The 57,135-nt window shown below is 63.4% G+C and carries 54 protein-coding genes (1 of these 54 only partly in view); 28 read left to right on the top strand and 26 right to left on the bottom strand.

Annotated features, from left to right (window positions below):
- The 12 genes from cysG to LMTR3_RS23800 form a co-directional block, all read left to right on the top strand.
- Positions 1-859, top strand: the 3' portion of a protein-coding gene (gene cysG, locus LMTR3_RS23855; RefSeq protein WP_065747453.1) for a siroheme synthase CysG. The gene continues 578 nt to the left of window position 1, outside the view; the window shows 859 of its 1,437 coding nt (coding positions 579-1,437); its start codon lies beyond the left edge, outside the window; it ends in the stop codon at positions 857-859.
- On the top strand, positions 856-1,167 hold the full coding sequence (locus LMTR3_RS23850) for a DUF2849 domain-containing protein (protein ID WP_065747452.1): 312 nt from the start codon (positions 856-858) through the stop codon (positions 1,165-1,167). Before cysG ends, LMTR3_RS23850 begins: the two co-directional genes overlap by 4 nt.
- Before the next feature lie 13 nt (positions 1,168-1,180).
- Complete coding sequence (locus LMTR3_RS23845; protein WP_065747451.1) at positions 1,181-2,836, top strand: nitrite/sulfite reductase; 1,656 nt, start codon at positions 1,181-1,183, stop codon at positions 2,834-2,836.
- Positions 2,823-3,338, top strand: coding sequence for a DUF934 domain-containing protein (locus LMTR3_RS23840; protein WP_065747450.1), 516 nt, complete (start codon positions 2,823-2,825; stop codon positions 3,336-3,338). Before LMTR3_RS23845 ends, LMTR3_RS23840 begins: the two co-directional genes overlap by 14 nt.
- Entirely contained in the window at positions 3,335-4,066 is a 732-nt protein-coding gene (locus tag LMTR3_RS23835; RefSeq protein WP_065747449.1) for a phosphoadenylyl-sulfate reductase, read from the top strand. The genes LMTR3_RS23840 and LMTR3_RS23835 overlap by 4 nt, the downstream gene beginning before the upstream one ends.
- Positions 4,067-4,203: 137 nt before the next feature.
- Positions 4,204-5,193: a sulfate ABC transporter substrate-binding protein gene (locus LMTR3_RS23830; RefSeq protein WP_065747448.1), complete on the top strand. Its 990-nt coding sequence runs from the start codon at positions 4,204-4,206 to the stop codon at positions 5,191-5,193.
- 68 nt (positions 5,194-5,261) lie between these two features.
- Entirely contained in the window at positions 5,262-6,068 is an 807-nt protein-coding gene (gene cysT / locus LMTR3_RS23825; protein WP_084029785.1) for a sulfate ABC transporter permease subunit CysT, read from the top strand.
- A 10-nt stretch (positions 6,069-6,078) separates the two neighbouring features.
- Positions 6,079-7,047 (top strand): sulfate ABC transporter permease subunit CysW, encoded by a 969-nt coding sequence (gene cysW / locus LMTR3_RS23820; protein WP_084029784.1) that lies wholly within the window; start codon positions 6,079-6,081, stop codon positions 7,045-7,047.
- Entirely contained in the window at positions 7,044-8,093 is a 1,050-nt protein-coding gene (locus LMTR3_RS23815) for a sulfate/molybdate ABC transporter ATP-binding protein (protein WP_065747446.1), read from the top strand. Before cysW ends, LMTR3_RS23815 begins: the two co-directional genes overlap by 4 nt.
- 203 nt (positions 8,094-8,296) lie before the next feature.
- Positions 8,297-8,794: a CAP domain-containing protein gene (locus tag LMTR3_RS23810; protein ID WP_065747445.1), complete on the top strand. Its 498-nt coding sequence runs from the start codon at positions 8,297-8,299 to the stop codon at positions 8,792-8,794.
- A gap of 136 nt (positions 8,795-8,930) precedes the next feature.
- Positions 8,931-10,106, top strand: coding sequence for a DUF3734 domain-containing protein (locus LMTR3_RS23805; RefSeq protein ID WP_065747444.1), 1,176 nt, complete (start codon positions 8,931-8,933; stop codon positions 10,104-10,106).
- Between the two features lie 5 nt (positions 10,107-10,111).
- Positions 10,112-10,900 (top strand): 3-hydroxybutyrate dehydrogenase, encoded by a 789-nt coding sequence (locus LMTR3_RS23800; RefSeq protein WP_028349284.1) that lies wholly within the window; start codon positions 10,112-10,114, stop codon positions 10,898-10,900.
- 41 nt (positions 10,901-10,941) lie between these two features.
- On the opposite strand, the gene LMTR3_RS23795 is transcribed toward LMTR3_RS23800, so the two are convergent.
- Together LMTR3_RS23795 and LMTR3_RS23790 are read right to left on the bottom strand one after the other, a co-directional pair.
- Positions 10,942-11,772, bottom strand: a complete 831-nt coding sequence (locus tag LMTR3_RS23795) for a sulfite exporter TauE/SafE family protein (protein WP_065747443.1) — start codon at positions 11,770-11,772, stop codon at positions 10,942-10,944.
- 300 nt (positions 11,773-12,072) lie between these two features.
- Positions 12,073-13,431 (bottom strand): oligosaccharide flippase family protein, encoded by a 1,359-nt coding sequence (locus LMTR3_RS23790; protein ID WP_141686782.1) that lies wholly within the window; start codon positions 13,429-13,431, stop codon positions 12,073-12,075.
- Between the two features lie 282 nt (positions 13,432-13,713).
- Between LMTR3_RS23790 and LMTR3_RS37930 the strand changes: the two genes are divergently transcribed.
- Positions 13,714-13,911, top strand: a complete 198-nt coding sequence (locus LMTR3_RS37930; protein ID WP_141686781.1) for a hypothetical protein — start codon at positions 13,714-13,716, stop codon at positions 13,909-13,911.
- 54 nt (positions 13,912-13,965) lie between these two features.
- Positions 13,966-14,277, top strand: coding sequence for a hypothetical protein (locus LMTR3_RS23785; protein WP_245319983.1), 312 nt, complete (start codon positions 13,966-13,968; stop codon positions 14,275-14,277).
- Positions 14,278-14,413: 136 nt separating this feature from the next.
- Here LMTR3_RS23785 and LMTR3_RS23780 read toward each other — a convergent pair whose 3' ends face one another.
- Positions 14,414-15,247, bottom strand: coding sequence for a protein-disulfide reductase DsbD domain-containing protein (locus LMTR3_RS23780; protein WP_065747441.1), 834 nt, complete (start codon positions 15,245-15,247; stop codon positions 14,414-14,416).
- Between the two features lie 137 nt (positions 15,248-15,384).
- On the opposite strand from LMTR3_RS23780, the gene LMTR3_RS23775 reads away from it, so the two are divergent.
- Positions 15,385-16,035, top strand: a complete 651-nt coding sequence (locus tag LMTR3_RS23775) for a YqgE/AlgH family protein (RefSeq protein WP_065747440.1) — start codon at positions 15,385-15,387, stop codon at positions 16,033-16,035.
- Between the two features lie 172 nt (positions 16,036-16,207).
- Here the strand turns inward: LMTR3_RS23775 and LMTR3_RS23770 are convergent, their stop codons facing one another.
- A complete protein-coding gene (locus LMTR3_RS23770; RefSeq protein WP_065747439.1) occupies positions 16,208-17,095 on the bottom strand; it encodes a TauD/TfdA dioxygenase family protein in 888 nt (295 codons plus the stop codon).
- Positions 17,096-17,455: 360 nt separating this feature from the next.
- The gene (locus LMTR3_RS23765; protein ID WP_065747438.1) at positions 17,456-18,235 is read right to left on the bottom strand and encodes an SDR family NAD(P)-dependent oxidoreductase; all 780 of its coding nucleotides are present in this window, start codon (positions 18,233-18,235) and stop codon (positions 17,456-17,458) included.
- A gap of 91 nt (positions 18,236-18,326) precedes the next feature.
- On the opposite strand from LMTR3_RS23765, the gene LMTR3_RS23760 reads away from it, so the two are divergent.
- Positions 18,327-18,866, top strand: coding sequence for a GNAT family N-acetyltransferase (locus tag LMTR3_RS23760; RefSeq protein WP_065747437.1), 540 nt, complete (start codon positions 18,327-18,329; stop codon positions 18,864-18,866).
- Here the strand turns inward: LMTR3_RS23760 and LMTR3_RS23755 are convergent.
- Together LMTR3_RS23755 and LMTR3_RS23750 are read right to left on the bottom strand one after the other, a co-directional pair.
- Positions 18,817-19,512 carry a DUF1326 domain-containing protein gene (locus LMTR3_RS23755; RefSeq protein ID WP_065747436.1) on the bottom strand — a complete coding sequence of 232 codons (696 nt, stop codon included), beginning with the start codon at positions 19,510-19,512 and terminating at the stop codon, positions 18,817-18,819. The genes LMTR3_RS23760 and LMTR3_RS23755 overlap by 50 nt on opposite strands.
- Positions 19,513-19,563: 51 nt before the next feature.
- Positions 19,564-20,445, bottom strand: a complete 882-nt coding sequence (locus tag LMTR3_RS23750) for an MBL fold metallo-hydrolase (protein WP_176721980.1) — start codon at positions 20,443-20,445, stop codon at positions 19,564-19,566.
- Between the two features lie 352 nt (positions 20,446-20,797).
- On the opposite strand from LMTR3_RS23750, the gene LMTR3_RS23745 reads away from it, so the two are divergent.
- From LMTR3_RS23745 to LMTR3_RS23735, 3 genes are all read left to right on the top strand, one after another.
- Positions 20,798-21,814 (top strand): AraC family transcriptional regulator, encoded by a 1,017-nt coding sequence (locus tag LMTR3_RS23745; protein WP_141686780.1) that lies wholly within the window; start codon positions 20,798-20,800, stop codon positions 21,812-21,814.
- Between the two features lie 227 nt (positions 21,815-22,041).
- A complete protein-coding gene (locus LMTR3_RS23740; protein WP_065747434.1) occupies positions 22,042-22,776 on the top strand; it encodes an SDR family NAD(P)-dependent oxidoreductase in 735 nt (244 codons plus the stop codon).
- A 92-nt stretch (positions 22,777-22,868) separates the two neighbouring features.
- The gene (locus LMTR3_RS23735) at positions 22,869-23,243 is read left to right on the top strand and encodes a CsbD family protein (RefSeq protein ID WP_065747433.1); all 375 of its coding nucleotides are present in this window, start codon (positions 22,869-22,871) and stop codon (positions 23,241-23,243) included.
- A gap of 129 nt (positions 23,244-23,372) precedes the next feature.
- Here LMTR3_RS23735 and LMTR3_RS23730 read toward each other — a convergent pair whose 3' ends face one another.
- Both LMTR3_RS23730 and LMTR3_RS23725 read right to left on the bottom strand, forming a co-directional pair.
- On the bottom strand, positions 23,373-25,076 hold the full coding sequence (locus LMTR3_RS23730) for an SGNH/GDSL hydrolase family protein (protein ID WP_065747432.1): 1,704 nt from the start codon (positions 25,074-25,076) through the stop codon (positions 23,373-23,375).
- A 160-nt stretch (positions 25,077-25,236) separates the two neighbouring features.
- Positions 25,237-26,631 (bottom strand): lytic murein transglycosylase, encoded by a 1,395-nt coding sequence (locus LMTR3_RS23725; protein WP_065747431.1) that lies wholly within the window; start codon positions 26,629-26,631, stop codon positions 25,237-25,239.
- Between the two features lie 243 nt (positions 26,632-26,874).
- Here LMTR3_RS23725 and galU point away from each other — a divergent pair, with 243 nt between their 5' ends.
- Positions 26,875-27,753: a UTP--glucose-1-phosphate uridylyltransferase GalU gene (gene galU, locus LMTR3_RS23720; protein ID WP_065747430.1), complete on the top strand. Its 879-nt coding sequence runs from the start codon at positions 26,875-26,877 to the stop codon at positions 27,751-27,753.
- Between the two features lie 168 nt (positions 27,754-27,921).
- On the opposite strand, the gene LMTR3_RS23715 is transcribed toward galU, so the two are convergent.
- Positions 27,922-29,448, bottom strand: a complete 1,527-nt coding sequence (locus LMTR3_RS23715) for a GGDEF domain-containing protein (protein WP_065747429.1) — start codon at positions 29,446-29,448, stop codon at positions 27,922-27,924.
- Between the two features lie 133 nt (positions 29,449-29,581).
- Here LMTR3_RS23715 and LMTR3_RS23710 point away from each other — a divergent pair, with 133 nt between their 5' ends.
- Positions 29,582-29,866, top strand: coding sequence for a DUF7662 domain-containing protein (locus tag LMTR3_RS23710; protein ID WP_065747428.1), 285 nt, complete (start codon positions 29,582-29,584; stop codon positions 29,864-29,866).
- A 157-nt stretch (positions 29,867-30,023) separates the two neighbouring features.
- Here LMTR3_RS23710 and LMTR3_RS23705 read toward each other — a convergent pair whose 3' ends face one another.
- From LMTR3_RS23705 to LMTR3_RS23690, 4 genes are all read right to left on the bottom strand, one after another.
- Positions 30,024-30,326 (bottom strand): HigA family addiction module antitoxin, encoded by a 303-nt coding sequence (locus LMTR3_RS23705; RefSeq protein WP_065747427.1) that lies wholly within the window; start codon positions 30,324-30,326, stop codon positions 30,024-30,026.
- A 33-nt stretch (positions 30,327-30,359) separates the two neighbouring features.
- Positions 30,360-30,641 (bottom strand): type II toxin-antitoxin system RelE/ParE family toxin, encoded by a 282-nt coding sequence (locus LMTR3_RS23700; RefSeq protein WP_065747426.1) that lies wholly within the window; start codon positions 30,639-30,641, stop codon positions 30,360-30,362.
- 88 nt (positions 30,642-30,729) lie between these two features.
- Positions 30,730-33,606, bottom strand: coding sequence for an EAL domain-containing protein (locus LMTR3_RS23695; protein WP_065747425.1), 2,877 nt, complete (start codon positions 33,604-33,606; stop codon positions 30,730-30,732).
- 120 nt (positions 33,607-33,726) lie between these two features.
- Entirely contained in the window at positions 33,727-34,725 is a 999-nt protein-coding gene (locus LMTR3_RS23690) for an NAD(P)H-quinone oxidoreductase (RefSeq protein WP_065747424.1), read from the bottom strand.
- Positions 34,726-34,847: 122 nt separating this feature from the next.
- Between LMTR3_RS23690 and LMTR3_RS23685 the strand changes: the two genes are divergently transcribed.
- Positions 34,848-35,039, top strand: coding sequence for a DUF1192 domain-containing protein (locus tag LMTR3_RS23685; RefSeq protein ID WP_065747423.1), 192 nt, complete (start codon positions 34,848-34,850; stop codon positions 35,037-35,039).
- Between the two features lie 502 nt (positions 35,040-35,541).
- A complete protein-coding gene (rcdA, locus tag LMTR3_RS23680) occupies positions 35,542-36,054 on the top strand; it encodes a protease adaptor protein RcdA (RefSeq protein ID WP_065747422.1) in 513 nt (170 codons plus the stop codon).
- A gap of 224 nt (positions 36,055-36,278) precedes the next feature.
- Here the strand turns inward: rcdA and rpmE are convergent, their stop codons facing one another.
- Entirely contained in the window at positions 36,279-36,506 is a 228-nt protein-coding gene (rpmE, locus tag LMTR3_RS23675) for a 50S ribosomal protein L31 (protein WP_057833964.1), read from the bottom strand.
- Between the two features lie 180 nt (positions 36,507-36,686).
- Here rpmE and LMTR3_RS23670 point away from each other — a divergent pair, with 180 nt between their 5' ends.
- Positions 36,687-38,540, top strand: coding sequence for an ABC transporter ATP-binding protein/permease (locus LMTR3_RS23670; RefSeq protein ID WP_065747421.1), 1,854 nt, complete (start codon positions 36,687-36,689; stop codon positions 38,538-38,540).
- 161 nt (positions 38,541-38,701) lie between these two features.
- Here LMTR3_RS23670 and LMTR3_RS23665 read toward each other — a convergent pair whose 3' ends face one another.
- From LMTR3_RS23665 to LMTR3_RS23655, 3 genes are all read right to left on the bottom strand, one after another.
- A complete protein-coding gene (locus tag LMTR3_RS23665; RefSeq protein WP_065747420.1) occupies positions 38,702-39,151 on the bottom strand; it encodes a GNAT family N-acetyltransferase in 450 nt (149 codons plus the stop codon).
- Positions 39,151-40,176 (bottom strand): peptidoglycan -binding protein, encoded by a 1,026-nt coding sequence (locus LMTR3_RS23660; RefSeq protein WP_065747419.1) that lies wholly within the window; start codon positions 40,174-40,176, stop codon positions 39,151-39,153. Before LMTR3_RS23660 ends, LMTR3_RS23665 begins: the two co-directional genes overlap by 1 nt.
- A gap of 141 nt (positions 40,177-40,317) precedes the next feature.
- Positions 40,318-41,313 (bottom strand): flagellar motor protein MotA, encoded by a 996-nt coding sequence (locus LMTR3_RS23655; RefSeq protein ID WP_065747418.1) that lies wholly within the window; start codon positions 41,311-41,313, stop codon positions 40,318-40,320.
- 739 nt (positions 41,314-42,052) lie between these two features.
- Here LMTR3_RS23655 and LMTR3_RS23650 point away from each other — a divergent pair.
- Both LMTR3_RS23650 and LMTR3_RS23645 read left to right on the top strand, forming a co-directional pair.
- Positions 42,053-43,258 carry an efflux RND transporter periplasmic adaptor subunit gene (locus tag LMTR3_RS23650; RefSeq protein ID WP_141686779.1) on the top strand — a complete coding sequence of 402 codons (1,206 nt, stop codon included), beginning with the start codon at positions 42,053-42,055 and terminating at the stop codon, positions 43,256-43,258.
- Between the two features lie 9 nt (positions 43,259-43,267).
- Positions 43,268-46,432, top strand: a complete 3,165-nt coding sequence (locus tag LMTR3_RS23645; RefSeq protein ID WP_065747416.1) for a multidrug efflux RND transporter permease subunit — start codon at positions 43,268-43,270, stop codon at positions 46,430-46,432.
- 111 nt (positions 46,433-46,543) lie between these two features.
- On the opposite strand, the gene LMTR3_RS23640 is transcribed toward LMTR3_RS23645, so the two are convergent.
- The 8 genes from LMTR3_RS23640 to tkt form a co-directional block, all read right to left on the bottom strand.
- Positions 46,544-47,335, bottom strand: coding sequence for an inositol monophosphatase family protein (locus LMTR3_RS23640; protein WP_065747415.1), 792 nt, complete (start codon positions 47,333-47,335; stop codon positions 46,544-46,546).
- An 88-nt stretch (positions 47,336-47,423) separates the two neighbouring features.
- The gene (locus tag LMTR3_RS23635; RefSeq protein WP_065747414.1) at positions 47,424-48,521 is read right to left on the bottom strand and encodes a tetratricopeptide repeat protein; all 1,098 of its coding nucleotides are present in this window, start codon (positions 48,519-48,521) and stop codon (positions 47,424-47,426) included.
- A gap of 9 nt (positions 48,522-48,530) precedes the next feature.
- On the bottom strand, positions 48,531-49,241 hold the full coding sequence (locus tag LMTR3_RS23630) for a thiamine phosphate synthase (RefSeq protein WP_065747413.1): 711 nt from the start codon (positions 49,239-49,241) through the stop codon (positions 48,531-48,533).
- Positions 49,242-49,243: 2 nt separating this feature from the next.
- Positions 49,244-50,269 carry a class I fructose-bisphosphate aldolase gene (locus LMTR3_RS23625; RefSeq protein ID WP_065747824.1) on the bottom strand — a complete coding sequence of 342 codons (1,026 nt, stop codon included), beginning with the start codon at positions 50,267-50,269 and terminating at the stop codon, positions 49,244-49,246.
- A 113-nt stretch (positions 50,270-50,382) separates the two neighbouring features.
- Complete coding sequence (gene fba / locus LMTR3_RS23620) at positions 50,383-51,450, bottom strand: class II fructose-bisphosphate aldolase (RefSeq protein WP_065747412.1); 1,068 nt, start codon at positions 51,448-51,450, stop codon at positions 50,383-50,385.
- 50 nt (positions 51,451-51,500) lie between these two features.
- Positions 51,501-52,697: a phosphoglycerate kinase gene (locus LMTR3_RS23615; RefSeq protein WP_065747823.1), complete on the bottom strand. Its 1,197-nt coding sequence runs from the start codon at positions 52,695-52,697 to the stop codon at positions 51,501-51,503.
- A 148-nt stretch (positions 52,698-52,845) separates the two neighbouring features.
- A complete protein-coding gene (gap, locus tag LMTR3_RS23610; RefSeq protein ID WP_065747411.1) occupies positions 52,846-53,853 on the bottom strand; it encodes a type I glyceraldehyde-3-phosphate dehydrogenase in 1,008 nt (335 codons plus the stop codon).
- A gap of 140 nt (positions 53,854-53,993) precedes the next feature.
- The gene (tkt, locus tag LMTR3_RS23605; protein WP_065747410.1) at positions 53,994-55,979 is read right to left on the bottom strand and encodes a transketolase; all 1,986 of its coding nucleotides are present in this window, start codon (positions 55,977-55,979) and stop codon (positions 53,994-53,996) included.
- A 287-nt stretch (positions 55,980-56,266) separates the two neighbouring features.
- Here tkt and LMTR3_RS23600 point away from each other — a divergent pair, with 287 nt between their 5' ends.
- Complete coding sequence (locus LMTR3_RS23600; protein WP_065747409.1) at positions 56,267-56,593, top strand: DUF4164 domain-containing protein; 327 nt, start codon at positions 56,267-56,269, stop codon at positions 56,591-56,593.
- Entirely contained in the window at positions 56,590-56,973 is a 384-nt protein-coding gene (locus LMTR3_RS23595; protein ID WP_028349229.1) for a cell division protein ZapA, read from the top strand. Before LMTR3_RS23600 ends, LMTR3_RS23595 begins: the two co-directional genes overlap by 4 nt.
- The last annotated feature ends 162 nt before the right edge of the window (positions 56,974-57,135 follow it).

The following is a 57,135-nucleotide window of genomic DNA, read 5'->3' as shown; positions in this document are numbered from 1 at the left end:
GGCTGGGCGCAAGACCGAGGCGGAAACCGCGCTGAATGAAATCGCCGATCCCTCCGCCTTCGCTGGCGCGAACGAGGACGGCAAGGCCGAGGGCAGGGTGACGCTGGTCGGCGCGGGGCCGGGCGATCCGGATCTGCTCACCATCAAGGCGTTGCGCGCGCTGCAGGATGCCGACGTCGTTTTCTACGACGAGCTGGTCTCGCCGGAAATTCTCGACCGCATCCGTCGCGACGCTTCGCGCATTCCGGTCGGCCGTCGCGTCGGCAAACCCGGCATCGGCCAGGATGCAATCAACAAGCTGCTGATCGAGGCTGCCAAGGCTGGACAGCGCGCGGTGCGGCTGAAGGGCGGCGATCCCTATGTCTTCGGCCGTGGCGGCGAGGAGATCGAAGTGTTGCGCGCCGCAGGCGTTGCCTATTCGGTGGTGCCGGGCATCACCGCAGGCCTGGGCGCTGCCGCGCAGTTCGAAGCGCCGTTGACCTATCGGCATGAGGCGCTGCGCATCACTTTCCTGACCGCGCACAAGGCAAAGGACGCCGAGAACGTCGACTGGTCGGTGCTGACAGACAAGAAGATGACCATCGTGGTCTATATGGGCATGACCGCCGCGCCGTCGGTCCGCGCGGGTCTGTTGGCTGCCGGTCGGTTGCCGCAAACGCCCGTCGGTGTGTTCGCGCGGGTGACGCGGCCGGATGCGCAGGCCGTGGTCGGGACGCTCGAAAACCTTCCCGCGCTGGTCGAAAAAATCGATGGCGGCCCCGCCATCCTCATCATCGGCGACGTCGTCGCGCATTCCGCGCCGTGGCGCCAGTCCAACCTCAATCAAGTCATCTCAAAACTATTGGATGCTGCCGAATGACCTCTCCGCTCGAACAAAAGAAAATCAGAATCACCGGGCCGTCGGTAGTGACCGCCAACCGCACCTGGGATGGCGCCGTGGTCTACCGGACCGCACAACAGGGGTGGTCGACCGCTCTGTCCGACGCTGCGATCGTGAGCACTTCGGATGATGCGCGTGCGTTGCTCGCCGAAAGCGCGGCCGATGACGTCGGCGCGGTCGGTGCCTATATCGCCCCGGTCGAGCTCAAGGGCGGGGTGGTCAAGCCCGGCAACCTCCGTGAACACATCCGGTCGAAGGGCCTCACCATCGACCTTCTTCCGGCCTAAAGGCTGATCCATCATGTATGCATATGACGAACTCGACCGCACGCTCATCAACGAGCGGGTTTCGGAATTCCGCGATCAGGTGAAGCGCCGCCTCTCGGGCGAACTCACCGAGGACGAATTCAAGATGCTGCGGCTGCAGAACGGTGTGTACCTGCAATTGCACGCCTACATGTTCCGCGTCGCGATCCCCTATGGCACGTTGTCGTCGAAGCAGTTGCGCCGGCTCGCCCATATTGCCCGCCGCTACGACCGCGGTTACGGCCACTTCACCACGCGGCAGAACATCCAGTTCAACTGGATCAAGCTTGCCGAGTTGCCCGATGCACTGGCCGAGCTTGCCGAGGTCGGTATCCACGCGATGCAGACCTCCGGCAATAACATGCGCAACGTCACCTCGGACCAATGGGCGGGCGTCGCGCCCGGTGAGGTCGAGGATCCACGAATCTGGTCGGAGATCCTGCGTCAGCACACCACGCTGCATCCGGAATTCTCGTTCCTGCCGCGCAAGTTCAAGATCGCGATCACCGCATCCGAGCACGACCGCGCCGCAATCAAGATCCACGACATCGGCTTGCGGCTGCACAAGAACGCCGACGGCGAGACCGGCTTCGAGGTGCTGGTCGGCGGCGGCCTTGGCCGCACGCCGTTCATCGCCAAGACCATCAAGCCGTTCGTAGCCGGCCGCGACATTCTCAGCTATGTCGAGGCGATCCTGCGCGTCTACAACCAGTACGGCCGCCGTGACAACATCTACAAGGCGCGCATCAAGATCCTGGTACATGAGCTCGGCATCGAGAAGTTCGCGCGTGAGGTCGACGAGGAATGGAGGCAGATGGGCCACAGCGCCCTGACACTCGACCATTCCGTCATCGAGGAGGTGCGTTCGCGCTTCTCCTATCCGGCCTACGAGAAGCTTCCGCACATGCCGGACGAGCTGAAGCAGGCCGCGCATGATCCGCTGTTCGAGCGCTGGCGCAAGAACTCGGTGGCACCGCACAAGGTGCAGGGCTATTCGATCGTGACGCTGTCGCTGAAGCCGGTGGGCGGCCCGCCCGGCGATGCCACCGCCGACCAGATGGACGCGATCGCCGATCTCGCCGACAAATACTCCTTCGGCGAGATCCGCGTCGGCCACGAGCAGAACCTGGCGTTGCCGCATGTTGCCAAGCGCGACTTGCCGCAGTTGTGGAAGGCGCTCGACCGTCTCGGGCTCGCCACGCCGAACGTCAATCTGGTCACCGATATCATTGCCTGCCCTGGGCTCGATTACTGCTCGCTCGCCAACGCGCGCTCGATTCCGATCGCACAGGAATTGACGCGGCGTTTTGCCAACCACGACACCGCCGACATGATCGGCCGGCTGCACATCAACATCTCCGGCTGCATCAACGCGTGCGGCCATCATCACGTCGGCCACATCGGCATCCTCGGCGTCGAGAAGAACGGCGAGGAGTTTTACCAGATCACGATCGGCGGCCGCGCCGACGAGAACGCGCAGATGGGCGCGCTGATCGGCCCTGCCGTCCCTTATGCGGAAGTTGCCGACGTGATCGAAGACATTGTCGAAGCCTATCTCGCGCTCCGCGACCGTCCCGAAGAGCTGTTCGTCGACACGGTGAAGCGTCTGGGCGTTGAGCCATTCAAGGAGCGGGTCTATGCCACTCGTTAAGAACGGAAGAATCGCCATCGACCTGTTCGTCCATGTTGCCGACGGCGCCGAATTGCCGGGCGACGGAGCGGTCCTCATTTCGGCGGCGCGGTTCCTCGAAGATCCGGAAGCCATTCTCAAGCGCGCCGGCAAAACCGGCGTGATCTGGCCGAACAGCCGTGCCGTCGACGACCTCGTGCCCTATCTCGATCGTCTGGCCGCCGTCGCGCTGGTGTTCCCGATCTTCCGCGACGGCCGCGCCTACAGCCAGGCGCGCTTGTTGCGCGAGAGGCATGGCTATGACGGCGAGCTGCGCGCCACCGGCCAAGTGCTGCGCGACCAGTTCGTGTTCATGTCGCGCGCCGGCTTCGACGCGTTCGAGGTGAAGAAGGATGCCGACGCCGATGCCTTCGCCGAGACCATGAAGCGCTATTCGGTGTTCTACCAGCCGACCGGCGATGGCCGCGTCACGGCGCTCAATCGGCGGATGCAGTTGCGTCATTCGGAGAGTGCCGGCCAGTGAGCACGATTTCACAGCAGGTGGTCGCCGCTGAAGCAGCGATCCTTCATTCGGCGCAGACACTCGACCATACCTTGCGCGACGCTTCGCCAACGCATGTCATTGAAACCGCGCTGAAGACCGTCGGCCGCGAGCAGCTTGCGCTGGTGTCGTCGTTCGGTACGGAATCGGCGGCGCTGCTGAAGGTGATGGCCGACGTCGATCCCGCGATTCCCGTGATCTTCCTCGATACCGGTTGGCTGTTCGAGGAAACGCTCGCCTATCGCGATACGCTGATTGCTGCGCTTGGCCTCCGCGACGTCCGCTCGATCAAGCCGCTGGCAGAAACGCTCTCACGCCAGGATCCCGATCGCGAATTATGGTTTTCCGATCCCGACGCCTGCTGCCGTATCCGTAAAGTAGAGCCGCTGGCGCGGGCGCTCAAACCGTTCTCGGCCTGGATCAACGGACGCAAGCGTTTTCAGGGCGGCGCGCGCGCTGAGATTTCCGTTGTCGAGGACGATGGCGACAGGCTGAAATTCAATCCGTTTGCCAACGTGTCGCGCGAAGAGCTCGAGGCGATCTACAAGCTCGCCAAACTGCCGCCGCATCCGCTCGTTGCCTCGGGTTACCTGTCGGTCGGATGCATGCCGTGTTCGAGCCGGACGGCGCCGGACGAAGACGCCCGCGCCGGCCGCTGGCGCGGCAGGTCCAAGACGGAATGCGGCATCCACACGACCAAAACTTCCTAGAGTCCGGACTTTATGGGACAGGGAAGCTGCGGAACCGCAAACAATGAAATGCGGTTTCGTTGACTAAGCGGCCTTTCGTTGCGACCTACGTGTTCGTGGTTGATGATATGCTTCGTCAAGCCGAATGGAGATCAACGATGATCCGTCGCATTCTGCCGCTTGTTGCCGGATTGCTCTGGGCGAGTTCGGCCTTCGCTGCCGACTACACCTTGCTCAACGTGTCCTACGATCCGACGCGCGAGCTGTACGCCGATTTCAACAAGGCGTTCGCGGCGGCCTACCAGAAAGAGAACGGCAAGAGCGTCGAGATCAAGCAATCGCATGGCGGCTCAGGCTCGCAGGCGCGCGCGGTAATCGACGGGCTGCAGGCCGATGTCGTCACGCTGGCGCTGGCCTATGACATCGACGCCATCGCTGCGAAGGGGCTGGTGGCGCCGGATTGGCAGAAGCGCCTGTCGCTCAATGCATCGCCGTATGCTTCGACGATCGTATTCCTGGTGCGCAAGGGTAACCCCAAAGCCATCAAGGATTGGAGCGATCTCATCAAGCCCGGCGTGCAGGTGATTACGCCGAACCCGAAGACCTCGGGCGGCGCGCGATGGAATTACCTGGCCGCATGGGGCTTTGCCGAAAAGAAATTCGGTTCCGCCGACAAGGCGAAGAAGTTCGTCGCCGATCTCTTCAAAAACGTGCCGGTGCTCGATACCGGCGCGCGCGGCTCGACCGTAACTTTCGTCGAGCGCGACGTCGGCGACGTGTTGCTGGCGTGGGAGAACGAGGCATTCCTGGCGCAGCGCGAATTCGGCAAGGGCAAATTCGAGATCGTCGCGCCGCCTTTGTCGATTCTCGCCGAGCCGCCGGTTTCGGTCGTCGACAAGGTTGCCGATAAAAAAGGCACCCGAGCCGTCGCCGAAGCCTATCTGAAGTATTGGTATACCAAAGAAGGCCAGGAAATCGCCGCGCGCAATTTCTATCGTCCGCGCGATGCGGAAATTGCGAAGGAGCACGAAAAATCCTTCGCGAGGCTCGAACTTTTCACAATCGACGACGTTTTCGGTGGTTGGACCAAGGCGCAGAAAGATCACTTCGGCGAAGGCGGCATTTTCGACCAGATCTACAAGAATTGATCCGGCCAACGTCAGCCGTAGCGAAAGCAGGGGGATTTGTGAGCACAGCGGTCGCACGGCGCACGAGCTTGCCCGGGTTCGGTCTGACCATGGGTCTGACGCTGACGTGGCTCTCCGTTATCATCCTCATTCCGCTTGCCGGCCTGTTCCTCAAGACGCTCGAGCTTTCGCCCGCTCAGTTCTGGGAAATTCTCACCAGCCGCCGCACGCTGAATGCGCTGAGGATTTCGTTCGGTCTCTCCTTTGCCGCAGCCTGCGTCAACCTGGTGATGGGCACCATCATCGTGTGGGCGCTGGTGCGCTACCGCTTTCCGGGCCGGCGGATATTCGATGCCATCGTCGACATTCCCTTTGCGCTGCCGACCGCGGTTGCGGGTGTGGCGCTGACGCAATTGTTCGCACAGAAAGGATGGCTCGGCGCGCCGCTGGCTGAGCTCGGCATCAAGGTGGCGTTCACGCCGATCGGGATCTTTATCGCGATGGTTTTCATCGGAATCCCGTTCGTGGTGCGCACGGTTCAGCCCGTCCTGATCGATCTCGACCCGGAAATCGAGGAGGCGGCCGCAAGCCTCGGCGCCGACCGCTGGCACACCGTGTTCCGGGTGATCTTGCCGAGCCTGATTCCGGCGCTGCTGACCGGCTTCGCGCTGGCATTCGCGCGCGCGGTCGGCGAGTACGGGTCGGTGATCTTCATCGCCGGCAATCTGCCCAATGTATCGGAGATCGCGCCACTGCTGATCGTGATCCGGTTGTCCGAATTTCGCTACGCCGATGCGACGGCGATTGCCGTCGTCATGCTGCTGGCTTCGTTCGTGATCATCTTTGCCGTCAATCGCCTGCAACGCTGGGCGCAAACCCGCATTCCCGCGCATTGAGGGCCGGCTGATGTCGACGCAAACGAGCTTTGTGACTCCGGAGGCGCCGCTAAAGGCCTACGCGTCGACGGCGGGCGCGGCCATTTCCTCGCTGTCGCGCCGCGAAGCGCGCGAGCGTCCGCGGGCGATTGCTTCACCCAAGGATTTTCGGACAGAGCCGGGGCCGGTCCGCTTCGTCATCGTCGCGCTTGCCGTCAGCTTCCTCACCATCTTTGTCGTGCTGCCGCTGGTTGTGGTGTTCGCGTCGGCCTTGTCGAAAGGCATCAGTGCCTATTTTGCCGCGCTGGCCGAGCCGGAGGCGCTGTCGGCAATCCGGTTGACCCTGCTGGTGGCGGCGATTTCGGTCGGCCTCAATCTGCTGTTCGGGGTGATCGCGGCTTGGGCGATCGCAAAGTTCGATTTCCCCGGCAAGACCTTCCTGGTCACGCTGATCGACCTGCCGTTCTCGGTCAGTCCGGTCATTTCGGGCCTCGTCTTCGTGCTGCTGTTCGGCGCGCAGGGCTATTGGGGCACCTGGCTGCAGGCGCACAATATCCATATTTTGTTCGCCGTGCCCGGCATTGCGCTCGCGACCATCTTCGTGACGTTTCCGTTTGTGGCCCGCTCGCTGATCCCGCTGATGCAGGAGCAGGGCACGCTGGAGGAGGAAGCCGCGATCTCGCTGGGAGCGTCAGGCCTGCAGACCTTCTTCCGCGTCACTCTGCCCAATATCAAATGGGGCCTATTGTATGGCGTACTGCTGTGCAATGCGCGCGCCATGGGCGAGTTCGGCGCGGTGTCGGTGGTGTCGGGCCATATCCGTGGCGAGACCAACACCATGCCGCTACTGGTCGAGATCCTCTACAACGAGTATCAGTTCGTGGCGTCGTTTGCGATCGCCTCGCTGCTGGCGATGCTGGCATTGATCACGCTGGTCGTGAAGACCGTTCTCGAACAGCGCCTGGACGAAGAACTAATTCCAAGGGACGATCCAAGGTGACCATTGAAGTCAAAAACATCGTCAAGAAATTCGGCGCGTTCGCAGCCCTCGACAATGTCGATTTGAAGGTCGGCAAAGGCGAATTGCTGGCGCTGCTTGGCCCATCCGGGTCGGGCAAAACCACGCTGCTGCGGATCATTGCCGGCCTCGACTGGCCCGATACAGGCGAGGTGCGGATCGATGGCGAGGATGCGCTGGGACACGGCGCCAGCGAGCGCCACGTCGGATTCGTGTTCCAGCACTACGCGTTGTTCCGCCACATGACGGTGTTCGAGAACGTCGCCTTTGGCCTGCGCGTGCAGCCGCGCGCCGTCCGCAAGGACGAGGCCACGATCCGTGCCCGCGTCAAGGAATTGCTCGACCTGGTGCAACTCGACTGGTTGGCAAACCGCTATCCCAGCCAATTGTCCGGCGGCCAGCGGCAGCGCATTGCACTCGCCCGCGCGCTTGCGATCGAGCCGCGCATTCTCCTGCTCGACGAGCCCTTCGGCGCGCTCGACGCGAAGGTGCGGAAAGAGCTGCGGCAATGGCTGCGTTCGCTGCATTCCGAAATCCATGTCACCTCGATCTTCGTCACCCACGACCAGGAAGAGGCGCTGGAAGTCGCCAACCGAGTGGTGGTGATGGACAAGGGGCGCATCGAGCAGATCGGCACGCCCGGCGATGTCTATGACAATCCGGCGACCGCCTTTGTCCACGGCTTCATCGGCGAATCCATCGTGCTGCCGGTCGAGGTCTCAGGCGGCTCGGTGCGGCTCGGCGGCCGGCCGCTTAATATCACCGCCGATGGTGCAGCCTCCGGCGCCTCAAAGCTGTTCGTCCGTCGCCACGACATGCAGATCGGGCCCGCCGGAACCGGCTCGCTGGAGGGCGCGGTGCGCCATGTCCGCTCGTTCGGCCCGATCCAGCGGGCGGAGATCGCCTTGACGGGCGGGGAAGGCAAGACCGTGATCGAGATCGACGCCCCCCGGGACCGGGAACTCCAGGCCGGCGAAATCATCAGCCTGCAACCCCGCCGCTACCGGATCTTTGCCGCGCAGGATTGACGTCGAAGTCGTCATTCCGGGGCGATGCGCAGCATCGAACTAGGGTGCGCACTTGCGCACCTGAGAATCTCGAGATTCCGGGTCTGGTGCTAGCGCACCATCCCGGAATGACGTCAATTGCTCCCCCGTTCACCATTCAGCCACGGTTGGTATGCAACAAGCGGCCATCCAGGCTTAGGGGCTTCTTTCGGGGGGATTCTTCAGTGAAACGGGCGACCACCGCCATTATCGGCCTATTGCTGCTTGCCGGCTGCTCGGCAGACGTCAAGATTCCGGAGCAGCCGGCCATGTATCTCGACATGGCCCAACCCGGCGCCACGCTCGACCCCGTCGCGGCGGCGCTCCTGATCTCGCAATATCGCCAGAACAACGGCCTCGGTGCCGTCGTGGTCGATCCCGATCTGATCAAGCTGGCGGAGCAGCAGTCCCAGGCGATGGCGGCCCGCAACAAGATGGACCATAACGTGAAGGGCCCGCTGGACAAGCGGCTGGGGGCCTCAGGCTATCCCGCGAAGCTTGCCGTCGAGAATATCTCGGCCGGCTATCACACGATGGCGGAAGCCTTCTCCGGCTGGCGCGACTCGCCGCCGCACAAGGCCAATATGCTCAAGAACGGTGTCACAAAATTGGGCATCGCGGCGGTTTATGCTCCAAACACCAAATACAAGGTGTTCTGGACGCTCATCCTAGCATCGACCTGAGGCAACGCCGGATGCGGGCTCGACGTCTCACAAAGCGATAAACTCGGCGTGATCCTTGCTTCGATCCTGCCTGATTGACGCCGTCGCGAACTGCCGCCACGGTGCCCCGGTCATTGTCCACTAGCCGACGGTCACGATGGATCATTCCGATATCGCGCCGGCAACCACGCCCGCCAAAGCGCAGCGTGTGCTGGTCCTGCAAGGCGGCGGCGCGCTTGGCTCCTATCAGGCGGGTGCCTTTGAGGCGCTGTGCCGCTCGGGGTTCGAACCCGAATGGATCGCGGGCATTTCAATCGGCTCCGTCAATGCCGCGATCATTGCCGGCAACGAAGGTGAAAAGCGCGTCGACCGGCTGAAAGAATTTTGGGAGATGGTGTCATCTCCGGTGCCATGGAAGCCCGTCGCATCAGGCGACCGCGCGCGCTCGCTGTTCAACGAAACCAGTGCCGCGCTGATTGCGACCTTCGGCGTACCGGGCTTCTTCACGCCGCGCATTCCGCCCGCACCCTTGTGGCCGCCGGGCAGCCGGCAATCGCAAAGCTATTATGACACTGCGCCGCTGAAGAAAACGCTGGAGCGGCTGATCGACTTCGACCGCATCAACGATCTGAAGACGCGGCTCAGCGTCGGCGCGGTCGGCGTAACCTCGGGCAACCTGAAATATTTCGACAACTTCGAGTTCAGGAAGCTCGGCAAGAAGATCGGCCCGGAGCACATCATGGCCTCCGGCGCGCTGCCGCCCGGCTTTCCTTCCATCGAGATCGAAGGCGAGCACTATTGGGACGGCGGCATCGCTTCCAACACCCCGCTCGACTATGTGCTGGCCGGGGAAACCAACCGCGATCTCCTGATCTTTCAGGTCGATTTGTTCAGCGCGCGCGGGGAATTGCCGACGTCGCTGCTGGAGGCCGCGGAGCGCGAAAAGGACATCCGCTATTCCAGCCGCACCCGCATGACCACCGACAAGAACAAGCAGGTGCACAACGCGCGCAAGGCGCTGCGCGAGCTGCTCGGAAGGCTGCCCGACGATCTCAAGAACGATCCGTCGGTGGCAGTTCTCTGCAACGCGGCCAAGGAAAACACCGTCACCGTCGTGCATCTGATCTACAAGAGCAAGAACTACGAAACTTCATCCAAGGATTACGACTTTTCGCATGTCGCCATGGTCGAACACTGGAACGCAGGCGTCCGCGACGTTCATCTGTCGATGCGTCACAAGGATGTGTTGGAGCGTCCGCAATCCGGCCAGACCATGATGGCCTACGATATGACGGCGGATGTTTCGAAGACCGCCGCAGGCAAGCAGGAGTGAATGCAATGGGTACGTTAAAAGGCAAGACCGCTGTCGTGACCGGCTCGACAAGCGGCATCGGATTGGCTTACGCGCGCGCTTTTGCCGCCGCCGGCGCCAATGTCGTCCTCAACGGCATGGGCGTGCCGGCCGACATCGAGCGCGAGCGTTCCGGCATCGAGACCGACTTCAAGGTCCGCGCCGTGCACTCGCCCGCCGACATGACCAAGCCCGCCGAGATTGCCGAAATGGTCGCGCTTGGCGAGAAGACGTTTGGTTCGGTCGATATCCTCGTCAACAATGCCGGCATCCAGTTCGTCTCGCCGATCGAGGAGTTTCCGCCCGAGAAGTGGGAAGCCATTATCGCCATCAACCTGTCGTCGGCGTTCTACGGCATCCGCGCCGCAGTCCCCGGCATGAAGAAGCGCGGCTGGGGCCGTATCATCAACACGGCTTCCGCGCATTCGCTGGTGGCGTCGCCGTTCAAGGCGGCCTACGTCTCGGCCAAGCACGGCATTGCCGGTCTCACCAAGACGGTGGCGCTGGAGCTTGCGACGTTCAAGATCACCTGCAACTGCATCAGTCCCGGTTACGTCTGGACGCCGCTGGTGGAAAAGCAGATTCCCGACACCATGAAGGCGCGCAACCTGACCAAGGAGCAGGTCATCAACGACGTGTTGCTGGAGGCGCAGCCGACCAAGGAGTTCGTGACCTCAGAACAGGTCGCCGCACTGGCGCTGTTCCTGTGCAGCGACGATGCCGCCCAGATCACCGGCGCCAATCTGTCGATCGATGGCGGATGGACCGCGGCATAGCAATTGCGAACGAGGAATTTCGAACGGCCCGGGAAGCGCGCCTAGTGGGCGACGCTTCCGGTCACGGCTGCGATACTCGCCTGCGAAAAATGCAGCTCGTTGAAGCCGAGCTTGCTGGCCACCAGAATCAGGACTGAGGCCAGCACCACCCTCAGCACCGTCTCCGGCACGCGAACCGCGCAGTAGCTGCCGATCACGATGCCGGGCAAAGATCCGACCAACAGCACACCCATCAGCGCCCAATCGACCGAACCCAGCGCCCAATGTCCGATGCCGGCCACCAGCGTCAGCGGCACCGCATGTGCGATGTCGGAGCCAACAATGCTCGCCATCGGCAGGCGCGGATAGAGCAGCAAGAGCGCGGTGACGCCGACGGCGCCGGCGCCGACGGATGAAATCGAGACCAGCACACCGAGCGCCACGCCGACCATCACGGTCGCGCGGCCGGTCGCCGCGGCATCGAACCCTTCCATGCGCCGGCGATAGTGATCCATGATCGCCCTGCGGAAGATCAACGATGTCGCCGTGAGGAGGAGCGCGAAGCACAGCACCAGATTGACCAGGCTGCGCGCGGCCTCCCCCTTGAGCTCGAGTTGCCACAGCACGAGCAAGGTAACGACGCTTGCCGGGATGCTGCCGCTGGCAAGGCGCATCACGGCCGGCCAGTGGATGCTGCGTGCAAATCCATGCACCAGGCTGCCGCCCGTCTTGGTGGCCGCGGCATATAGAAGGTCGGTGCCGACAGCGGTCGACGGGTGGATGCCGAATAGCAGAATCAGCAACGGCGTCATCAGCGAGCCGCCGCCGACACCGGTCATCCCGACCAGCAGGCCGACGCCGAATCCCGACGCAACGTAAAGTGGATCAATCATTTCCGGGTGCAAGTTCCATTTGGCATGTGCGAGTATATATCAACGCAGGGAATAAACGTCCTATCGATGGCGGCGCATCGGGTGAAATAAGAATATTTCATGCGCACATCGGAATCCGGTGGTTATTTTCCCCAATTTGGCGGTACAGGGCGATAGCGACGTCCTGCGGCTAAAGCGAGACCATTGAAAGGCTGTAGCGGTCACTGAAGCAGCCGCCAATGCCCCGAAGATCGTCCTTTGAAGGGGTGAACAGGCTGGCCCAACTGCGTCTGCGCATCATGGTCGATGGGGCGCCTCGAATCAGCGCTTCCCGAGCGCCAGGACGTGTAGTCCGAGCCGCCGGCGCACGATCCAGAACAGCAGCACCGTCTCGAACGTCAGCGAGATCGAGGTCGCGGCCGCCGCGCCGTGGCCGCCGAAGTGGGGCACCAGGACGACGCACAACACAACGTTCATGACAAAGGCGAGCGCATAGGCCAGCGCGCAGATGTGCTGATGGCCGAGCATATTCAGGAGCCGCTCGACCGGGCCGATGGCGGAACGCACCACAAGGCCAATCGCTGCAATGAACATGATGTCATAGCCGACGACGAATTGCGGCCCGAACAGCCATAATAGCGGCTTGCCCAGCGCCAGCAGCAGAATGGTTGCGCCGAGCGACGGCCAGAACGTCCACTGGATCGCATGCGCCACATAGGCCGACAGCCGCGGCTTATCGCCCTGCGCGTGATACTCGGCAAAGCGATGCGCAGTCGAAGCCCCCATCGCGTAGTGAATGAAGGAGACCAGCGCCAGCGTCTTCACCACGGCAAAGTAGACGCCGACCTCTTCCGAGGAGCGGAATTGCTGCAGCACCAGTACGTCGGTGTATGACAAAAGCAGATAGAAGCTTTCCACCAGCAGGATCGGCAGCGAGACCGCGAGCCAGCCGCGGAAGTCGTATGCCCGGGGGCCGGGCTCGATGTGGCCGCCGAGCTTGCGATTGAGCACGATCATCTGGCCGATCATCGCGATCCATACCGCCGCGGCGCTGGCCCACATTGCGGCGGTGGCGCCGAGGTTGAAGCCGAGCGCAAAGGCGCCGGCGGTCAGGCCAATGATCAGCGACTGGCGCACGATGAACTGCGGCACCAGGCCAAGCCGCATCCAGTCGTGCGAGCGGGCGATGCCGTCCTGGGTGTTGGCGACGACGAACGCCGGCAGTGTCAGGCAACCGATGTAGAGGGGAACTATCGCGTTGCCGTCGATCCACGGCGACAATCCCTTCACCGCGCCTGCCAGCAGCAGCGAGACGATGGAGGACACTGCGAACGTCATCCATCGGCTGCCGGAGAGGAAGCCGCGCAACAGCGCGTGTTCGCCGCGTGTACGATATTCCGGAATGAGCTTCTGCGCGGATGCCGAGATGCCGAAATCCATCATGCTGCCGAGCAGCAGCACCCAGGTCCAGACATAGACATAGACGCCGTAGTCCGAGCCGCCCATCCAGCGCGCCAGCAGGATCTGCGAGAAATAGGCAAGCGCTGCGCTGAAGACGCGGATCACGAAGATCGTGCCGGCCAGCCGCCTTGTAACGGAGGCTTCACTGGAGCCGCCAAGCAGCGCACGCAGGCGCGCGATCACGCCACCAGGCGGAGCGGTTGCGGATTGCGAATCCATTACGGCCACAACGGTACATCCCCGAAACGTGCCGCGAGGCGGCGGCGACGATCGGATGTATCAACCATTCGTTAAGATTCGGTTGGGTGGCGGCCCGCGCATTCCGCTGAATTGCTGCCGTCTGGAGCTGCGAACGACGAAGTCAGGAACAAAACCGCTGAGCCGTCGTTTGATGCCGCGGAGCCATCGCCCGCCGCTCACAACGGCGCATGTCGCGGATAGCCAAAGGTCTTCCGACCCGCCGTTATTCATTGCAAGCGCTCGCGCGGATAGCCAAAGGCGATGGCTGCCGTCCCACCCGAACAGCCCGCGTGTCCGGGCCGCGAGATGGATGACCCGAACGATCTGGTTCTGGCCATGTTGGGATTGATGATCGCTGCCATCATGCTGGTGGCCGGCGCGCTCTACGTGATCAACGCGCCCGATCCCATACCGACCCGCAGCGCCCCGCCGGCCGTGCAGGTATCCCCGGTTTCGTAGCTTCATGCTGGTTGGCCCCGGGGGGCTGGCGGAACTTTTCCGGCTTTTTGTAACTTGAGCTTCGGCCGCATGGTGCGGCCGGGGAGGAAAGATATGAAATTACTGCTTGTCACCGCTGTAACGATCGCCACCGCGCTGGCTGTCAGCCCGGCTTCTGCCCAGAAAGCTTCTGCCCAGAAGACGGGTTGCACAAGCGAAAACATGGCCAAGCTCGTCGCGTCCGGTAACGCTATGCCTGATAGTCCCGGCAAATTTGCGATGATGAAAGAGATGGGCGCGGCGAATGCCGCCATGTCAAAGGGCGACATGCGTGGCGCTTGCAAGAGCTATATGCGCGCTCAGCAGATGAGCGGCCAGAAGAGCTAGGAGGACATACGTTGCTGAAGAGGAGAGCTGCCAAGCGACGGCTCTCCTCTGACTGGAAAAACGTCGCTGCACCGGGTGGAAACACCTTGCGGCATCGTGGCGCGGCTGAGCACGTCCGCAGGGACGGCAGGTCGGGTCAATTCAAACTGACGTTGAACTCGTAGGCCCGATCGCCGCCGACCAGCGTCAGTTTGAGTGCAGCGCCTTCCGGACTGGCGCCGGGCGGCAGGCCGTCGAGTTCGAAGGCAAAGCGTTTGACGCCGGGCGGGCCTTGCTCCACGAGTTTGGGAACCGGCAGCGCCCAGTCGGGCGTCGGCCCCTCGGCGAACAGGTTGACCTCCCTGGCCTCGGGCGCGGTCACGTCGACGAGCACGCTCTTTCCCTCGCGCTTGACGTCGCGGATGGTCAGCGGATTGGAGTCCCCGACATTGGCCGGCTTCGGCACCGCATTGAGCGCATCGGACAGTGTGCCGTCCTCGGTGCTTGCCACGCTGGCAAAAGCGAGTTCGGCATGGGCTTCCACGGGAATGCAGAGCTTTTCGCAAACCGCGTAGCTGATGTGGGTGCGCAGCGTCACCGGCTTGTCGGCATTCTTGGCGACGATCCGCAACGGCAGCACGACCTGTTGCTTGTATCCCAGCGCGGTGCCGCCTGCGCCGTCGTCGAATTTCATCGGCGCCGGCCACAGCACCGTCACAGCTTCGACATTGTCGGATTTGGAGAAGTCGAAGCGGGGTGGCACGCCGGAATCCCCGGGCGTCCGCCAATAGGTCTTCCATCCCGGCTGCAACTGGATGGCTACGCCGCCGAGCAGCACCGCGCCGCTGCGTGATCCCGCCAGCAACCGTACCGCGGAATGGGCGTCGTGTTGCCACGGCGAGGCATCCTGGGCGCGAACCTCCGACGCCGCACACGCGACACTCAATGCGGCGACGCCGAGTGCGGCGCGTAGGGGAACTAGGACGCTCATGGCACGTCTTTACAGGCAAGTTTCGCGGCAAACCATTGAATTGCGTGTGATCGGCAGCCGAATGATGCCGGAAGCTTGATTGACAGAAACCGCACCCGATATCAGGATATGAACCTGCAAGAGAAAGGCCTTTGCGGATGAGCCCTGAAGGCAAGACATCGAAGCCTGTCCGCCGCAAAACCGCCGGCTTTGGCGATAATTCGTCCGGCGAGGGCTATCTGGACGGCCGGCTGCTGATCGCCATGCCGGTCATGGGCGATCCGCGCTTCGAGCGCTCCGTCATCTACATGTGCGCGCACTCGTCGGAAGGGGCGATGGGCATCATTGTCAACCGTCCGGCCGGCAGCATCGACTTTCCAGGACTGCTGGTGCAACTCGATATCATCGAGAAGGCCGACCAGATCACACTGCCGGAAAACGCCGAGACCATGCAGGTGCTGAAGGGCGGCCCGGTCGATACCGGCCGCGGTTTCGTGCTGCATTCGAGCGATTTCTTCATCAAGGACGCGACGCTGAACATCGACGACGGCATCTGCCTGACCGCGACGGTGGACATCCTCAAGGCGATCGCCAAAGGCACCGGCCCGAAGCACGCCATCCTGGCGCTCGGCTATGCCGGCTGGGCGCCCGGGCAACTCGAGAACGAGATCCAGCACAATGGCTGGCTGCATTGCGACGCCGACCCGGATCTGATCTTCGGCGACGACGTCGACGACAAATATCAACGTGCGTTGCGCAAGATCGGCATCGACCCAGGCATGCTGTCGAATGAAGCCGGGCACGCTTGAGGCGTCCCGTCGCGGACGTTGCCACAATCACCGCGTCGTCCCTGCGAACGCAGGGACCCATAACCCCAAACGTTTGCGGTCAGGCAAGCTCGGGCTCCAGCTCTTCTCAGCAATTCACAGTGGTGGTTATGGGTCCCTGCGTTCGCAGGGACGACACCGATTTTGTGGCTACTTACTCCGCGGCCTGCTGCGTCACCGTCGGCTCGGTACCGGCAACCGTGGCGCGGCGCATGTCGCGGGGCTGCGACTGGTCGTAGCGCCGAACCCGGTGCATGGTCTGGCGATTGTCCCACATCACGAGGTCATGCACGGTCCATTTATGGACGTAGACGAATTCCTTCTGCGTGGCGTGCTCGGTCAGGTCGCGCAGCAATAACCGCGCCTCGGGCATGCTCATGCCCAGTATCGCGCCCGCGTGCGATGACAGATACAGCGACTTGCGGCGATGCACCGGATGCGTCCGCACCAGCCGCTGCAGCACCGGCTTGAACATCTCTTTTTCTTCGTCGGTATAATCCAGGAAGCCGAGCGAGCCGCGCGAATACATCAGCGAATGTTCGCAGATCAGGTCCTCGATCTCGGCCTTGGTGTCGTCGTCGAGCGCGTCATAGGCCGCGCGCATGTCGGCGAATTCGGTGTTGCCGCCCTTCGGATTCACCACCCGCGCCGACAAGAGCGAGAACTTCGCCGGGATCGGACGAAACGAGCTGTCGGAATGCCACAGGCAATTGCCGAGGTTGAACAGATGTGCGCGGCTGTCGCGCGGCAATGGCTTGCCGTCCTTGCCGAGATTGGAGACGTCGTTGAGGCCGGTCGAGAGGCGCGAATCCTGAGGCTTGACGATATTGCCGCCGCGAGCGTCCTCGCGCTTGCCGAAATTCAGCGCAAATGCGAGTTGCTGTTCGTCCGTGATGTCCTGGTTGCGGAACAGCAGCACGGCGTATCTGTCCATGCCGGCTTCGACGTCGGCTGCTTCCTGCGGATTCAGGGGTTTTCGCAGGTCAAGTCCGGATACTTCGCCGACAAAATGCGGATGCAACTGCCGGATTGCGATCGCCATGCGTCTCTCCCGAAAGCGGCGGGCGGTTTGGCCCGCTCTGTTTGTAGGAAAAATTACTCTCCAACCTGTCCAAGTCAACGCTGCGGCGCGCATGCGGCATTGCGCCTGTCTCGTGGCGTCAAGCGCGGCTGATCTCTCGTGCCCCGGGCGCAACGCAGCACAACGTGCTGCGTTGCTGAACCGGGGCCCAAGTCTAGCGGTGACAAGTCTAGCGGCGATATGGGGCCCGGCTCTGCGGCGCAGCGTTACCGGACGATGCTTCGCATCGCCTAGGCTGCACCGCGTCCGGGACACGTTCGCGCCTCTACCCAATCTTCCCCAGCGCCAAACATGGCTGCTGCGCAGCATCCGGGGAACGCCTCACGCATTCCGCGCCATCAGCCCACCATCGACCGGGATCACCGCGCCGGTCATGAACGAAGCCGCCGGCAGACAGAGGCTCAGCGTCATGTGCGCCACTTCCTCCGGCTCGCCGTAGCGGCCGAGTGCGGTGCGGCGCTTGGCATAGATCGTCTTGTGCTCTTCGGAAATCCGCTCGGTGATTGCGGTGCGGATCGGGCCCGGGCAGATGCAGTTCACGGTGATGCCCTCGCGGCCGAGCTCGACGGCGAGCGAGCGCGTCAAACCGGTGACGCCGGCTTTCGCCGCCGAATAGGGGCTGTGCAGCGCGGTGGCGCCGAGCGCCTCGGTCGATGCGATGTTGACGATCCGCGGATTCTTCGATCGGCGCAAATGCGGCAACGCGGCCCGGATGATACGTGGATGCGCGGTCAGCATCACGGCCACCGCCCTGTCCCAGGCGGCTTCATAACCTTCCTCGTCGATCGCCACGCGCACGGAGATGCCGGCATTGTTGATGACGATGTCGAGGGAGCCGAAATGTGCGGCAACGTCGTTGACGACCTTGGTGATGTTGCCGGGATTGGCGACGTCGAGCGTCCACGCTTTTGCCGATTCGCCCTTCGCTGCGATCTCGCTGGCAACCGCCTGGGTCGACTCGGCGTTCAGATCGGTGACTGCAACATTGGCGCCCTCGGCCGCGAACACCAGCGCCGTGGCGCGACCCATGCCGCTGGCAGCACCGGTGACGAGGACGGTTAAGCCTTTGACCGAACGACTCAGCTCTTTGAAATCTGACATGGTGAGATCCGGACAGAGATGCGCTTTGCAGGATTGACAAGGCTGGCACCGATCCGCAGACAGGTCAAACGAAGCCGAGCGAGGTGCAACCGTGACCGATACTGGCGGGGCGCAGATACGTCTCCTGGAGCTTGCCGACGCGGCCCTGTACCGAACGATCCGACTGGAAGCGCTTGAGAAAAATCCGGAGGCGTTCGGCAGCACGTTCGAGCGAGAAAATGCGCAACCACTATCTTGGTTCGAAGCGGCCATCGAACGGGCGGATATCTTCGGCGCATTCCTTGACGGGAAGCTTGCCGGAATTGCCGGATTTTCCGCGCAGGAAGGTTTGAAGCAGGCGCATAAGGGGCGGCTTTGGGCGATGTATGTTCGAAACACCGCGCGAGGTTCGGGTCTTCGAAAGTTGCTTGTCGCGGCCGTTCTCGACCATGCGCGCGGGCGCGTGGAGATGGTTCAATTGACTGTCGTGAGCGAGAACGAAGCGGCGCGCCGGCTTTACAGCGCCATGGGCTTTGTCGAGTACGGCTATGAAAAGCGAGCCCTCAAGCAGGGTGGGCGATATTACGACGAGATTCTGATGGTCAAATTTCTCGACGAGGGGACCGCGGGGTCGGCCCAAGCCATGCCGTGAGTCTTGATCTCTCCCTGACCAGGCCATCCTGATTGAAGTGATGAACGCAAAAGTGTGCCCATGAATCTTCGAATGCCATTTTCATGTCACCTGTGACCGACGTGGTACCTAGCCCGATTTCTGCGTAGGTAAACTCGAAACTGCCGCTGGGACGCGCCAGCGCAATGTGGAATGGCTGACCAGTGAACTCGTTGATCTTCGGCCTGCCGGTGCTCCGCATGACGCCGGGTATCTCTACCCTTGCGGTTCTGAGCTCCAAGTCCGCATCGAGATCAATCGGCAGGAACAACGTCTCGCAAAATTCCGAGCATGTGGACGCGAATACGGCGAAGAGATTGCTCAAAGGTTCGCATGCCTCGCCCGAGATGATCGTTTCAAGCGCGATCCGTTGAGCTTCGTCTGCACGCTCGTCGATAACGATCTGGCGCCGCCCGTTTCCGTCCTTGATTTCGCCAGGCCACTCATACAGCGCCGCCCAGTTCATGCCTGAGAGCGGCGTATCGTTGAAGCGGCCTTCAACGACGGTGCCGACGAAGGCCGACTGGCAATAGCCGTGGGTACTCGGCAGGTTGAACTGGCAACCACAATTCATGGCGCAATTGCAGTTATCGTAGGTCTCGCTCTTGAATAGCCATTGAACCGCCATCACACTGCGCCTCCCGAAAGCGATGATGCTCAACTCGACCTTGCGCGAGCTTCAAGCCGGAACGAAGCGATAGGCGCCATCCTTGCGCTCGACGAAGCCGGTGCCAGGGAACGGCAGGTGAGCGCCGATCAGCCGGCGCTTGTCAACGGCGAGTCGATCAAGCAGGCGCAGGCGGGTCGAGATGCCGCGATCGGGCTCGTGGTCGACTGGCACTGGCCACGACGGATGCTGGAATGAGATCACAGCGTGCGTAAGCGCGTCCGCAACGACGACGAGACCATCCTCACCGGCGATTTCGACCGAGATGTGGCCCTGCGTATGCCCTGGCGTATCGATGACCTGCACGCCACTGACAATCTCATCGCCATCCCGTACTGTCCTGATCTTGTCCTTGACGTGCGAGAAATGGTTCTTGGCGCCATTGATGATGCGATCGTTGGCTGTCAAGATTGCCGGCAACCTTCGCTTCACATCCGCGTCGGCCCAAAGGTTCCATTCGACGGCCGAAACGAGATAGCTCGCGTTCGGATAGATCGGGCTATCATTTGCGTCGAGGACGCCCCAGAGGTGGTCGGGATGGCCGTGGGTCAGGACGATCTTGGTCACGGCCGCAGGTGGGATGCCGGCAGCTTTGAGGTTCTCCGCAAGCTTTCCCGCCGTGGGCTGATGGCGCGGGCCGGTGCCCGTGTCGACCAGGATCACATCGGACTGGCTACGGATCACCGCGACGGTGTTCACGAGCTGGAGCTGTTCGCCGGTTTGTCCGGCTGCGTTCAGGGCGGCTTCGCGCTCGGCGGGCGGAGAACCCGGCGTCACGAGGAAAGCCGCTGGAAGGAAGAAATAGCCGTCGCTTACCACCAGCGTCTCGAGGCTGCCTGATTTGTGGATCGGTACGCTATGGATGGCTGCCCGTGTCGGTCGCGGCGAAGACACCCACGCAGCCGCGGCCAGAGCCGCTGCAGCCGATTCACCCAGAAATTGGCGACGAGCTATTCTGTGAACATGCCCTGCAGCCACGACGCTTCCCTCCTTGATGGGCCCCCTATCGATAGGCACGGCATCGATAGGCACGGCGCCCCCGTTGGGCGCGAAGCCTAGCTGGCGCATTGGGTGCTAGATATCCGATTGCCGCCGGCGCCTATCCGGAAAGCGCGTAAACGTGGAAATCGCCCACGGAAAGCGCCAACTATCACTATCCAGAAACTGCAAGAATGATCGGAGCATTCCGGGCCCCCGTGCCCATGCCGCGGTATGCGTGGTATGGTCGATCAACACGGAGGCGAGCATGCAGCTTGGCACAGCGCCGCTTCTGGAGCAGCTACCCATCTTCCACAGCCGCAATGTGGAAGAGACCGGTGCATTCCTGCGCGCGAAAGGCTACCGCTTCGACATCGCGGGGCGGCAGGCCCGCCAGCTCGATGCGCGCCTCAACGGCGTTTACATGCCGAACGTCTACATGGGTTACGTGCAATACGGCGGCGCATCGGTCGTCCTGTCGCCGAGCCCCGCCCGCACGGCCACCTGGATCCACCTGCCGCTTCGCGGGCAGCTTGAAGCCACCATTGGCCGTGACAACGTCGTTTGCAATCCGAACCTCGCCACAATCATCTCGCCGATGCGCGAGAGTTGTCGGCTGGTATCGGAGGCCGATAGCAGCCGCATCCAACTGTCTTTGACCAAATCCAGCCTTACAGCTCAGCTTGCCGCCCTACTCGGCGAGCCACCAACCGTTCCACTCGACTTTGCGCCCACCATCGACCTCGCCGCCGGGTACGGCCGCAGCCTGGCACGCTACGTGCTGACAGCCGTCTCGGACCTGGAACAGTCGGGATCAGTGCTCTGGAGCTCGACAACGATGAGCAAATTCGAGGAGTTCATCATTACCGCACTGCTGTTGTCGCACCCGCACAATTACAGCAACGCGCTGCGACGCCTCGAGAGGCCGATTGCGCCGCGTGACGTGAGGCGCGCAGTCGACTACATCGAAGCCCATCTCGACCAGGCAATCACAGTGGTCGACCTTGTTACGGCGACCGGCGTTGCAGGCCGAACACTCTTTAAACACTTCAGCGATTTCAAGGGCGTCTCCCCCATGCGCTACCTGCGGAACGCCCGCTTGCGGCAAGTTCGCCAAGCCCTGCTGCGGGCCGATCCGGAAGCGAATGTCACCGAGATTGCCATGAGCACGGGGTTTACGCATATGGGCCGGTTCTCGGTCACGTACCGCGCGCACTTTGGGGAAAGTCCTTCGCAGACGCTAAGAGATGGCAGGCAAATGCAGCAGCCTCGGAAGCAACCGTAGTCTCAAAAAGCTCGAGGCCCGCAATTGCGTTTGCTGCGTTCGCTCAATCCACCAAAGCAACCAGGTAGGTTCGTGTTGAGGTCTCCTGATGACCCCCGCATGTCTGTCACAAAGCAGACGCGCTTGAGGCCAGCCCCGAAGCTTCTAAGCGTATGCGGACATCACTAGGTACATGGCTATTTTGGATTTATGAGTACACCCTAGAACACACAAAAAGGATCGCAGGGATGAATGAACTGGATTTCAGCGGCAGGCAGGTGCTGGTGGTCGGCGGCTCCAGCGGAATCGGCAATGGCATCGCGCAGGCGTTCCGCGCCAGGCGCGCGCGTGTCACCGTCTGCGGCACCCGCGAAAGCGCCGCCGACTATTCGCCCGACGAAGGCTCGCTTCTTGACGGGCTGGAGTATTTTCAACTCGACGTCAGCAACGCGCAGGCCATTGAAGCCTTCCAGCCATCCTTCACGAAACTGGACGTGCTGGTGCTGGCGCAGGGCGCGGTGATCTACCGCCGCGGCGAATTCGAGATGGATGGCTTTCGCAAGGTGGTGGAAGTCAACCTGATGAGCCTGATGGCCTGTGCGACAAAATTCCATGCGATGCTGAGCGCCGGCAAAGGCGCGCTCATCATCGTCAGTTCGACCGCCGCCTATCACTCCACGATGGGCAATCCAGCCTACAACGCCTCGAAGACCGGCGCGGTTGGGCTGACGCGCACGCTCGGCGAGGCGTGGGCCGGGGACGGCATCCGCGTCAATGGCATCGCGCCCGGCCTGGTCGATACCAAGATGACCAAGGCGACCACCGCCAATCCGAAACGCCTCGAAGGCGCGCTTGAGCGGATCCCGTTGAAGCGGCTCGGCACGCCAGTCGACATGGCCGGCGCTGCGCTGTTCCTGGCCTCGCCGCTATCATCCTACATCATCGGCCAGACCATCGTGGTCGATGGCGGGCTGATCCTGTGAGCCCGGCATCTTGATTAGAAGCGCGTTTCGAGCGCGGTAGGAACCCGGGCATGTCTCGTCGGTTAAATCTTCCGAAAACAGGAGGGACTGCGATGGACAAGGATCGGATTGCTGGTTCGGCGACGGATTTTGCGGGTAAGGTCGAAAGCACCGTCGGCGATATGGCTGGTGACGCGAAGACCCAAGCCGAGGGCCGCATGCATGAAGCGGCCGGCACAGTGCAAAATCTCTACGGCCAGGCCAAGGACGCCGCTCGCGACGCCACTGACACCGCCGTCAGCTATGCCAAGGACGCCATTGAGCACAGCGGTGACACCATTCGTAGCGGCCAGCAGACGGTAGCGAAAACCGTGCAGGAAAATCCGCTCGGTGCGCTGTTGGTCGCAGCCGGAATTGGCTTTGCGCTGGCGCTGTTGATGACGCGCCCGCCGCGCCGCCCGCCGCCGCGCTGGCGCTATTACGGCTAAGCTGCATCGGTCATTCCGGGGCGCGCGTCAGCGCGAACCCGGAATCCAGAAGTTTATGATAGAGATGCACCGCAGGCGCGGCGCGAGATTCCGGGTTCGATGCTGGCGCATCGCCCCGGAATGACAGCATCACCGCGTGAAATTGCCCGGCGGAACCTCTGCCGAGCGTCCGACATTGCCCGGCGGGCGCGGCGCGCCCGGAAGAGCAGCGGGTCCACGCGGCGGCGCAGCCGCGGGTGGTGCAGGCGGCCGCGGCGCCGCACCGAACCCGCCGAAGAAGTCACGCAGGGACGGACCGTTGTTTTGCGCCGGGCGGATCTGCATCGGCGGCGGCGGTTGTCTTTTCTGTTGCTGCAACGTTTGCTGCGGCGGCGGCAGTAAAAGCTGCTTCTGTGGCGGGGCGGCTGCCGCGGTTCCGCTCGGTGAGGTGGCCGCCATCGGCGTATCACCCTTGGCTGGCTCGCGACCGATTTCGCGGCGAGGCCACATATAGTCGTCGGCGCGGCCGGCCGGCGCGGCCAGCGCTTCACCCTTCACAAGCGTGCGCGCGGCGAGTGCATCGACCGCTGCCGGACGCGAGCCGGGACCGCCGAGCAACTGATCGGTGCCGACGGAAGAGGCCACCAGCGGCATGACCGGCCCGGCCAGCGGACGCGGGGCCGGCTGGCCCGGCGCGACATTGGCCTCCGGCGTCGCCGGTTCGATCGGCACAGCGATTGGCCCGGAGCGGGCGGCCAACAGGCGCGTCACCTCGCGCTCGACATAGTGCGCGAGCTTGCGCGCGCCGGGCTTGGTGAAGAAGACGCCGTCGGCCGTGCGGAGCTGGCGGATCTGGCCTTCGAAGTCCGGACCTTTCTGCAGGAAGCGGCCGGCTTCATCGACAAAGCCATCCCAGATATCGACATAGGTGACGCCAGCCTTGCCGGCGCCGTCACGATAGAGCGCATCGAGGAACAGCATGTCGGCCGTTCCCTTTTGCCCGCGGATCGCCGGCAGGCCGACCCACAACACCGGGACGCCCTTGGATTTCAGCACGCCGATCAGCTCTTCGATCTTCTTGGTGTAGAGTTCGACCCAGCGCTCGTCGCGGAATTCGTAAAGCCCGCCGCCAGATCGCGCGGGTGCGGCGGTTTGTGGCGTGTCGTTATCGGCTGCATCGTCAGGCGACAATTCGGCATCGGCCGGCTTATCGTCGCGCTTCGCCGTGTCAGCCGAGCCTTCCGGCTTCTTTGCGTCCGCCGGCTTGGTATCGGTCTTGCCGCGCGCGTCCTTCTTGTCTTCCTTCTTGTCGGTCTTCTTCTCGGTGACCGCCTCGCGGATGGCCTGGCGGTCGTGGAGGCCGAGCATGACGACGATGGCATCGGGCTTTTCGGTGGCGAGGATGCCCTTGGCGGCCGCGGTCCAATCGGCGGGCTCGCCGCGCGGCTGATACTTGATCAGGCCGGAGACGGTCTTGTGCTTGCGGATCACGCCCATGTCGGACTGCTCGGAATAGGCGTCTTCCAGGCCATAGGCCAGCCAGTCGGCCATGGCGTCGCCGAGCACCAGCACGTTACGTTCCGGCACCGTGTCTCGCTTGGCGGGCGCGGGGGCGCGGGAGAAATCCTGGCGCGGCGCCTGCGGCGTCTGCTGCTGGAATGGCGAAAAGAAATCGCCGCCGAACCAGCCGCGCTGCGGCGCTTGCCGCTGCGGCGGCCCGCCGAAGCCGCCGAAATTGAAAAACTGCGCCGACGCGGGTCCCACGATCCCGATCAGGAGCGCGATCGCAACCGCCAGCGCCACCAGTGGCCCGGTCTCGGTAAACACGCGCAAGAAGGAGGTTGGCTTTCGCATCCGGCTCGGTCGCAAATGGATTGTGAAGCGTCAAATATAGCAGCGGAATCGGGCCGCAAGCGGGCAGATTTCACATCCCATAAACCGAGGTTCCAGGCCCAGCGTCAAGGCTCCTGCCGAATCGTGGTTTTCAGGGTCATTTAAGCGCTGAAAACAGGTCTTAACGGCCCCGCAGCCGCTCCAGCACGTCGGAAGAGGCAAATCCGTCCGCTGGCGCCCCGATCGACGCCTGGAAGCTGCGGAGCGCCTCCCGCGTCTGGCCACCGAACTGGCCATCCGGCGTGCCCTTGTATAAGCCGCGCTGCGCCAGGAGCTGCTGCAGTTCCAGTCGCTCCGCCCGCGACAGCACCCGTTCCTGCCGCGGCCAGGGTTGCACGAACGGCGGCCCGCCGCGCAGCCGGTCGGCAAAGTGGCCGATCGCCAGCGCATAGGCCTCGGCCGGGTTGTACTTCATGATCACCCGGAAATTCTGCAGCATCAGGAAGCCGGGCCCCTGCATCCCGGCCGGCGCCAGCAGATAGGCCTTCTCGGTTGTGTCAGGAAACGGCTTGCCATCGGCCCGCTTCAGTCCCTGGCTCTGCCACTGCGCAATCGTCATCGCCTTGGACTTGTCCGCCAGCATGAAATTAAAGCCCTCCGGCAGCACCACCTCGTAACCCCAGCTCCGGCCGGTCTGCCAGCCGTCTTTCCTGAGGTTGTTGGCGGTGGAGGCGATCAGATCGGCGACATTGTCGACGACGTCGCGGCGGCCGTCGCCGTCGGCGTCGACGGCATAGCGCTTGAAGGCGGTCGGCATAAACTGCGTCGGTCCGAACGCGCCGGCCCAGGAGCCGCGCATCTGTTCGGGTCTGAGATCGCCGCGGTTGAGTATCTCGATCGCGGTGAGGAATTCATCCTTGAAATAGGCCTGGCGGCGGCCGATGCAGGCCAGTGTCGCGGTCGATCGCACGACGTTGCGGTCGCCCACTTGCGTCGAGTAGTTCGATTCGATGCCCCAGATCGATGCGATGATGTAGCGGTCGACGCCAGAGGTTTTCTCCACCGCGTCGAATTGCGGCTTGTATTGGGCGAGGATCTCGCGGCCCTTGGCAAGGCGGTTGTCGTTCACGAGGATATCGAGATAGTCCCAGATCGCCTTGGTGAACTCGGGCTGCGAGTCCATCAGGTCCATGATGCGCAAATCAGGCTCGAGGCCGGCGGTGAAGCGCTCGAAATTTTGCTGGGTGATGTTGCGCCGCGCAGCATCCGGCCACATCGAGGCGACGCAATTTTGAAAGTTCGCCGCCGCCTGCCGGATCGCGGACGCCGTCATCAGCGGATGGCCGGAGGCGCCGTCCTCTCCGCTCCAGGGCGGCGGACTGCCGTCCGGGCCGGGCGTGGCCTGCTGCGCCACGGCCTTCTGCCCTGAGAAGATATTGCCGAAAAAGTTCGAAACCCCGTTGCCGGAGGATTGGGCTTGAGATTGGGCCTGGGACTGGCCGCTGGAACACAACAGCGCTGCGGCGATTAAGATCGCGCCGGTTCGATTAATCGTCACTCGTTCCAAGAGACCCATGCCGTACCCGTCCTTCGAAACCAACCCCGTGCCAGAAGGCCCTGCCACGGTTTCCAATAGCTTAACAGAGCGGATTTTGTTGTCGCGCCCGGCGCGCGCAAGGGGAGGTGCAAGAGAGGCGGGAAGTCGGGCGGGAACGCCACCATACATCCGCCTTTGTTCGAGGGTGCAAACCGGCTATCAACGTGCAATCAAAGCACTTTCCTCATTTCCAGATCTCAATATCAAGGCGCCCGACATCCCATGAAAATCCGTAAAGCCGTCTTCCCGGTCGCCGGCCTCGGCACCCGCGTCCTGCCCGCCACCAAGGCGATGCCGAAGGAAATGCTGACCATCGTCGACAAGCCGCTGATTCAATACGTGGTCGACGAGGCCAAGGAGGCCGGCATCGAGCATTTCGTCTTCGTCACCGGGCGCAACAAGGGGGTGATCGAGGATCATTTCGACCGGATGTTCGAGCTCGACACCACGCTCGCCGCGCGCGGCAAGAAGGCCGAGCAGGACATCCTGGCGCGCGACCAGCCCGAAGCCGGCGCCATGAGTTTCACCCGCCAGCAGGCGCCGCTCGGCCTCGGCCACGCGGTCTGGTGCGCGCGCGATATCGTTGGCGATGAGCCGTTCGCCGTGGTGCTGCCGGACGAGCTGGTGCTCAACAGCCCGGGTTGCCTGAAGCAGATGATCGAGGCCGCGGCGAAACTCGGCGCCAAATCCAATCTGCTCGCGGTGGAGGCGGTGCCCGACGATCTCACACACCAGTATGGCATTTGCGGCGTCGGCCAGCGCCTCGCCAAAAACATGTTCGAGGTCGACGGCATGGTGGAGAAACCGCCGAAGGGCACCGCGCCGTCAAACCTTTCGATCACCGGGCGCTATATCCTGCAGCCGGAAATCTTCAAGATCCTCGAAACCCAGGAGCGCGGCGCAGGCAACGAGATCCAGCTCACCGATGCGATGAAAGCTCTCGCCAAGACGCAAAAGTTCTACGGCGTGGAATTCGAAGGCGAGCGGCACGACTGCGGCTCGAAATCCGGCTTCCTGCGCGCCAACATCGCCTACGGCATGGCCCGCCCCGACCTGCGCGACGGCCTGCGCGCGGAGATGAAGAAGTATCTGGAGAAGTGACGAGAACAGCGCGGCGAGCTGCTCTCGTCATTCCAGAGCGCGCGTAGCGCGAATCCGGAATCTCGAGCCGCATCGATTCTTTTCCAACAACCTCGGGATTCTCAGGTGCGCAATTGCGCACCAGAGTTCGGCTGCGATGCAGCCGCCCCGGAATGACGTTTGTCAGCCTCAAGCCACCAGCGCAAGCTTGGGGATGGCGGCGACCACCGACTGGTTGCGGCCGTTGGCCTTGGCCGCGTAGAGCGCCTTGTCGGCCGCTTCGATCAGATAGGACCAATCGATCGCTGCCGTGGGCGTCAAGCTCGCCACGCCGATACTCACCGTCGTCACGCCGGGGTCTTCGGCCCATTGTTCGACTTTCAAGCGGATGGTTTCGGCGACGGTGAGCGCTTCCACCGCCGAGAGGCCGGGCAGAAGTACCGCGAATTCCTCGCCGCCATATCTGGCCGGACAGTCGCCGGCCCGCCCCACCGAATCCGAAATGCAGATCGCAATGCCGACCAGCACCTGGTCGCCGGCCTGATGTCCAAACGTGTCATTGTACGATTTGAAATGATCGGCATCGATCATCAGCACCGCGACGGGGGTCTGGTTGCGCGTCGCCCGCCGCCATTCCAGGTCGATCTCGGAATCGAATTTGCGCCGGTTCTTCAGGCCGGTGAGCGCGTCGGTGGTCGCAAGCTCTTCCAGCTTTTCCTCTGCCTCGGCGCGGCGGCCGATCTCGCGCGCGAGGAACAATGTGGTGCCGAGCACGAACAGGATCAGGGTCACCATGACCGCTCCGATCCGGATCACCTCCCGGTGCCAGAGGCTCAGGATGCTCGCCAGCGGCTTTCCGACGACGACAAAGAACAGGCTCGTATTGGCGCTTCGAACGTAAAGCCGCGGTGTCGGGTCCACCGGTCCGACCCCGGCGTAGGACCCGCCTTGCTTGAGATTTGCCGGATTCCAGTTTCTTCGCTCTGCCAGATTTTTGCCGACGATGTCGAGGTCGAATGGCTTGCGCATGATGATCGTCCGGTCACGGCGCAATACCGTGATCGTATCGGCGGGATCGAGTGTCAGCCGCCCGAACAAATCGTGGAAATAGCTGAAGCGGATCGAGCCCACGACCACACCGAGAAAACCACCATCGGCGTCGGTGATGCGTCGGCTGAGCACGATCGAATAGGCGCTGCGATGCAGCATCGGACGGCTCATGTACAAGCCCGCGTCGGGCCTGTCGCGATGGACGAGGAAGTATTCCTCATCGCTGCGATCCTCCGGCACGGGATCTAGGCTTGCCGCATCGATCGTTAGCTTGCCCTGCGCGTCGAACACCTGGATCGCGCCGAAATGCCTGGCAGTCGCGGCATGATCGAACAGAATCAGATGGCGAATCTCCTTGCTGACCTTTTCGATCTCCGGCATGACCAGATTGGTGGCGACGCTACGCAGCGACAGATCGTAGAGTTCGATATTCCGGCTGATGTCGGAGTCGATGCTCGAGGCCAGATTTTCCAGCGTTTGACGCGCCAGCTCTTCCTCGCCGCGGCGCATGTCGAACATGACGCTGGTGCAGATCGCGGAGAAGCCGATCACGGCCGCGACCGACGACGCGATCAACAGCTTTACGGACAATCGCCAGGGGCGGCGGCCGGAGTCTTTCCTGAACCAACCCTTTCTGGCTACGTCGCTTTGTCGCTCGAATAGCATTCATCCGCTCCAAGCCCTCCGGTATGCGCCGGATAAATTGTTGCGGTCTTAAGCGGCGACGGCGATATGGTAGACAGTTAACGTTCGGTTGCCGGCGTCGACGGTTTTGTGCAATTCGCTCAAGAGGACACGCGTGAACGTTTACGATCCGTTGCGGGACTATCTGAAGGCGCAGACGCGTGCCGAATTCGTGCTGAGCTTCGAAGAGATCGAGGAAATCATCGATGCGGCGCTGCCCCGCGCCGCGCACCGTGCGTCATGGTGGGAGACATTGCGGAGCCCGCAGGAGAAGATGCCGCAGCGCGAGGCCTGCCTCGAAGCCGGCTACATCGCAACGCGGCAGGCGGATGGAAAGAGCGTGAAGTTCAAGAGAATGCCTCAAGACCGCCGTCGTCCCCGCGAACGCGGGGACCCATAACCACCGGGCGTTGTTGTAGCGAAGGCAATTGGCCCCCATCATTTCACGGGAAAGCCGCGGCGTATGGGCCCCTGCTTTCGCAGGGGCGACGAAGACACCAGTCTAACGGTGCGGATTTCGGTCTCCGATCTGTGGAAGAATAGCGGGCGTTGCGGCTTCAGGCAGCATCAGCGATCACCGGCTTGATCTTTTCCAGTTGCTTGCCGAGCTCGCGCTTAGCCGTCTCCACGTCATAGGTGTTCTGTAGGTTAAGCCAGAGCAGGGCTGAAGTATTGAGTGCCTTGGACAGCCTGAGAGCCGTATCCGCCGTGATGTTGGTGGTCTCGCTCGCAATGCGCTCGATCCTGGTGCGGGGGACGCCGCACGCCTTTGCCAGCGCGCCCGGCGAGAGCCCGAGCGGCTTCAAGAACTCTTCCCGGAGAACTTCTCCGGGGTGCATCGGTGCCAGTTTCCTTGCCATGTGCGACTTCTCCCTTCGGCAGTCTCGGTGTGGCTAGTGGTAGTCCGTGAATTCGACGTCTTTCGGTCCGTCCTTGGTCCAGACAAAGCAGATGCGAAACTGATCGTTCACGCGAATGGAGTGTTGTCCGTCCCTGTCGCCCTTCAGGGCTTCCAGCCGATTTCCTGGAGGGGAACGAAGGTCTTGCAAGGAAATCGCCGCGTTCAGGTACTGAAGCTTGCGGCGGGCCACCTTGAGCAGATTGGCCGGAAAGCCCTTTGTCGCTTCGCCTTCGAAGGCGGCACGGGCCAGATCATTCTTGAAGCTCTTGATCACAAGCCCTTGCGTATCACGTATTGATACAGCCCGCAAGGACTTTGTATCATGCGACGATACACCCCTCAGGGGACTCGTTCGGCAGCGATTAGCTCGCCGCTTCCAGCCGTTCTTCGGTCAATAGCCGCATCGCGGCGTCGGCATCCATCGGCTCGCCAAAGGCGAACCCTTGCGCGTATTCGCAGCCCAACTGATAGAGCTCGACCGCATCCGAATCCGTCTCCGCGCCTTCCGCCACCACGTCCATGCCGAGGTCGTGCGCCAGCGCAATGATCGATTTGAGGATCACCGGCCGCGTGCCGCGGCTGGTCGTGCGCACGAAGGACTGGTCGATCTTGATGGTGTCGAAGGGGAAGCGCTGCAGGTACGCCAGCGAGGAATGGCCGGTGCCGAAATCGTCCAGCGACAGTCCGGTGCCGAGTTCGCGAATGCGCGCCAGCATCTGCGCGGCATGCTCCGGATTCTCCATCACAAGCGACTCGGTGAGCTCCAGCTTAAGCGTGCCGCGCGCCACCGACGAACGCGACAGCACGGTGCGGATATCGTGGATCAGGTCATGGCGCAGCAACTGCCGCGAGGAAACGTTGACGGAGGCGAAGATCGGTTCGCGCGAGCGCATGGCGCGCTGCCATACCGAGAGCTGCCGCGCCGTCTGGTCCAGCACGAACATGCCGAGATCGACGATCAGGCCGATTTCCTCGGCAATCGAGATGAATTCCGACGGCGACATCCGGCCGAGCTTGGGATGATCCCAGCGCGCCAGCGCCTCGAAGCCGGCGATCGAGCGATCTTCCAGCCGCACGATCGGCTGGTAGAGAATGGTGATTTCCTGCCGCTCGATGGCCCGGCGCAATTCGCTTTCCAGCGTCAGGCGGTCGGTCTTTCGCGCGCGCATCGCCGGCTTGTAGACGTCGATGCGGTCGCCGCCGATCCGCTTGGAGTGATACATCGCAAGCTCGGCGTCCTTGATGATCTCGTCGGACAATTGCGTCTGCAGATCCGACAGCGCGAGCCCGATGGACGCGGTCAGGAAGATCTCGCGGTCGTTGAAGGCGATCGGGGCGCGGATGGTCTTGCGGATGGTTTCGGCGAAGGCGGTGATGCGCGCCGGGTCCTGCTCCGACATCAGGATCAGGCCGAACTGGTCGCCGGCCAGCCGCGCCAGCGTATCCTGCGGTTTCAGGATGCGCGTCAGCCGCCGCGCCAGCGTCAGCAGGATGGAGTCGCCGACCGCAATGCCGACGGAATCGTTGACCTGCTTGAAGCGATCGAGGTCGATCACCATCAGCGTCGGCCGCAGGTTGGGCATGCTCTTGGCGAAATTCGCCACCGCGCCGAGGCGATCCATGAACAGTTTGCGGTTGGGCAGGCCGGTGAGGTTGTCATGCACCGAGTCGTGCAGCATGCGCTCTTCGGCGTTCTTGATTTCGGTGACGTCGGTCAGCGTTCCAACCACGCGCGAGACTTCGCCGTCGGAGCCGACCACCGGGCGCGCCTTCAGCGCGAACCACATGAAGTGGCCGTCAGGCGTGCGCAGGCGGAAATCCTGCACCAGCCGGCCGCGGCGCTGGTCGAGCACGCTGTCCAGCGCGGCGCGGAAGCGATCCTGGTCGAGCGGGTGCAGCACCTCGAGCCATTTTGCGGCCGGACCTTCCAGCGTGCCGCGCTTCAGCCCGAGCAGGCTTTCGGTCTCCGGGCTGGTGAATACCTTGTCGGCAGAGACGTCCCAGTCCCAGATCAGGTCGCCGGAGCCGGTCAGCGCCAGCGCGCGGCGCTCGATGTCGGAGACAATGCCGGTTGTTGCGCCGCCGCCGGCGAACGCGTGCTGCATCACCGTAAATCCGATCAGCATCACGATCAGCACGAGGCCGCCGAGCAGCGCCGGACCTACGATGTCGTTGGTGACGGAGCCCGCCACCGTCATGCCGGCGGCGATTACCCAGACCACCAGCAGGAACCAGGTCGGGATCAACAACACCGCGCGGTCGAAACCATGCGTCGAGAGATAGACGATCAGCGCAAAGCCGGCGAAGGCGATCAAGACCAGCGAGATGCGGGCAATGCCGGAGGCGACCGCGGGATCGAACAGCGCCAGCGCCACCAGCGATCCCAGGAAGACCAGCCAGCCGACGGTGATGTGGGAATAGCGCACATGCCAGCGGCTCAAGTTGAGATAGGCGAACAGAAACACCAGCAGCGTCGCCGCGAGGATCGCTTCGCCGGCCGCGCGCCAGACGCGCTCGGCATTGTTCGACATGTCGAGCACCTTGCCCCAGAAGCCGAAATCGACGCCGATATAGACCAGCACCGCCCAGGCGAGCGCGGCGGCGGCGGGGAACATGATGCTGCCCTTCACCACGAACAGGATCGTCAGCACCAGCGCCAGCAGGCCGGAGATGCCGATCACGATGCCTTGGTAGAGCGTGAACGAGTTGACCTTGTCCTTGTAGGCGTCGGGTTCCCAGAGATAGAGCTGCGGCAGCTTGTCGGTGCGCAGCTCCGCCACGAAGGTGATGACGGCACCGGGGTCGAGCGTGATGCGGAAGATGTCGGCGGTCGCGCTCTCCTGCCGTTCGGGGCGGTCGCCGGTCGACGGCGTAATGGTCGCGATGCGCGACAGGCCGAGGTCGGGCCACAACAGGCCCGATGACACGATCCGATAGTGCGGCGCGACGATCAGGCGGTCGAGCTGGTCGTCGGTATTGTTGGCAAGCGCGAACACCACCCAGTTCTGTCCGCCCTCGCGAGCGCGAACCTCGATGCGGCGGACGATGCCGTCGGTTCCCGGCGCTGTCGAAACCTGGATACGATCGGTTTCGCTACGCTGATGGTCGAGCACTGCGGTGAGATCGATGGCAGGCGCGTCGCTGCGGACGCTGACCGCGTCAATGGCATGCGCCGCAGGCGCGGCCATAACAATCATGAGGCCCAGCGCTATCAGCGCAAGGCACCTGATCAGACGCAATTTCAGTACTCCGCGACCAACGATTCTCCCGGCCCAGCGAACGGGGTCGGCGTTGCGCGATAAATGACATGAAAGCGAAGCAAATCAAAGGGTTTCCACCCGCGCTTCGCTCGCGATCGGCTAGACCGCCAACACAATTTTGCCAATATGTGCGGAGGTCTCCATCCGCCGGTGCGCGTCGGCCGCTTTTTCCAGCGGGAATGAGCTGTCCATCAGCGGTTTTACACGTCCCTCGCGCAATAGCGGCATCACCTTGGCCTCGATCGCGGCGACCATCGCTGCCTTATCCGCATTAGTACGGGGGCGCAGCGTGGAGCCGGTATGGGTCAGCCGCTTCACCATCACCTTGGCAATGTTGACGGTAACCTTCGGGCTGTTGAGGGTCGCGATCTGAACGATACGGCCGTCGACCGCGGCAGCATCATAGTTGCGATCGACATAGTCGCCGGCGACCATGTCGAGGATCAGATTGGCGCCGACATTGTTGGTCTCGGCCTTGACCACGGCGACGAAGTCTTCGGTCTTGTAATTGATCGCGCGGTCGGCGCCGAGCTTGAGGCAGGCGTCGATCTTGTCCTGAGAGCCGACGGTCACGATCACCTTGGAGCCGAACGCTTTCGCAAGCTGGATCGCCATGGTGCCGATGCCGGACGAGCCGCCGTGGATCAAAAGTGTTTCGCCGGGCTTGAGCGCGCCGCGCTCGAACACATTGTGCCAGACGGTCATCAGCGTTTCCGGGATCGCGCCGGCTTCCTGGATCGACAGCGACGGCGGCACCGCCATCGCCTGCGCGTCTTGCGCAATGCAATACTGGGCGTAGCCACCGCCCGCGACCAGCGACATCACCTTGTCGCCGAGTTTGTGCTTTTTGGCGCCTTCGCCGAGCGCCACCACTTCGCCCGCGATCTCAAGGCCGGGCAGGTCGCTGGCGCCGGGCGGCGGCGGGTAAGCGCCGGAACGCTGCGCGACGTCGGGGCGGTTGACACCCGCCGCCATCACCTTGACCAGGATTTCGCCCGGGCCGGGCGCTGGAACGCTGCGGGTTTCGGGCAATAGCACTTCGGGGCCGCCTGGCTTGCTGATGCCGATGACGGTCATTTGCGCGGGCAGCTTTTCCATGATTTGTCCTTGCGAAAGGCTGAGAATTGAAGGCGGCCCCCCTGATTAGCCAGCCCGGCTGCGGCTGGCAACCGCGAGAAGGGACGGCCGGATCTGCAGGGAAATGCCGAAAGGAGGAACGCATGGCCATCGAAGACGACGACAAACCGCGGAAGAAAATCAGCCATGAGATCGGCCAGGACCTGTCGCTGCTCTCGGTCGAGGAACTGACGGAGCGCATCGCGCTGTTGAATGCGGAGGCCGACCGCTTGAAGGAGGCGGTGACGAAAAAACGCGCCTCGAAGGATGCGGCGAACAGCTTCTTCAAGTCATAAGGTCTTCGAACGCGATCTCTCACCACGTCGTCCCGGCGAACGCCGGGACCCATGCGCCGCAGCCCATCTTGTGGCAGGGCGCTGGCCGACTTTCCCTCCATTATAACCGTTGGTGGTTATGGGTCCCTGCGTTCGCGGGGGCGACCCGCGGTTAGAGTCAATCACAAGACTCGGCCAATGGCCGACATGGCAAACAATCCCTAAAGAAAATCGTTCGTTTACGGTCCGTTAAGCTTTCTCGATTATGACTGTCATCGTCCTCGTTTGGACACCGAGTGGCTCCTGTCCACTCTGTTTGACGCCTCCCTGTTATCAACTTCAAAAGCCGCCGGAAACGGCGGCTCTTTTTTGTGCTCTCCACGGCTATTTTGTGCCCCCACGAGCTGGAAACCATAAATCCGGTTGCCGCTGGACTCTCGACTTCGCCCGAGCAATGATTTGTTCATCATAAGCCGGTGGTTCACAGCCGGTTGGGGCAAATAGTGGCGTGAGGGCGTTAACCATGGCGGACCGTTCGCAAAGCGAATCCGCGCTCGTTCTGTTCAGCGAGCGGCTGACTAATTCGGCGGCGTTCGGAACTCTCTTCCGGGAAGGCATGGATCTGGTCGAGGAAACCGCCGCCTATCTCGATGGCGATGGCCGCACCGAAGCCAAGGCGCTCGAACGTTCAGTCAGCCTTACTTACGCAACCGAAAGCATGCGCCTGACCACCCGCCTGATGCAGCTTGCGTCATGGCTGTTGCTGCACCGCGCGGTCAAGGAAGGCGAGATGACGCTGACCCAGGCCAATCGGGAAAAGACCAAGGTCAAGCTCACGGCCGCCGATCCCGGGCCGGAGGACATGATCGAGAAGCTCCCGCAGCAATTGCAGGATCTGATTGCGCGCTCGATGAGCCTGCAGACGCGGGTCCGTCGCCTCGACATCTCGATCCACGCGGCGCCCGCGGAACGTGCGCCGATCGGCAATCCGCTGGTGCCGCAGCTCAACAGGTTGAAAGCGGCGTTCGAGCAGTAGGTTCGAAGCTCCCTCCACCGTCATTGCGAGCGTAAGCGAAGCAATCCATCTCTCAGCATATGCGGAACGATGGATTGCTTCGTCGCGGAGCCTGTCATCGGGCACGCATTCGCGCGACCGTTGGCTTCTCGCAATGACGGGGATAGACCAGTGCCAAACAAAAACGCCCCGGCTGTCCGGGGCGTTTCACATTTCTGAACCCAAGAAAGCAGGGCCGGGCGGTCTCAGTCCTTCTTGAGGAAGCCCGAAAACTTCTTCTGGAAGCGCGACACTCGGCCGCCGCGGTCGAGGATCTGCTGCGAGCCGCCGGTCCAGGCCGGGTGCGACTTGGGATCGATATCGAGGTTCAGCTTGTCGCCTTCCTTGCCCCAGGTGGAGCGGGTCTGGTACTCGGTCCCGTCGGTCATCACGACCGTAATCGTATGATAATTCGGATGAATTTCGGCTTTCATGGCATATCCTTCGGCGCGCCGGCGCCCGTCTCGACTGGCAGGGGATACGGGATTTGGCGGCTCTATAGCTTAGGAAGCCTGTCAAAACAAGCTACGTATATGTCCTGATTGGGAATCTCCCGGATTTGCCAGAGGGGGGCGCGGAGGCCTATCTGAGGGTAGAAAAACGGGTCGGATTTCATGAGCGCAGTGGAACAGATTGAAGCCACCCGCGGCGCGCCGCCGCGTGACGCCCTGCTCGAGGAAGAGGCCTTCATCGAGAGCCAGTTGACGCAATCGCCGGCCAGGACCGGCGCCAGGCTGCGCCCGCTGCTAGCGCTCGCGCCCTATGTCGCGCGCTACCGCGGGCGGGCGGCGCTCGCCCTGATTTCGTTGACGGTCGCGGCGATCACCACGCTGGTCGTGCCGATCGCGGTCCGGCGCATGATCGATTTCGGCTTCAGTCCCGAAGGCATCGCCCTGATCAACAGCTATTTCAGCGTCATGATCGCGATCGTCGCGGTGCTCGCCGCCGCCAGCGCATCGCGTTACTACCTCGTCATGACGATCGGCGAACGCATCGTCGCCGACATCAGGCGCGACGTGTTTGCGCATCTGGTCTCGCTCTCGCCCGCATTCTTCGATTCGGCGCGTTCGGGCGAGTTGGTGTCGCGGCTGACGGCCGATACCACCCAGATCAAGTCCGCGGTCGGCGCCTCGGTATCGATCGCGCTGCGCAACATGATGCTGTTCGTCGGCGCCGCCACCATGATGGTGATCACGAGCCCCAAGCTTTCGGGCTTCGTGCTGCTGGCGATCCCCGTGATGGTGATCCCGCTGGTCGCCTTCGGGCGCTGGGTGCGGCGGCTGTCGCGCAACGCGCAGGATACCCTGGCGGACGCCAGCGCGTACGCTTCCGAGCTGGTCGGCGCGATCAGGACCGTGCAGGCCTACACCAGCGAGCGGATGGCCACCGCCCGCTTCGGCGGCGATGTCGAACAGGCCTATGAGGCGGCGCGCAGCTCGACGCGGGCGCGCGCGGTGCTGACGCTGATCATCATCTTCATCGTGTTCTCCAGCGTGGTGGCGATCCTCTGGGTCGGCTCGCACGACGTGCTGACCGGCCAGATCACGCCGGGCCGGCTCGGTCAGTTCGTGCTGTATGCGGCGTTCGCGGCCGCCGGTCTCGGACAGCTTAGCGAGGTCTGGGGTGAAGTCTCCGCCGCCTCCGGCGCGGCCGAGCGGCTGTTCGAGATTCTTCGGGTCAAGTCGCAGATCACGGCGCCGCCACAACCCGTCGCGCTGCCGCAGCCTGCGCGTGGCGACGTCGGGTTCGAGAACGTCAGCTTTGCCTATCCGGCGCGGCCGGATGTACTCGCGGTCGATCAGGTTTCGCTCTCGGTCAAGGCCGGTGAGAAGGTCGCGATCGTGGGTCCCTCGGGTGCGGGCAAGAGCACGCTGTTTCATCTCCTGCTGCGGTTCTACGATCCGGCCAAGGGCACGATCTCGCTCGACGGCGTGCCGGTCAAATCGGCGGATCCGCTTGACGTGCGCTCGCGGATTGCGCTGGTGCCACAGGACTCGGTGGTGTTTGCGGCCACGGCGCGCGAAAACATCCGCTTCGGCCGGCCCGATGCCACCGACGCCGAGGTCGAGCGCGCCGCCGATCTCGCGCACGCCACCGAATTCCTGCGCAAGCTGCCCGGCGGCTTCGAGGCGCAACTCGGCGAGCGCGGCGTGACTCTGTCCGGCGGCCAGCGCCAGCGCATCGCGATTGCGCGTGCGATCCTGCGTGACGCGCCGCTACTGCTGCTCGACGAAGCGACGTCAGCGCTCGATGCCGAAAGCGAGACGCTGGTGCAGACCGCGCTGGAAGAACTGATGCGCCATCGCACCACGCTCGTCATCGCGCATCGCCTCGCCACCGTGCTCTCCTGCGACCGCATCATGGTGATGGACCAGGGCAGGATCGTCGAACAGGGCACGCATGCCGAGCTGGTCGCGGCGAACGGGCTGTACGCGCGATTGGCGCGGCTGCAGTTCGAGGGGATGTAGCCGATCGGAGGGAACTGTCGTCACCCGCGCGAATGCGCGCCCGATGACAGGCTCCGGCGGGTGACCCGGTATTCCAGAGACGTCAGTGATAAGCTGAGAAGCCGCGGCGTACTGGATACCCGCATGCGCGGGGTATGACCCTGTCGGGCTGGGTAAGGGTGTTATGCCTTCCATTCCATCTTCAATACCGGCCTTCCCGACGTCGGATTCACATCCTCGCCGGCATGCGCAAAGCCGTTGCGCTCATAGAAGCGGATGGCGCGGGCGTTGTCCTTGTTGACCCGAAGCGCGACACCATTGGGCGACAGGCGCTTGGCTTCATCGACCAGACTTGTCGCAAGCTTCGAGCCCCAATGATCCGGACTGACCAAGAGCTGGTCGAGATAGCCAGATGCATCGATGGTCACGAAGCCTATCAGCGCATCCGCCTGCTCGGCGACGATGATCTGAGCGTTTGCCACCAGTTCGTTGCGCCAGCGATCACGCCACCATGCCACCCGCGCATTGAAATCGATCGAGGGATAGGCCTGCTGCCACGTCAGGCGCCACAGCTCGATCGCCGCGTCCTCGTCCTCGGCGCGATAGGGGCGGAGCGTGAAATCTGCGGCCACTACCGTTCCGTCAGCTTCAGCTCGATGCGGCGGTTGCGCTTGTAGGCGTCTTCGTTGGGTGCTGAATCGAGCGGCTGGAATTCGGCAAAGCCGGCGGCGACCAGCCGCTGCGCGGGAACGCCGAGGAAAACCAGATATTGCACCACGGAGATGGCGCGCGCCGACGACAATTCCCAGTTCGACTTGAACAGCGGCGAGTTGATCGGCCGCATGTCGGTGTGGCCGTCGACCCGCAGCACCCAGCCGATCTCGCTCGGTATCTGCTTGTCCAGGTCGATCAGCGCGGTGGCGAGCTTGTCGAGTTCGGAGCGGCCCTCGGGGAGCAGCACCGCCTGGCCGGTATCGAAGAACACTTCCGACTGGAATACGAAGCGGTCGCCGACGATGCGGATATCGGGGCGGTTGCCCAGAATGGCGCGCAGGCGGCCGAAGAATTCCGAACGGTAGCGCGACAATTCCTGCACGCGTTGCGCCAGCGCGACGTTCAGGCGCTGGCCGAGATCGGCAATCCTCCCTTGCGATTCCTTGTCACGCTTTTCGGAGGCTTCCAGCGCTTCCTCGAGCGCCGCAAGCTGGCGGCGCAGCGCGCTGATCTGCTGGTTCAGCACCTCGATCTGGGCGAGCGCGCGCGAGGTCACCGCCTTTTCGGATTCGAGCGCCTTGTTGAGCTCGTTGGCGCGGCCCTGGGCGTCGCCGGCACCGCTCAACCCATCGTAAAGCCCCTTGATGCGGTCGCGTTCGCCTTCCGCGGCGGCGAGGCCGGCGCGCAATTGCGCGAGCTGGTCGTCGAGCGTGAGCTTGCCGAGCTTTTCCAGCGACAGCAGGTCGTTCAACTGCGCGATCTTGGCGTTGAGCTGTTCGAGCGCCTTGTCCTTGCCGGTGACCTCCTGCGACAGGAAGAATTGCACCACCAAAAACACCGACAGCAGGAACACGATCGACAGCACCAGCGTCGACAGCGCGTCGACGAAGCCCGGCCAGTAGTTGAAACCGGATTCACTGCGGCGTGCACGGGCGAGGGCCATTTGTCGTCTCCAATCTCGTGTCCCGGACGCGATGCGGCGTGCAACGCCGCGCCGCAGAGCCGGGACCTATATGCTTGCGTGGGCCCCGGCTCTGCAGCGCAACGCTTCGCGCTGCGCAGCGTCCGGGGCACGAACGCTCGTTCAGCTCTTCTCGGGCTGCCTGGCGATCCGCTCCAGGAGCTTCTTGATCTCGCGGTTTTGTTCGCCCTGGCCGTCGGCCCATTCGCGGATCATCTGCTGCTCGGTGCGCATATGCGCAACCAGGCCCTGGATCGCCTCGGCCAGATTGGCCATCGCCGCCGTGGTGTTACGGCTGCCGCCGCTCTCTTCCACCACCGCGCGGATACGTTCCATCGCATGCTGCAGCTCGCCGCCGATTCCGGAACTGCCATCGCCATATTCGCGCACGGTGGAGGCGAGCCAGTCTTCAAGGTCGGTATAGAAGCGGTTCTGCGCCTGGCTCGACTGCAGGTCGAGAAAGCCCAGGATCAGGGAGCCCGCGAGGCCGAACAGCGAGGACGAGAACGAAATGCCCATGCCGCCGAGCGGCGCGGCCAACCCCTCTTTGAGGGTGTCGAACAGCGAGCCGGCATCGCCGCCGACTTTCAGGCCATCGATCACCTTGCCGACGGAACCGACGGTTTCGATCAGGCCCCAGAAGGTGCCGAGCAGGCCGAGGAAGACCAGCAAGCCGGTCATGTAGCGGGAAATATCGCGGGCTTCATCGAGCCGCGTCGCAATCGAATCCAGCAAGTGCCGCATGGTCTGCTGCGATATCGTCATTCGCCCGGTACGCTCGCCGCCGAGGATCGCCGCCATCGGCGCCAGCAGGGTCGGGCGCCGATCGATCGCGAGCCCCGGATCGGCGATGCGGAAACTGTTGACCCAGGCCACCTCCGGATAGAGCCGAACCACCTGCCGGAACGACAGGATGATGCCGATCAGGAGCACCCCGCCGATCAGCGCGTTAAGGCCAGGATTGGCAAAGAACGCCACGATGATCTGCTTGTAGAGCACGACCGCGACCAGCGCGCACAGCACCAGGAACACGAGCATCCGCACCAGGAAAATCCGCGGTGAGGACAGTTTGCTCAGTTCGATCTCCATTTCGGAGCGGGAGGAGGGGCCTGAAGGCATTTGCGGGGTGTCATCCGGTTACGAAAAGGCGCGCTGGCGGCCAATATGGCACAGCGGGCTGGAGAAAAAAGCTGGCAAGCCGCGATTTCGGGCCGACGGTGGTGGAACCCGGCTAGACATCAGCGTATTTTGGAACGGTTCGATGTCCAACCGGGATTTTTCATGAGGAGCCCCGCCCAACGCCCGGCAGTGGCACTATCGCGACTGCCGGTTGCGGACCAGCCGATTCTTCCCGCGGCCGCTGCCGGCGAAGCTCGCCGCCGGACATGCAGAAAGCGACGCCTGGCTCGCCGACGAGATGGCGGCACGCGCTATCGAATAGTGGATACGGCGCTGGCGCTGGTTCCTGCTCGCCACCGCAGGCCTGTTCGGTTACGCCGGTGGCAGCGAATGGGGCATCAGCTCAAGGCGGCGGCTTAGCCCGGCGTTAACCGATTCGTGCCGGATGCCTCCCGCGCGGTCATCTGCTGCAATCATATGCAGAGAAACGGCGTGTTCCCGGCCCTCTGTTTCGGGCCAAACGCGATGGAACCGGCTCACAATCAAGTGAATCTGGAAAAATCGGCGGAAGTTCAGTGTGATAGCGTTGTGTGACATTGGGCCGCCGCGAAACCGTATTGCGTTGCAGCAGCCTGTCCGTATCCTATCTTCCATCAACCGTGAGTTCCCAAGACTGCTTACGACAACGCCGCGAATGCTCAATTCGCGCCTTCCAACTTGAACTGGGGCAATGCTTTCAATGTCCGGACTACGAACGCAATCGGCATGCATCGTTGTGATGTTGACTGCGATGGCGCCGCTTTTGGCTGGCTGCAACGAACCGATCGCCGCGACCGCCGCGGTAAAGCCGCCCGAGCCTGAAGTGGGCACTTTCACCGTACGATCTCAGGCCCGCGCCATCATTCGTGAATTGCCCGGCCGAATCGCACCCACCCGGGTCTCGGAAGTCCGTGCGCGGGTTTCGGGCATCGTCGTTGAGCGCCTGTTCCACCAGGGCACCGAGGTGAAGGCCGGCGATCCCCTGTACCGGATCGACCCCAAACCCTTCGAGGTGGAACTGCAGGCGAGCGAAGCCGCGCTGGACAAGGCGGAAGCTGCGCTCGATCTCGCCACCCAGCACGCCCGCCGCATTGCGACGCTGACCAGCCAGCGCGCGGCGCCCGAGGCGGAGAACGAAAAGGCCATCGCAGCCCAACGCCAGGCTGAGGCTGAAGTTGACAGCCGCAGAGCCGATGTTGCCCGCGCGAAGCTCAATCTCGATTATGCGACGATCCGGGCGCCAATCAGCGGCGTCGTCGGCGCCGCGCTGGTGAGCGAAGGCGCGCTCGTGGTGCAGAATGACACTACCAGCCTCGCCACGATCCAGCAGCTCGACCCGATCTACGCCGACTTCACCCAATCGATCGCGGAGATGAACAAGCTGCGCCGTGCGCTCGAAAGCGGCGACCTCGACCGCATCGCGCCCGATGTGGCCAAAGTCCGCCTCGTGCTCGACGATGGTACAGTTTATCCGACTCCCGGCAAGCTTCTGTTCTCTGATGCCAAGGTCGACGCCTATACCGGGCAGGTCACGCTGCGCGGACAGTTTCCGAATCCGAATCGCGAACTACTGCCCGGCATGTATGTCCGCGTCCTGATCGAACAGGGCATCGATTCCGATGCCATGGCCGTGCCGCAGCAGGCGATCCAGCGCGATGCCGGCGGCGCCAGCGAGGTCTTCGTGGTCAAGGACGACGGCCGCGTCGCGACGCAGCCGGTTCGCACCGGCCCGATGCAGGACGGCGTGTGGCTGATCAGCGAGGGCCTCAAGGAGGGCGACCGCGTCATCGTCGACGGGTTCCAGAAGTTTGTTGCCGGCGACAAGGTCAAGGCGAAGGCGTGGATCGATGCGGATGCCTCGGTTGGTTCGATACCGGGAGCACCGGCAGCGCAAGCGTCCCGCTGAGACCGGGACATGCCCAGCTTCTTCATTGACCGGCCGATCTTCGCCTGGGTGGTCGCGCTTTTCATCTGCCTGATCGGCGCGATCTCGATCCCGTTGCTGGCGGTCGCGCAATATCCGATCATCGCACCGCCCTCGATCTCGATCTCGACCAGCTATCCCGGCGCGTCGCCGGAGAACCTTTACAACAGTGTCACGCGGCTGATCGAGGAGGAGCTCAACGGCGCCTCCGGCATTCTCAATTTCGAATCTACCTCTGACTCGCTGGGACAGGTCGAAATCATCGCCAACTTCGTGCCCGGCACGGAGACGGGGGCGGCGTCGGTCGAAGTGCAGAACCGCCTCAAGCGCGTCGAGGCGCGGCTTCCGCGCGCGGTGATCCAGCAGGGCATCCTGGTCGAGGAGGCCTCCTCTGCCGTGCTGCAGATCATTACGCTGAATTCGACCGACGGCTCGCTCGACGAAATCGGCCTCGGCGATTTCATGATCCGCAACGTGCTCGGCGAGATCAGGCGCATTCCCGGCGTTGGCCGCGCCACGCTCTATTCCACCGAACGTTCGCTGCGGATCTGGGTCGATCCGGCCAAGCTGGTCGGCTACGGCCTTACCGCCGACGACGTCAACAAGGCGATCTCGGCGCAGAACGCCCAGGTCGCCTCGGGCAGCGTCGGCGCCGAGCCGAGCACGCCGGAGCAGAGGATTTCCGCGCTGGTGCTGGTCAAGGGTCAGCTCTCATCGCCGGATGAATTTGGCGCGATCACGCTGCGCGCCAATGCGGATGGATCGACGGTGCGGCTGCGCGACGTCGCCCGCATCGAGATTGGCGGCCTGAGCTACCAGTTCAACACGCGGCTCAACGGCAAGCCGACGGCGGGCCTTTCGGTGCTGCTGTCGCCGACCGGCAACGCGCTCGCCACCGCAAGCGCCGTCGAAGCCAAGATGAAGGAATTGTCAAAATTCTTTCCGACCAATATCGGTTACGAAATCCCGTACAACATCACGCCCGTCGTCAAGGCCTCGATCAACAAGGTGTTGATGACATTGGTGGAAGCGGTGGTGCTGGTCTTCATCGTGATGTTCCTGTTCCTGCAGAACATCCGCTACACCATCATTCCGACCATCGTGGTGCCGGTGGCGCTGCTCGGCACCTGTGCGATGCTGATGGCGGCCGGCTATTCCATCAACATGCTGACCATGTTCGGCATGGTGCTGGCGGTCGGCATTCTCGTCGACGACGCCATCGTCGTGGTCGAGAACGTCGAGCGGATCATGGCGGAAGAGGGCCTGCCGCCGAAGGAAGCGACCCGCAAGGCGATGTCGCAGATCACCAGCGCCATCATCGGCATCACGCTGGTACTGATGGCCGTGTTCGTGCCGATGGCGTTCTTCCCGGGTTCGGTCGGCATCATCTATCGCCAGTTCTCGGTCACGATGATCTCGGCCATCGCTTTCTCCGCGCTGCTGGCGCTTTCGCTGACGCCGGCGCTGTGCGCGACACTGTTGAAGCCGGTCGAGGCCGGCCACGGCCATGCGCGCAAGGGCGTGTTCGGCTGGTTCAACCGCGTGCTCGAGACGAGCCGTGGCGGCTATTCGCGCACCGTGCAGGGCTCGCTGAAGCGCACCGGGCGTTTGATGCTGATCTACGCCGCGCTGCTCATCGGCCTCGGCTGGGCCTTCGTCCGGCTGCCCGGCGGCTTCCTGCCGGTCGACGACCAGGGCTTCATCACGACAGACGTGCAGACGCCGTCCGACTCCTCCTACGCCCGCACCGAAGCGGCGGTCGAGGCCGTGGAGAAGTATCTGCTCAATCGCGCCGGGGTCGAGGACATCACGTTCCTCACCGGCTTCAGCTTCCTCGGCCAGGGCATGAACACCGCGCAGGCCTTCATCACGTTGAAGGACTGGTCGGAGCGGGGCAAAAAGGATTCCGCCGCCGCGATCGTCGCCGACATCAACCGCGAGCTCTCGTCGATCCGCGACGCCAGGATCTCGGCGCTGCAGCCGCCGCCGATCGACAATCTCGGCAATTCCTCCGGCTTCTCGTTCCGCCTGCAGGACCGCGGCCAGAAGGGCTATCCGGCGCTGGTTGCCGCATCCGACCGGCTGATCGCAGAAGCCAACGCCAGCCCCATCCTGCAGAAGGTCTATGTCGAGGGCCTGCCGCCGGCGCCGCAGGTCAATCTTATGATCGACCGCGAAAAAGCCGGCGCATTCGGCGTCACCTTCGAGGACATCAACCAGACGATTTCGACCAATCTCGGCTCGAACTATATCAACGACTTTCCGAACCGCGGCAGGATGCAGCGCGTTATCGTGCAGGCCGACCGCGCCAGCCGCATGAACGCCGACGACATCCTCAATTACAACGTCAAGAACAGCCGCGGTCAATTGGTACCGTTCTCCGCCTTCGCCACGGTTCAGTGGTCGAAGGGGCCGACCCAGATCGCGGGCTTCAACTACTATCCCGCCGTGCGCATCTCGGGCGAAGCCAAGCCCGGCTTCACCTCCGGCGATGCCATCGCCGAGATGGAGCGGCTGGCCAACAAGCTGCCGCGCGGCTTCGGTTTCGAATGGACCGGCCAGTCGCTGCAGGAAAAGCTGTCGGGCTCGCAGGCGCCGTTCCTGCTCGGCCTCTCGGTGCTGGTGGTCTTCCTGCTGCTTGCCGCGCTCTATGAGAGCTGGACCATTCCGCTTGCGGTCTTGCTGACGGTGCCCCTCGGCATCTGCGGCGCGGTGATTGCCGCGACCATGCGGGGACTGCCGAACGACGTCTACTTCACCGTCGGCCTGATCACCATCATCGGCCTGGCAGCGAAAGACGCCATCCTCATCATCGAATTCGCCAAGGATCTGCGCGCCCAAGGCAAGCCGCTGATCGAAGCCACGGTCGAAGCCTGCTCGCTGCGCTTCCGCCCGATCCTGATGACTGGCTTGGCCTTCGTCTGCGGCGTGCTGCCGATGGCGATTGCCACCGGTGCCGGCGGCGCCAGCCAGCAGGCACTCGGCACCAGCGTGATGGGCGGCATGATTGCGGTGGTGATTCTGGCGCTGTTGATGGTACCGGTGTTCTTCGTCAGCGTGCAGCGCGTGCTGGCGGGGGATCGGGAGAAGGTGGAGGAGGTGGCGGCCGCGAGCGAGCTGCATGGGCCGCCCGCGCCGGCGCAACCCAGCCACTGAGGCGTCGTCATTCCGGGGCGCGCCACTTGGCGCGAGCCCGGAATCCATTCATCCACAGAGCAGGAGGCACAATGGATTCCGGGCTCGCGCTGCGCGCGCCCCGGAATGACGTCAGCCCAGCGGTCCCAGTATCTTCACCAATTCCCCGTGCACGAACTCGTTCCCGCAGACCACATGCCCGGTCTTCAGCGCATCGTCCTTGCCGCCGATGTCAGAGATCGTGCCGCCTGCTTCCCGCACCATGATCTGCCCCGCTGCGATGTCCCACGGCGACAGGTTGCGTTCCCAGTAGCCGTCGAGGCGGCCGGCGGCGACGAAGGCGAGGTCGAGCGAGGCGGCGCCGAAGCGGCGGAAGCCGGCGACCTTGTTCTGCAGCGCGGCCATTTCCTTTAGCGCCAGCGCATGGTCGCCGCGGCCGATATGCGGCAGGCCGCAGGCGACCACACATTCGTTGAGCTGGCGGCGGCCGGCGACGCGCAGCCGCTGATCGTTGAGGAACGCGCCCTTGCCGCGCTCGGCGATGTAGAGCTCGTCGTTGGCGGGATTATAGATCACGCCGGCGATGACGGTGCCTTCGCGGGCGAGGCCGATCGAGATCGCGAATTGCGGGATGCCATGCAGGAAGTTGGTGGTGCCGTCGAGCGGATCGACGATCCAGGTGTGGGTCTTGTCGGCGCCTTCGCGCGTGCCGCCTTCCTCGCCGATGAAGCCGTAGCCGGGCCGTGCCTTGGCGAGGTCCTCGTACAGCATTTCCTCGGCGCGCTTGTCGGCCTTGGTGACGAAGTTCGCCGGCCCCTTCAGCGACACCTGCAGATGTTCGATCTCGCCGAGGTCGCGCTTGAGGCTGCGGCCGGCGCGGCGCGCGGCTTTCACCATGACGTTGATAAGGGCGGAGTAGAGCATGATGCGAGCTTATGGTGTGAGAGGGAACGGCCCAATGCCATGAGGGTTTAGGGAGTGGGTGCCCTGCAGATGTGCCGCCGTCAAGGCGTCATTTACTGGCGGTGCCGATCCATTTTTTCGCGGCTTCCTGGGCCTTGGCGCGTTCTTCGGGACTGATCTCGGAGAACCTTTCGTCCAGCTCCGGGTCGCCCTTGCCGGCGGTCTTGGCGACAATGTGCCACTTGAAGCCCTCGATCTTGTCCATCGGCGCGCCCTGTCCGGTGACCAGCACGCGGGCGAGCCGATTCTGCGCGATCGGCGAGTTCTGCCGCGCCGCCTTGCGCAGCAGCGCGACCGCCGCGGCCTGGTTCTTCGGCGTGCCGGTGCCGTTGTAGAGCGCAATCGCATATTCGACCTCGGCGTCGACATTGTCGGCCAGCGATGCCGCCTGCAGCAGCCGCACCGCCTTGTCGATGTCCTTCGGCACGCCGGTGCCTTCCTTGTAGAAGGTAGCTAACGCGTATTGTGCTTCCGGACTGCCTGCGTCGGCTGCGACGCGCAGCAGTTCGGCAGCGCGCCGGACATCCTGCGGCAGCGTGTTGCCGTCGAGGTAGAGCAGCGCCAGATTGTAGGCCGACTTCGGGTTGCCGAGTTTCGCCGCGGAGGCCAAAAGCTTGACGGCCTGTTCCCGATTGGTCGGCCCGCCGCGGCCTGACAGCCGCATCATCGCGAGCGCGAACATGGCCTCGCGGTCGCCGGCATCGGCCGCACGCTGGTACCAATCGGCGGCCTTCGCATAGTCGCGCTTGATGCCGAGCCCATTGGCGTAGAGCTCGCCCAGCATCGTCATCGCCTTTGGGTCGCCGTTATACTGCGCGCGCGTCGTCGCGAGATCGAACGCGGTCTTGTACATGCCGCGCTGATAGGCGCCGTAGACGAGATCGACGTTGGGATCCTCGAAGGCCGTCGTCGGCGAGGGGGCCGGCGCGGGCGTTGCCTCCGTTTTGGGCGCTGCCGCCGGCTTCGGCGGCGCGGCGGGCTGCTTCGCTGCGGGAGGAGCTTTTGGCTTGGGCGGCGCTTCCTTTTTCGCCGCTGGTGGGCTGGCGGGCGGTTGCGCGGCAGGCGGCGTCAGCGAGATCTGCGCAGAGGCGCCGGCCATCGTCATCACGAGGCCCGCAAGCAGCGATATGGGACGCAGGAGTTTCATTGTCCGGCGTTATCCGTGCCCGGCCTTATCTGGGCCAGACTTATCAATACCAGCTTTGGCTTTTCCGAACGCCGCTTCGTACGCTTGCGCGATTGCCTGCGCGGCGTCGATCAGTGCCGCCTTGGCGCCGCGCGGGTCGGCCCAGATGAAATCGCCGACCAGCACGAAATCGGCGCCGGCAGCCGCGAATTCGGAAGCCTCCTCGCGCGAGGCGGCAAAGCCGACGCAGGGCGGCTCGAACAGTTCATCCCACCATTGCAGGCGTTCGGCAATCGCTTCAGTCGATGGCCGCTGTCCCTTGGCATCGGGCTCGCCGAATAGCACGTAGTCGGCGCCCGCTTCGCCCGCGGCCATCGAATCGTGCCGCGTGGCAAGGCCGCCGATGCCGGCGATGCGGTCCGGCTTCAGCGACGGCCAGGCATCTTCCAGCGCGGCGAGGCCGGTCAGATGCGCACCGTCGGCGCCGGCACGCGCCACCAGTTCGACATGGCCGTCGAGCAACAGCGCCGCGCCGCTATTCTGGATCGCGGGCGCAAGTGCTTTCACGCGCGCGATCATCGTGCGCTGGTCGGTCTGCTTCAGCCGCAACAGCACCGCCGCGACGTCGGCCGCAGCCAACAGCTCCGGAAGCTGGTTTGCGAGCTGCGATGGATCGTCCACCTCGGGCGTCGCGAGATAGAGGCGCGGCGCCGGGCGCGGCGGAACGGGTTTGTTGGACAAGTCTAGGCGACCTTCTTTTCCAGGCCGGTTTCCCACTCGCCCTTGCTCGCCAGCGCATTCATCTTCGCGCGGTGCGTGAACGCGCGCTGGCCCGCGGCGACATTCTCGGCCTTGCCGGACCACGCTTTCTGCGGCGCTGCCTGCAGCGCGCGGCCATAGGAGAAGGTCAGTTTCCAGGGCAGGCCGCCGATCCGGTTCATGGCATCCAGATGCGCGGTCGCTTCCTCGTCGGATTGTCCGCCGGAGAGGAAGGCGATGCCCGGCACGGCCGCGGGAACGCAGGCCTTTAGCATGCGCACCGTCTTCTCCGCGACTTCATCGACGGAAGCCTGCTTCGCGCACTTCTTGCCAGAGACGGCCATGTTGGGCTTCAGCACCATGCCTTCGAGCTCGACACGCTGGACCCGCAATTCCTGGAATGTCTTGTTCAGCACACGCTGGGTCACATCGTAGCAGCGGTCGATGTCGTGATCGCCGTCCATCAGCACTTCCGGTTCGACGATCGGCACGATCTGCGCCGCCTGGCACAGCGCGGCGTAGCGCGCCAGCGCATGCGCGTTGACGTGGATCGCCGTCTGCGTGGGGATGCCGCTGCCGATATCGATCACTGCACGCCACTTGGCGAAGCGCGCGCCGCGCTCGTAATATTTCTTCAGGCGCTCGGCGAGCTTGTCGAGGCCGACGGTGACCAGTTCGCCCGGACATTGCGGCAGCGCTTGCGTTCCTTCATCGACCTTGATGCCGGGGATGGCGCCGGACTGCTCGATCAGCTTGACCAGCGGCGTGCCGTCGCGGGCCGTCTGCCAGATGGTTTCGTCGTAGAGGATGACGCCCGAGACGTACTTGCTCATCGCCTCGGTGGAGCGGAACAGCATTTCACGGTAGTCGCGGCGATTCTCCTCCGTGGACTCGACCTTGATGGCGTCAAAACGCTTCTTGATCGTGCCCGAAGATTCGTCGGCGGCGAGAATGCCCTTGCCTGGGGTGACCATGGCGAGGGCAACCTTGTTGAGGTCAGCAAGATTCATGGGAACGTTCTCCGAAAACATCATGCCCTTGCGCACCAAAATAGGCGGTTCTCGGGCAATTGCCTAGAAAACGTTCGTCGCACCCCGGGTGTTTGCAAGGCGCGGGGGGCGGCTCAGGCGACCCGCGGGTCCAGCTCGCCCTTGCCGTACCGTTTGGCCATTTCGGCCGTCGTCAGCACCTTCTTGATCTTGCTGGCCTGGCCTGCGGTATTGAATTCCTGCAGCCGCTGCTTGCACAGCTTGGCCATCGCTTCCATCGCGGGCTTGAGGTATTTGCGCGGGTCGAACTCTTCCGGATTGTCCTTGAAGACTTTGCGGATCTGCCCGGTCATCGCCATGCGGTTGTCGGTGTCGATGTTGATCTTGCGCACGCCGTTCTTGATGCCGCGCTGAATCTCGGACACCGGCACACCCCAGGTCGGCTTCATCTTGCCGCCATTGGCATTGATGATTTCCTGCAGGTCCTGCGGCACCGAGGACGAGCCGTGCATCACCAGATGCGTGTTCGGCAGCTTGCGATGGATTTCCTCGATCACGTTCATGGCGAGGATGTCGCCGTCCGGCTTGCGGGTGAACTTGTAGGCGCCGTGCGACGTGCCCATCGCGATCGCCAGCGCGTCGACCTTGGTCTCCTTGACGAACTTCACGGCTTCGTCGGGGTTGGTGAGCAACTGGTCGTGCGACAGCTTGCCCTCGGCGCCGTGGCCGTCTTCCTTGTCGCCCATGCCGGTCTCCAGCGAGCCGAGCACGCCGAGCTCGCCTTCCACCGAGATGCCGCCGAGATGGGCCATGTCGGTGACCGTCCTGGTCACGCCGACATTGTAGTCCCAATCGCCCGGGGTCTTGCCGTCGGCCTTGAGCGAGCCGTCCATCATGACCGAGGTGAAGCCGGCCTGGATCGCGGTCATGCAGGTCGCGGGCTCATTACCGTGGTCGAGATGCACGCAGACCGGGATCTGCGGATAGATTTCGGTGACGGCGTCCATCATGTGCCTGAGCATCACATCGTTGGCGTAGGAGCGCGCGCCGCGCGAGGCCTGGATAATGACGGGCGCGTCGACCGAGGAGGCGGCCTCCATGATGGCGAGCGCCTGCTCCATGTTGTTGATGTTGAACGCCGGCACCCCGTAATCGTGCTCTGCCGCATGATCGAGCAGTTGACGCAAGGTAATGCGAGCCATTCAAATTCTCCTGTATTTGCCGCGCCTTCGGCGCTTCATTGAGTCTTGGTCTAACGCAGTTTGAGAACTTCGACGCCGGGAAGCGGTTTGCCTTCCATCCATTCGAGAAACGCGCCGCCGGCCGTCGATACGTAGGAAAAATCATCGGCCACGCCGGCCTGATTCAGCGCCGCGACCGTGTCGCCGCCTCCGGCAACCGAGATTAGCTTCTTCGCCTTGGTGCGCTCCGCTGCGTGCTTGGCCGCAACCACCGTGCCACGGTCGAACGGCGTCATTTCGAACGCGCCGAGCGGGCCGTTCCAGACCAGCGTCGCGGCGTCGTCGATCGCGGCGTGAATCCGCGCGATCGATTGCGGCCCGACGTCGAGGATCATGCCGTCGGCCGGGATGGCATCGAGACCATAGGCGTGCGAGGGCGAGTTGGCGGCGAAGTGATAGGCGACCACGGCATCGACGGGGAGGATGATGGCGCAGTTCGCAGCGGTGGCTTTTTCCAGGATACGCAGCGCCGTCGCGGCGAGGTCTTTTTCCGCCAGCGACTTGCCGACGCCGACGCCCTGCGCGTGCAGGAAGGTGTTGGCCATGCCGCCGCCGATCACCAGCGCATCGACTTTCGTCACCAGGTTTTCGAGCAGATCGATCTTGGTGGAGACCTTGGCGCCGCCAATGATCGCGATAACAGGCTTGGTCGGCGCTTCCAGCGCCTTGCCAAGCGCGTCGAGTTCGGCCTGCATGGTGCGGCCGGCATAGGCGGGCAGCTTGTGGCCAAGGCCTTCGGTCGTAGCGTGCGCACGGTGCGCCGCCGAAAAGGCGTCGTTGACCCAGATGTCGCCGAGCTTCGCCAGCTCCGCGACGAAGGCAGGGTCGTTCTTCTCTTCCTCTTTATGGAAACGGGTGTTTTCCAGGCAGAGAATATCGCCATCCTTCATGGCGCCGACGGCCTTGGCGGCAGCCTCGCCGATGCAGTCGTCGGCAAATGCAACCGGCTTCTTGATGACGTGGCTGAGCGCTGCCGCGACAGGCTTCAGCGAATCCTTGGCGTCGCGCCCCTTCGGGCGGCCGAAATGCGCGAGCAGGATGACCTTGCCGCCCTTGTCGGAAATTTCGGTGATGGTCGGCGCGACGCGCTCGAGCCTGGTCGCGTCGGTGACGCGGCCGTTCTCCATGGGCACGTTGAGGTCGACGCGCAGCAGCACGCGCTTGCCCTTCACATCGACGTCATCGAGGGTTCGGAAGGATTTTGTCATGGGCGGACTCGGATTCTCGACAGTCATTCCGGGGCGATGCGAAGCATCGAACCCGGAATCTCGAGATTCCGGGTCTGGTCCTTCGGACCATCCCGGAATGACGGAAGACAAGAATGCCCGGCGCTAGGCCGGGCATGACGAAATAGTTCTACAGCAGCTTCCCCATCGCCACGGCGGTGTCCGCCATGCGGTTGGAGAAACCCCATTCATTGTCGTACCAGGACATCACACGCACCAGCGTGCCGTTCTGCACCTTGGTCTGGTCCTCGTGGAACGTCGACGAGTGGGGATCGTGGTTGAAGTCGATCGAGACATTCGGCGCGGTGGTGTAGCCGAGGATGCCCTTGAGCTGCTGCTCGGAGGCGCGCTTCATCGCCGCGTTGATTTCCTTGGTATCGGTGGCGCGCTTGGCGACGATCTTGAGATCGACCACCGACACGTTCGGGGTCGGCACGCGGATCGCGACGCCGTCGAGCTTGCCCTTCAGTTCGGGGAGCACGAGGCCGATCGCCTTCGCCGCACCGGTCGAGGTCGGGATCATCGACATCGCCGCCGCACGGCCGCGATAGAGATCCTTGTGCAGGGTGTCGAGCGTCGGCTGGTCGCCAGTGTAAGCGTGGATCGTGGTCATGAAGCCGGTCTCGATGCCGACGGTGTCGTTCAAGACCTTGGCGAGCGGCGCCAGGCAGTTGGTGGTGCAGGAGCCGTTGGAGACGACCAGGTGATCCTTGGTCAGGGTGTCGTGGTTGACGCCGTAGACGATGGTGGCGTCAGCGTTGTCGGCGGGCGCCGAGACCAGCACGCGCTTGGCGCCGGCGGTCAGATGCGCGGAGGCCTTGTCCTTGGCCGTGAAGATGCCGGTGCATTCCAGCGCAATGTCGACGCCGAGCGCCTTCCACGGCAGCTTCGACGGATCGCGTTCGGCGGAGACCTTGATCTTGCCGTTGCCGAGGCTGATGGAGTCGCCGTCAACGGTCACGGTGCCGGGGAAACGGCCGTGTACGGAATCGAAGCGTAGCAGGTGGGCGTTGGTCTCGACCGGGCCGAGATCGTTGATGCCGACCACTTCGATATCCTTGCGGCCGGATTCTGCGATGGCGCGCAAGATATTGCGGCCGATGCGGCCAAATCCGTTGATCCCGATGCGGACTGCCATGCTGGTTTCTCCTCTGATAGCCGGTGCCCGCCCCGCGGAGGCGTTCCACGGAGGTGCTTACGGCGGAACGCCCGGTTCGGCCGGGCGGGAACGGTCAAGATGGGGGTCTAGGTAGTCCTTTTTCCCCTCAACCTCAACCGTCAGCCCAAGCGCTTCAGGACAGCGTTAACCGCAGCCTCGGCAGTAATTCCGAAATGCTTGAAAAGGTCCTTGGCGGGGGCGCTTGCACCGAAACCGTGCATGCCGATGAATTCACCATCCTGGCCGATCACGGCGTCCCAGCCCCAGCGTACCGCGGCCTCGATGGCGACCTTGACCGGCGCATCGCCGATAATGGCTGCCTTTCGGTCTGCCGGCTGCGCCAGCAGAAGCTCGAGCGAGGGCACCGAGACCACCCGCGACGGGATGCCACGCTCACTCAGTTGCTTCTGGGCTGCCACCGCGATCTCGACCTCGGAGCCCGAGGCGAACAGTGACACTTTTGCGTTGCCCTGCGCCGCGACCAGCTCATAGGCGCCATGCGCGCAAGGATTATCGTTCGGCGCATTGGTGCGAAGCTGCGGCAGGTTCTGGCGGGTCAGCGCCAGCACCGTCGGGCCGTCGACACGGTTGAGCGCCAGTTCCCAGCATTCCGCGACCTCGACGGCGTCGCACGGGCGGAACACGCGCATGTTGGGAATCGCGCGAAGCGCCGCGAGATGCTCGACCGGCTGATGCGTCGGCCCGTCCTCGCCGAGCCCGATCGAATCATGGGTCATCACGTAGACGACGCCCGCGCCCATCAGCGCGGCGAGCCGCATCGCGGGTCGGGCATAGTCCGTGAACACCAGGAAGGTCGCGCCGTTCGGCGCGAAGCCGCCATGCAGGAAGATGCCGTTCATCGCCGCGGCCATGCCGTGCTCGCGGATGCCGTAGTGGATGAAGCGGCCCTTCGGCATCTTGGCCGAGAACGCCACGGCCGACTTCGCCTTGTTGTTGTTGGAGCCGGTGAGGTCGGCGGAGCCAGCCAAAAATTCCATCGGCATCGCAGCCGCGATCGCCTCGATCGCGGATTCGGAGGATTTCCGCGTCGCGACATTCTGCGGCGATTCCAATAGCGCCTTCTTGTGCGCCCGCAGCGCCTTCGAAAGCGCGGCCGGCCGCTCGTGTCGCATCCGCCGCTCGAACTCGGCGCGCTTGCGCGGGCCGAGCTCGGCGAAAACGCTTTCCCATTCCTCGCGCGCGGCAGCGCCGCGGCTACCGGCGGCACGCCATGCCTTCAACACATCGTCAGGCACCGAGAAGGCGTCGAGCGAAATGCCGAGCTTTTCCTTGGCGCCCTTGAGCTCGTCGGCGCCGAGCGCCTCGCCATGGGCCTTCGCCGTGCCGGCCCGCGTCGGCGCGCCGTAACCGATCGTGGTCTTGCAGGAGATCAGCGACGGCTTGTTGGATTTTTGCGCGCGGCTGATCGCGGCGGCAATCGCCTTCGGATCCTGGCCGTCGATCAATTCCGCGGCCCAGCCCGCGGACTTGAAACGCTTCACCTGGTCGACCGAATCGGCGAGCGAGGTCGGGCCGTCGATCGAGATGCCGTTGTTGTCATACAGCACGATCAGCTTGTTCAGCTTCCAGTGTCCGGCCATCGCGATCGCTTCCTGCGACACGCCTTCCATCAGGTCGCCGTCGGAAGCGAGCACGTAGGTGTGGTGGCTCACCACCTTCTTGCCGAACTCGGCGGCCAGCATCTTTTCCGCCAGCGCCATGCCGATCGAGGTAGCGATGCCCTGGCCGAGCGGACCGGTGGTGGTCTCGACGCCGCTGGTCTCGAAATTCTCCGGGTGTCCCGGCGTCTTGGAGCCGAGCTGACGGAAATTCCGGATCTGATCGAGCGTCATGTCCTTGTTGCCGGTCAGGTACAGCAAGGCATAGAGCAGCATCGAGCCGTGTCCGGCCGACAGCACGAAGCGGTCGCGGTCCGGCCAGGTCGGAGCCGCCACATCGAATTTGAGGAACTGTGTGAACAGCACGGTCGCGATGTCGGCTGCGCCCATCGGCAGGCCGGGATGGCCGGATTTCGCCTTTTCGACGGCATCCATGGCAAGCCCGCGAATCGCATTGGCCATACGGGTATGATCGACCTGCGTCATGTGAAAATCCGCCTGAAATGAGGTGCTTGGTTAGGGGTATGTACCGGGCGAAGGCCGCAATACGGGCGTGTTTGAGGGAAAGTGCGGGCTGGATAGCACCTCAATCCCCGGGAGTCCAAGGCGTGGAAACGCCCTTGCCATGCGAAAAGTTGCTTAGCGGTGCATAGCTTCGCGCGGGCGTTGCGCTTGGCTCGCTTGCCACGTAAATTTCGTGCTCTAACCGCTTGCCGAACCGCGGATTTTGCTGCCGTGCGGCGGGCCTACTGCGAGGGTGCGCGCTGTCTCTCATGAGCGATCGTCACACCAACGGGGCTGGCAATGCCGAGCCGGTCCAAGTCGACATCGACGCCGCCACGCGGCGCCTGATGATGGCGCTCGATGCGCTCGAGGCCGCGGCCGAGCGGCGGCGCGACGCCGACCGTGACGAGAACGAGCTGGCGAGCCGGATCCAGGCGCTCGGCGCCGATCGCTCGCGGCTCGCCGACGAACTCGACGGTTCGCTGGTGAAGACGCGGCGGCTGGAGCGCGCCAACCGCGAGATATCGGAAAAGCTGGATGCCGCAATCGGCACCATCCGTGCGGTGCTCGATGCCGACGCCGGAGAGAGTGAATGAGTCACATCAACGTCACCATCAACGGCCGGCAGTACCGCATGGCCTGCGAGGAAGGGCAGGAGGTGCGGCTGTTGAAGCTTGCCGAGAGCCTGGAATCGCGGGTCGGAGAGTTGCGCGGCAAGTTCGGCGAAATCGGCGATGCGCGGCTGACGGTGATGGCCGCTCTCACCGTGTGCGACGAACTGCTGGATGCCAACGCGCGCATCCGCGCGCTGGAGGGCGAACTCGAAACCCTGCGCAACGTTCGCACAGCCGCCGCCGACCGCGCCAAGGCCACCCAGGTCGCCGTCGCCAACGCGCTCAACGCCGCCGCCGACCGCATCGAAAAAACCACGCAGGTCATCAACCGCACCATCGGCAGCGGCGTCGCGATCGGGTGAATCTCGCGCGGGTCACTCCTTCACCCTCCCCTGGAGGGCTACGGGATTCCCGGATTTTCGTGTTGGGTGGCAAGGGCATATCCCTCGAGTGTGGCGGCGAGCCGATTCCATCCGTCGCGCATGGTCTTTGGGCCCGGCGGCTTGTAGTAGCAATTCCAGCCG

Origin of the sequence: Bradyrhizobium sp. LMTR 3 (genome assembly GCF_001693485.1) — a bacterium.
Taxonomy (GTDB): domain Bacteria; phylum Pseudomonadota; class Alphaproteobacteria; order Rhizobiales; family Xanthobacteraceae; genus Bradyrhizobium.
Note: the sequence above shows the minus strand (reverse complement) of the source record. Positions and strands in the feature narration are given on the sequence as shown.

Bases quoted from the DNA above. Each gene is read 5' to 3' on its own strand.
- LMTR3_RS23625 (WP_065747824.1), bottom strand. From the start codon at position 50,269: ATGAATCTTGCTGACCTCAACAAGGTTGCCCTCGCCATGGTCACCCCA.
- LMTR3_RS23735 (WP_065747433.1), top strand. From the start codon at position 22,869: ATGGACAAGGATCGGATTGCTGGTTCGGCGACGGATTTTGCGGGTAAG.
- LMTR3_RS37930 (WP_141686781.1), top strand. From the start codon at position 13,714: ATGGCTGCCGTCCCACCCGAACAGCCCGCGTGTCCGGGCCGCGAGATG.
- LMTR3_RS23685 (WP_065747423.1), top strand. From the start codon at position 34,848: ATGGCCATCGAAGACGACGACAAACCGCGGAAGAAAATCAGCCATGAG.
- LMTR3_RS23790 (WP_141686782.1), bottom strand. From the start codon at position 13,431: ATGGATTCGCAATCCGCAACCGCTCCGCCTGGTGGCGTGATCGCGCGC.
- LMTR3_RS23595 (WP_028349229.1), top strand. From the start codon at position 56,590: ATGAGTCACATCAACGTCACCATCAACGGCCGGCAGTACCGCATGGCC.
- LMTR3_RS23690 (WP_065747424.1), bottom strand. From the start codon at position 34,725: ATGGAAAAGCTGCCCGCGCAAATGACCGTCATCGGCATCAGCAAGCCA.
- LMTR3_RS23615 (WP_065747823.1), bottom strand. From the start codon at position 52,697: ATGACAAAATCCTTCCGAACCCTCGATGACGTCGATGTGAAGGGCAAG.
- gap (WP_065747411.1), bottom strand. From the start codon at position 53,853: ATGGCAGTCCGCATCGGGATCAACGGATTTGGCCGCATCGGCCGCAAT.
- LMTR3_RS23645 (WP_065747416.1), top strand. From the start codon at position 43,268: ATGCCCAGCTTCTTCATTGACCGGCCGATCTTCGCCTGGGTGGTCGCG.
- LMTR3_RS23780 (WP_065747441.1), bottom strand. From the start codon at position 15,247: ATGAGCGTCCTAGTTCCCCTACGCGCCGCACTCGGCGTCGCCGCATTG.
- fba (WP_065747412.1), bottom strand. From the start codon at position 51,450: ATGGCTCGCATTACCTTGCGTCAACTGCTCGATCATGCGGCAGAGCAC.
- LMTR3_RS23730 (WP_065747432.1), bottom strand. From the start codon at position 25,076: ATGCGAAAGCCAACCTCCTTCTTGCGCGTGTTTACCGAGACCGGGCCA.
- cysW (WP_084029784.1), top strand. From the start codon at position 6,079: ATGTCGACGCAAACGAGCTTTGTGACTCCGGAGGCGCCGCTAAAGGCC.
- LMTR3_RS23830 (WP_065747448.1), top strand. From the start codon at position 4,204: ATGATCCGTCGCATTCTGCCGCTTGTTGCCGGATTGCTCTGGGCGAGT.
- LMTR3_RS23600 (WP_065747409.1), top strand. From the start codon at position 56,267: ATGAGCGATCGTCACACCAACGGGGCTGGCAATGCCGAGCCGGTCCAA.
- LMTR3_RS23715 (WP_065747429.1), bottom strand. From the start codon at position 29,448: ATGCTATTCGAGCGACAAAGCGACGTAGCCAGAAAGGGTTGGTTCAGG.
- LMTR3_RS23650 (WP_141686779.1), top strand. From the start codon at position 42,053: ATGTCCGGACTACGAACGCAATCGGCATGCATCGTTGTGATGTTGACT.
- tkt (WP_065747410.1), bottom strand. From the start codon at position 55,979: ATGACGCAGGTCGATCATACCCGTATGGCCAATGCGATTCGCGGGCTT.
- LMTR3_RS23770 (WP_065747439.1), bottom strand. From the start codon at position 17,095: ATGGCGATCGCAATCCGGCAGTTGCATCCGCATTTTGTCGGCGAAGTA.
- LMTR3_RS23765 (WP_065747438.1), bottom strand. From the start codon at position 18,235: ATGTCAGATTTCAAAGAGCTGAGTCGTTCGGTCAAAGGCTTAACCGTC.
- LMTR3_RS23805 (WP_065747444.1), top strand. From the start codon at position 8,931: ATGGATCATTCCGATATCGCGCCGGCAACCACGCCCGCCAAAGCGCAG.
- LMTR3_RS23635 (WP_065747414.1), bottom strand. From the start codon at position 48,521: ATGAAACTCCTGCGTCCCATATCGCTGCTTGCGGGCCTCGTGATGACG.
- rpmE (WP_057833964.1), bottom strand. From the start codon at position 36,506: ATGAAAGCCGAAATTCATCCGAATTATCATACGATTACGGTCGTGATG.
- LMTR3_RS23800 (WP_028349284.1), top strand. From the start codon at position 10,112: ATGGGTACGTTAAAAGGCAAGACCGCTGTCGTGACCGGCTCGACAAGC.
- LMTR3_RS23795 (WP_065747443.1), bottom strand. From the start codon at position 11,772: ATGATTGATCCACTTTACGTTGCGTCGGGATTCGGCGTCGGCCTGCTG.
- LMTR3_RS23840 (WP_065747450.1), top strand. From the start codon at position 2,823: ATGCCACTCGTTAAGAACGGAAGAATCGCCATCGACCTGTTCGTCCAT.
- LMTR3_RS23845 (WP_065747451.1), top strand. From the start codon at position 1,181: ATGTATGCATATGACGAACTCGACCGCACGCTCATCAACGAGCGGGTT.
- LMTR3_RS23740 (WP_065747434.1), top strand. From the start codon at position 22,042: ATGAATGAACTGGATTTCAGCGGCAGGCAGGTGCTGGTGGTCGGCGGC.
- LMTR3_RS23640 (WP_065747415.1), bottom strand. From the start codon at position 47,335: ATGCTCTACTCCGCCCTTATCAACGTCATGGTGAAAGCCGCGCGCCGC.
- LMTR3_RS23850 (WP_065747452.1), top strand. From the start codon at position 856: ATGACCTCTCCGCTCGAACAAAAGAAAATCAGAATCACCGGGCCGTCG.
- LMTR3_RS23775 (WP_065747440.1), top strand. From the start codon at position 15,385: ATGAGCCCTGAAGGCAAGACATCGAAGCCTGTCCGCCGCAAAACCGCC.
- LMTR3_RS23705 (WP_065747427.1), bottom strand. From the start codon at position 30,326: ATGGCAAGGAAACTGGCACCGATGCACCCCGGAGAAGTTCTCCGGGAA.
- LMTR3_RS23670 (WP_065747421.1), top strand. From the start codon at position 36,687: ATGAGCGCAGTGGAACAGATTGAAGCCACCCGCGGCGCGCCGCCGCGT.
- LMTR3_RS23660 (WP_065747419.1), bottom strand. From the start codon at position 40,176: ATGGCCCTCGCCCGTGCACGCCGCAGTGAATCCGGTTTCAACTACTGG.
- LMTR3_RS23725 (WP_065747431.1), bottom strand. From the start codon at position 26,631: ATGGGTCTCTTGGAACGAGTGACGATTAATCGAACCGGCGCGATCTTA.
- galU (WP_065747430.1), top strand. From the start codon at position 26,875: ATGAAAATCCGTAAAGCCGTCTTCCCGGTCGCCGGCCTCGGCACCCGC.
- LMTR3_RS23755 (WP_065747436.1), bottom strand. From the start codon at position 19,512: ATGGCGGTTCAATGGCTATTCAAGAGCGAGACCTACGATAACTGCAAT.
- LMTR3_RS23655 (WP_065747418.1), bottom strand. From the start codon at position 41,313: ATGCCTTCAGGCCCCTCCTCCCGCTCCGAAATGGAGATCGAACTGAGC.
- rcdA (WP_065747422.1), top strand. From the start codon at position 35,542: ATGGCGGACCGTTCGCAAAGCGAATCCGCGCTCGTTCTGTTCAGCGAG.
- LMTR3_RS23745 (WP_141686780.1), top strand. From the start codon at position 20,798: ATGCAGCTTGGCACAGCGCCGCTTCTGGAGCAGCTACCCATCTTCCAC.